The organism is Chryseobacterium sp. 2987 (assembly GCF_031456375.1).
GTDB classification, from domain to species: domain Bacteria; phylum Bacteroidota; class Bacteroidia; order Flavobacteriales; family Weeksellaceae; genus Chryseobacterium; species Chryseobacterium vaccae.
The window spans coordinates 1-57,092 of record NZ_JAVDUN010000012.1 but is presented as its reverse complement, the minus strand read 5'-3'; the positions used below and the strand labels follow the sequence as shown (position 1 = coordinate 57,092).

Below are 57,092 nucleotides of genomic sequence, written 5' to 3'. Positions count from 1 at the left end.
TTATGCAGCTGGACAGTCTTAATTTCAGCGCCTGTAAACAATTGGCGGTTTATGCAGAAACTCCAGAAGCCAGATTGAGCTACCTTAAGAAGGCAAACCGTCTGAACACTACTGATCCGGATGTTGCCTATGACCTCTCCATGGCTTATAAAGAACTGAAACAATACCAGCCTGCTTACGATGTTCTGAAAACAGCTATTGCCGCAGATACAGAGAATTTTACCCTGCAGCAGGCACAACTTCCGGTTGCCAATCTTCTGGGAAAATATCAGGAAGTAATAGATACAGGAAAAAAGCTGATGAAAAATAATACCGATGCCAATGTGATCAATGAAATGGGGCAGGCTTATTTCTATTTAAAAGATTATCAGACCTGTGCTACTCTTTTTAAAACTCTGGAAGATATGGGGATTCAGAATGAAGGTACCCTGTATTTTATGGCTTTGAGTTACCGCGAACTGAAAAACTTCGATCTTGCAGCAATCTATGCTAAGAAAACCATTGAAGAAGGAATATCAAAACATACAGCTGTTTATTATACTGTGCTTGGAGGTATTTACGAAGCGAAAAACCAGTTTCCTGAAGCAGTGACGGCTTACAAAAGAGGGCTTACTTTTGATAGCAGTAATACAATTAATTACCGCTTGGGACTGCTTTACGACCTGAGTATGAAGCAAACCAAAAATGCTTTATCTTATTATAATCTATACCTTAAAAGCAAACCGGATCCGGAGAAAGAAAAAGATCAGATTACCTATGCTAAAGCAAGAATTGCTGCACTTACTACCTCAAAATAGCCATTTCTTTATTTATTGTAGAGCTTTAAACTCCCGCTCCCGCAAGAACCCTTCAAACACTGATACTAAAGAATGAACAAAAGCTCCCGCTCTTTCCCTGTATATGCCATTGCTGACAAAACAGTCACATGGATGATGCGCATACTGGCATTGATTGGGCTCGTCGTTTTATTTTTATTAGGACTCTTATTGCCGATAGCCTTTGTGGTTGATGATGGGTATAGGGTTTCATACAGCAGAAACCCGGTGAATTCGGTAATATTGATAGCACTCTATGAACTGTGTTTCTTTTTTCTTTGCCGATGGTTGGTAAAATACTGGAAACGGAACCAGGATAAAACAATTGTAAAAATGTGGATAGACGAAAAAGGTCTGCATCGCCAGCAAAAAGATGGCAATATCCTCTCCATTTTGTATAGTCAGTTACGTTCAGTTCCGAAAGAAGGGAGATATGATGTTTATACTCAACAGATCGGGTCCGGAAAATATTCCAGAACCGCACTGTTGGTTAATTACAGGGATGAAACAGGTATCGTGAAACCTGTAGAGGCAGAATTTACGATGAACATCTGGTATGCTTTCTATCCGGCCAACACCATGGAAATGAGAGCTGCCTTTTTTCAGAATATAGCGGGCTATAAAGAAATAAGAATAAATCCTGAAGTATACAGGCATTACCATATAAATCCTGTTACCTTTCAGTTTGATGCAAAAAAATACTGGATACAATGGATCCTGATTCTTCTTTTTATAATTTCTGTACTGCTCATCATTTTATTGCTGACAAAAGAATAAAAGTCATCACAACGTACTGGTTAATCTGAAAATGTAGTAACTTAGAATAATGGAATATTGGTTTTATCCGAAGGAATAACTGCCATATCCGTAATCTTTTCTTTTAATTAATCCCTATGAAATACCTTAGATTTATCATAATATTTGTCCTTTTTGCTGGTCTGGTTATCCTTTTAACGCGTATCGGAGCCAAAGAATATGCTGAAAAAAATAAAGTTTTAAAAAACGGAGTTACCTTTGAAGGCGTTGTAACCGATATAAAAAGATCCAATAATCATAGTTTTGGAATACTGTCTGTAAACATTTCCAAATCAAATGTAAATGACTTTTCAGCTAAACCGGAACAGGGAATATATCCGTATCAAATCAGAGGAAAACAGGGCGAAATCTATTTACCGGTGTTCGTACAAAGAGAGGTGGGTGACAGTGTTAAACTTATTTCTGATAAAGAAATTGTTTATTATAAAGGCCAGAAATCCAGTGATAAAGGCGAAGTTTACATCATTACAGAATCTGAAGATATTGATTTTGTAAAACAAAACTCACTGTTCAAATAAAAAATGAATCTTCTTCACTTCAACAGAATTTTAGTGAAAATCAATACCTTTATCCTACAGAATAAGAAAGATGAAACTGAAATTAGGAATCCTCGATCAATCTCCCGTTATTTCAGGCAGCACTCCTTTGAACGCACTGAACGACAGTCTCAATCTTGCCGTATTTGCTGATGAAGCGGGATTTCACAGCGTAATGTATTCCGAGCATCATGGGGTAGAAGCATACGGAAGTTCAAGCCCTGAGCTTCTTGCAGCTGTTGTTCTGGGAAAAACAAAAAAGATCAAAGTAGGAACAGGGGGCATTATGCTCCGAAATTATTCAGCTTATAAAATTGCGGAATGGACGAAAATGCTGAGCACACTCTATCCCGGACGCTTTATCCTGGGGCTGGGAAAAGCTCCCGGAGGACTAAAAGATGCAGTACAGGCACTTAATAATAACAAACCTCCGGTGTTATCCAATGCAGAAAAGAAATTGGAAGAGATCATCCAATACATCAAAGATGAGGAAGGGATCTACGCTGGGCTGATCGCTCAACCCCAAAAACTGATTCATCTGCCTGAGATCATCTGGCTAGGTTCCGGAGTTACGTCAGCGGGTGAAGCAGCAAGACATGGAGTAGGATATTCCTTTGCGGATTTTATGCGGCATGGAAAAGAAACCGAAAGCACTGAAGCTTATCAGAAAGAATTTGATAACAACGCATACGGAAAAGCTCCCTTACTACAGATTGCAGTTGCTGCATCAGTAGCACCGGACCTGAAAAAGGCCAGGTATAACGCCTATGGAATGGCTTACCAGTTTTTGCAGGCAAGACATTTAGAGGCCCCTGAAGCACTTCTTTCCTCAGAACAGATAGAAAACAGAATCATGGGAACAGAAAATGAGGAGGAATTTTTTAATATTCTGGACAACATCATTATTGATACTCCCGAAAACATAGCCGGCAGATTGCAGGAAACAGCTGAGAAATATAATACGGATGATATATTGATTTTATGCAATATGTTCCAGCAGGAAAACCGTATGAATACCTATAAAAGCATCATTCTGAACAGCAGATAGCAATAGTGCATTCAGAAAATTCCGATATTGAAAGGTTTTTACACCGGACAGCCATTAAAAGTATTATATTGGCGAAATAAAAACAATAAACCAGACCTTCTCCCTATGAGTTATAACATCCAGCTTTTCAGATCCGAAACAAAAGAAAAAGAACAGGCCGCCAACGATGAGAGCTTTTTTGACCGCGAAGATAACCTTATACCGTTTGAAAAACAGCAGATTGCCGGTTTAAAAGAACGCCTTCTGAGTTATAAATATGAGCTGGTCAGGGAAGATGCTTCAGGACTTCACTTCAATCATCCCGATGAAGATTTTGGAAGTGTACTGCTTTCAGAAAGAGGTCTGTATTTCAGAGCAGGTCTGAGCGAAAGCTCCATTTTTGAAGTCGGAATGACTGCGTCAGAATTTACCGATACCGGAGAATTTGCAAAATACGACCCACAGCAGGAAGGTTGGGAAGAATTTTAACCATCTTTGTTGAAAATAAGACTATGAATAAAAAACATATCGTTATAATCGGTCTTGGAGGCGTTGGCGGATATTTCGGATTTAAGATCAATCAGTATAATGAAACTTCAAAACAATATAAAATAACTTTTACAGCCAGAGGAGAAACCTATGAAAAAGTAAAAGAAAACGGTCTGATCCTGCTCTCTCCCGAACATTCGGTTGCCCATACTTTTCCTGATACCGTTGAACAGCAGATCAGCAGCATCAAAGATCCGGATCTTATCCTGATCTGTGTCAAAGAATACGATCTGGAAAATGTCTGCACTCAGCTGAAGCAGGTCATTCATAAAAATACCGTACTCCTTCCGATGATGAATGGAGCCGATATTTATGAAAGAATCAGAACAGTTATTCCGGATAATGTTATTCTTCCGACCTGTATTTATGTGGCTTCCCATATCAAGGAAAAAGGAATTGTAGAACATAAAGGAAAAGCGGGGAAAATGATCATGGGCAGAGATCCTCAGCATTTTTCAGCAGATATAAACTGGATTGTTGAACTGATGAAAGAGAGTAAGATTGACATTGATTTCAAAGATGATTCATTAACCGATATCTGGACTAAATTTATCTTCATTGCGAGCTTCGGACCGGTAACCGCAAAATATAATTCATCTATCGGAACGGTATGTACCGATGTACAGCAGAAACATGAGGCAACGGAAATTATGAAAGAAATTAAGCGGATAGCCGATGAAAAAGGAATTCACCTTTCCTATGATATTATAGCAAAAACCTTTGAAAAAGCAGCAGCATTTCCTTTTGAAACTCCCACATCTTTACAGCTGGATATTCATTCCGGAAAGGAAGATAACGAACTGGAATTGTTTGCCGGAGCTATTTTAAAGTATGGTAAAGAATTGAGTATAGAAACACCTTTCATTCAAAAGGTCTACAATGAGATAAAAGGAAAATAGTTATATCAATAAAGACGGTTTTAGGCCGCCTTTACTAATGCAATAGAAATTTAAATATAGAGAACATTTATCCGGTTAGGAAAAAATCACAATCAATTCTTTGTATTACCTTGTTAAGTTTACCCTTTGTTTACCTTAAAAAAGAGAGTTATCATTTCTCTTTGTCTGGCTTTGCGGTAAAAAAGTATTTAGATATTCTGGATTTATTTAGATTTTTAATCACTAATAATATGAATTAGTGATTAAAAAAGAACTTTTATTATAATCCGTAATTTTATTAAGTTAAACATGAAATTATATTTTGTAGCATTATTATTGGTCTCAGCATGTTCTAAAGATAGCAGTCAGGAATATGCAAAAATTTTAAGGGATGAAGAATGTAATTTAGTTATTCTTTCTCCTCCTTATGACAATTCTGTTTGGTTTTCAACAAAAGGTTATGACCCAATAACACATGAGTTTAAAACCTGTAAAACCCATAACAGGTGGTGGAATATGTTTGCTGACGAAATGGAAACAGGTGATACAATTGTTAAAAGGAAAGGTGAATTAATTTTCGCTATCCATAAAAAAGATACAATAATCTATCATGACTGGAATAAATAACCCTTGTGTTAACAGAGATCGTTAAGACAGGTTGTAAGACGTTCCGTTTAAGTGATGATTCAATATATTTAATCGGCTCGGAAATCTTGTTTTTCTCGTTTTTAATTGCTAGAGTATATTTTCGGGGTTAATAAAAAGACTAAGCTCCATGCATGAATTTCTGCCGGTCTAATAATACCTCATCGGTTTCACGGTGGTCCGGATCATCAATGCAGCAGTCTACGGGACATACTGTTTTACATTGAGGCTCCTCATGAAAACCTTTACATTCTGTACATTTTCCGGGAACAATATAATAAACCTCATCAGAATAGGCCTGTTGGTAAGTTCCTGCATCAGCTTCCGTTCCGTCCGGGAAAACGATCTTTCCTGAAAGCTTTGTTTTATCCTGCCAGCGCCAGTCAATTGCACCCTCATAAATAGCCGAATTAGGACATTCCGGCTCACAGGCCCCACAGTTGATACAGTCGTCGGTTATAATAATAGCCATATTTTTAGTTGTTTTTTAATGATTTTCAAAAAGGGATTTCCTAAACAGCATACACCGTAAGAAATCCCAGTCTAAACTTAAGTAAATAAACTCCGGTATAAGACCGGAAACGTTGAAAAAATAAGCTGCATTGGCAGTTGTTCTTCATTATTCAGCAATTTCTATGGAAAGTCCGTCCATTGCCGCCGTAAGTTGGATCTGGCAGGCTAATCTGCTGGAAGAAGTGGTTGTAAACAGCTCAGACAAAAGAGCTTCTTCAATATCACTTTTTTCAGGAAGCAAAGACGTTTCGCTGAGGATATAGCAGTGGCAGGTAGCACACATCGCCATTCCTCCGCACATGGCTTCCATGGGTAATTCATAGGCTTTGCAGAGATCTTTAAGACTAAGTCCCATTTCCAGCGGACAAACCAGCTGATGAATATTTCCTTCCCGATCCTTTACCGTAATTGTAATTTCATCCATTCTCCTGAACAATTATTTATAAGTCTGAGGTATTCTTTCTATTCTTCTTGTAGTAGCAATGTTGATGAGCTTTTCAAACTTATCCGAGTATAAAGATGAGATCTTTGCCGGATCTTCCTGATCATATAATGCGGCACGGATAACAGGGACACTGAAGGGCAGAGGCCACGCACGGAGCGATTTGGCGATCACATCCATGGTGTTAATGCCCTGCATTGCCTGTAGTCCGTCTGCCCAGCACACCAATCCGACTGTTTTATCAGTAAGATAAGGCTGATAATATCCGGAAGTAACTTCCAGCCAGTCCAGGCAGTTCTTCATTACTCCCGGAATGCTTCCATGGTACAAAGGAGCCAGCCAGAAATGGATATCAGCTTCCAGAAATAACTGTGTCATCCGCTCTACGGCTAAAGGCGTTTTACCAAGCGTAACATCGAACATAGGAATACCAGATTCTGCCAGGGTAAAAATTTCGGTCTCTATTCCTGATTTGTCCAGGCTTTCTTTGAAAAACTGTGCAATACGGCCTGAAGCAGATTCTGTTCTTCTTTCCAGAGATCCGTTGAATATAATGGCTTTCATTCTGATTTAATTTTTAAAAATGACTTTAGGCATACCTATTTCTCCGTACATGAGGCTTTTAACCATGGGTTTCAGAAGCCCGGCTGCCAGTAAATAAAGGGCTGGGTCATGATCTGCTCTTGCTCTCACCACAACTTTCTGATTTTTATAATGTTTCAGATCTGCATACGTCAGACGGCGTTTCCAGAGATCCAGCAAAATCGTCTCAGCATTATTCAGATCTACATAAATAGCATAAGGAGATAATTTTTCCATCAGCAGCATATAAACCCAGGGTGGGATGATGGCATCCGTAGAACAGATGATTCCCACGGCTTTTTCGTTGTATACAGAAAAATCCACGGCAGCAATAGATTCCTTAAACTCTTTCTCCTTTACAATCATTCCCATAAAAAGATGATCTTTGATATCCAGTTCTACAATCTCTGTGGAAGGTTTATAATCCAAAAGATCAAGGGCTATAATACCTGAGGTTTCTGCTTTATTGATGAATATTTTCTGATTCATAACTCTCTTCTTAATCTGAAACAATTTATCTGATTTTGGTGAGTGCTTCTTCGTACTTTCTTTCAACAGCGGCCCAATCCAATACAGCCCAGAAAGAATCAAGATAATCAGCTCTTTTATTCTGATATGCCAGATAATAGGCGTGTTCCCAGACATCAATTCCCAGAATAGGAAAACCTCTGTTTACCAATTGTACATCCATCATTGGGTTATCCTGGTTAGGTGTGGAAGTTACAGCCAGCGAACCGTTGAACTTTACAAACAGCCAAACCCATCCCGATCCGAACTGTCCAAGTCCTGATTTCTTCATTTCCGCTTTTAAATCTTCAAGGCTTCCAAAAGTTGAGTGGATGGCTTCAGCAAGTTTTCCTTTAGGATTTAATTGGGGTTTAGGAGAAAGAATTTCCCAGAATAACGAGTGGTTGTAGTGTCCGCCGCCGTTATTTCTCACCGCCGGACCGTATTCACTTACTCTTTGTAAAATAGAATCCAGATCTGTAGATGTTTCATTTGCTTTTTCTAAAGCAGTATTCAGATTGTCCACATAAGCTTGATGATGACGCTGATGGTGAATAGTCATCGTTTCTTTATCTATAAAAGGTTCCAGGTCATCATAAGAATAAGTCAGCTGGGGTAGTGTAAATGAGTTCATAATAGTATTGTTTTGATTATTACAGGTCAAAGGTAATATTATATTTCAATAAAACAACCATTATGTTGTTTTATTGAGTTTGTTCTTTAAGTATATAATGTGTTGATAATTACTAATTTGTATTATAGAATTAAAGGTTATAGAAAATGACTATATTTGTTGTTGAAAAATAAAACAACTAAAATATTGTCAAATGAAGAAGCCGGCTGCCGACCGCATTCTGATGTTTTTAAAAATGAGAGGAGAAGCTACAGCTTTGCTGATCTCAGAAGAGCTGTCCATCACTAAAGAAGGAGCAAGGAAACATTTGCTAAATCTGGCTCAGGACGGTCTCATTATACCTTTTGCAAAAAGTGAAGGAGTAGGGCGTCCGTCTACCTATTATCAGCTGACAGAAAAAGGGATTTCCCAGTTTCCTGATACCCATGCTGATGTTACGGTTCAGATTCTTCGGTCAGTTAAAAATCTTTTAGGCGAAAATGCATTAGAGCTGTTAATTAATGACAGAGAAAAAAATACCTATCAACGGTATGAAAAATCGCTTACAGATGCCGGATCGTTGGAACAGCGTCTGGATATTCTTGTCAGAATCCGCAGTGAAGAAGGGTATATGGCAGAGTGGAAAAAAGAGGACGGAGAATATTTTCTGATTGAGAATCATTGTCCGATCTGTGCCGCCGCAGCTGAGTGCCAGGGATTTTGTCGTGCCGAATTGTCTAATTTCCGTAACCTGATCGGTAAAGATTTTCAGGTAGAAAGGGTAAGTCATATCCTTTCAGGCGGACAGCGATGTGTATATAAGATCTCTTGATTAATATCCGTCTACATTGAAATAATCTCGTTTTTTAATCACTAAATTATAGCTCAAGGAAGTAGGTCAGGGAAAAAAAACAAAATATATATAGTTAACTATATAGTTGACTGTATTTTTTATATATTTGCTTATCAATTTATTACTAAAATGGATTTTGATTTCATTAAAGAACTTGGCTACAAAGCTTTAGACAGCAGATTAAAAAGAATCAGTGACCGGATGGCTCATGATGTAAGACGGTTTTATAAAGAACTGGATATAGACGTGGAACCTAATTGGTACCTTGTTTTTATGCTGCTGCAAAAGAATGGGGAAATGGCCATTGTAAATATTGCAGAGCCTCTGGGATATGCTCATCCCACAGTAGTTGTCATGGTAAAAAAGATGGCAGATAACGGATACCTCAATATTAAAAAGGATAAGGTTGATAAACGGAAGCAGATCATTTCGTTGACAGAAAAAGCAGTAAAAATGCTGCCGAAGCTGGAGCATATCTGGGACAGTTGTGAAAAAGCAATTCTTGAAATACTTTCTGATGATCTGGGAATTCTGGCCTATCTGGATGGGATAGATGATGAACTGAAAAGCAAATCCTTTCATAACCGCTTTAAAGAACACTATTTAAAATCACATACTTTATGAAAACATTAATTTTTCTCACTGCATTTCTTTTTTCCGGGCTGATGCTTCACGCCGAAGAAACCAAGGTCATGATTCGGGTAAAAGCCAGAGATGCTAAATTTATCGGCAGCTCATTAGGAGGCGCGCACATTATTGTCCGGAATAAACTGAACAGGGAAATCATGGCAGAAGGAAATACCTCCGGAAGCACAGGAAATACAGACCTGATCATGAAAACTCCCAAAACAAGGGGAAGTTTAATTACAGACAGCCAGACAGCCGGATTTCTGGCAAAAATGAATATTGAAGAACCTGTATTGGTCACCATTGAAGTCATTTCTCCGTTGAACCAAAGACAGGCACAGGCTGCGGTAAGTACGGAATTATGGCTGATTCCCGGGAAGCATATTTTAGGGGACGGGATTATTTTAGAAATTCCGGGCTTTATTATTGACATATTGAAACCCAGAACTCACCAGTACATCGCTCTGAATAGCATTAAGGACAAACCTTTCCAGTTTCAGGCAAATATTGTAATGATGTGCGGCTGCGTAATAGAAAAAAATGGAGTATGGAACTCTGATGAGATGGAAATAAAAGGTATCCTTAAAAAAGATGGAAAATTGGTTAAAGAGGTCAAATTTTCATTGGTGAACACCAACCTGTTTGAGGGAGATACAATGATCACCACGGCTGGAAATTACGAACTTGTTTTATACGCCTATCATGAAAAATCAGGAAATACAGGAGTTGATAAAATGAATTATGTAATTTATGAATAGTGGGGCAGTACTGTCAAAAATCAATCCATGCGTTGTATTTTGGTTGATGATGAAAATTCATACATTTACATAAAATTGACAGTTGATATAGTATGGAGATGAGCGGATTTGAACTTTCTGAGACGTTAAAAATATTCTGGCAGTTTTCGTGGCTGCAATGGATTCTGTTTAGTTTAACAGTCAATATTTTTCTGTATTTATTTTCTATAGGATTGTATTGGTTTATTGATAAAACCTGCCGTAAAGAGAAATTACAGCCGCAGGATCATCCGGTGAGCAGATCAGATGTTTATCTCAGCTTTCTTACGATTGGCTGTAACAGCTTTGTGATGATATTGGGCGTTTTTTTATGGAAACACGGATGGATCATTCTGAGCCAGAATCAATCCGCAATTGTTGTCATTGCGGAAGTTATTGCTTTATTGCTTCTGATGGATTTTATGATGTACATCTTTCACTATGCAGCTCACAGTCCTTTTGTATACAGTCTTTTGCATAGAAAACACCATGAGCATAGAAGCACCAATTTTCTTAGTCTCTTTGTATTACACCCTTTGGAAACTATCGGATTTGGAATAATGATGCTGATTTTGCTAATGATGTACAATTTTTCGGTTACGGCAGTAGCAGTTTATCTGATGATTAACCTTATCTGGGGAACGATCGGACATCTGAACCGGGAGTTTTTTCCGCAGAAACTGGACCGTTTTTTTATCGGAACAACAAGATTTCACCATCAACACCATACAGATGAAAGTAAGAACTTCGGGTTTTATACCTCTGTCTGGGACAGAATATTCGGAACCTATAAGCCCTGATTAATTGAAGGTTTACAATCCCGTTCCTGCATTGAATGCTTTCGCTTCATCCCAGCAGGAAACACAGACAATTTTAAAATCGCATCCGGTGAACCAGTTTTCGCGATCTTCTTCTGTTTCAGTAAGATCCCAGGCATCTTCACACTGATTGCACCACGCATCAGGGCGTCCCATATCTCCTTCATCATGCTCATGAAACCCTGAAGGTACTTTATGCAACAGACTATGTGCCAGGTGCGTACATAGCAAACCCATTTCCTGTTTTCCATGCGTTGAACAGTCTACATATTTTTGTTCCATCTTTTTTAATTTAAAATTGAAGTATTGTTATTCGTGTACAATCATTTAGGTATATTCAAAACAGATTACAGCTTTCCGGAGATCCCGGTCATAGAAAAGATAGATATGATCTGCCGAGCTCTGCTGGAAATCATAACCTTCAATGCAACAGATATAGTCTAATGGCTTTCCGTTGTGGGCCGGTTTGCTTATCAGGTTACAGCCATCAAAATTGCAGTCTTCAAGAATCTTTTTTTCCGAATTCAGTTCATCAAAAATGCCATGTATTTTAGCAGCATTTCTTTCTTCCATATACTCAGAATTTTCATCCTTTTCAAGATCTTCCGGTGTAAGCTGGCGAAGCCTATCAAGTCTCCTGATATCGTCTACAGTAAGTCCTGATCTATAAGCATATTTATCATAGAGCTGGCGATGTTTATTGAAATAAGCTTTTTTCAGCTGATACATCGCATCATTCATATTGTATTCAATCTCAACATCAGAAAACTCCTCGTCATACTGGTCCGGAGCAATTTCTGTGGACACTTTGAAATAGTTCCAATCTGCATCAAATCTGTATTTCCCCCCAATAACATCAAAACCAAGCATATCAGCCTGAGTAAACGGAGTATAGAATGCGGTACTGTCTTCTCCAACACAGCCGTCATAGATTTCTTTCACAGAAACCACGTGGAGCCATTCATCCTGAGAAGGATCAATCAGTTTAAGATTAAAAGAACAGATGGGCAGGAAGTACTTTTTGTGATTTTCTATATCATCATGAAATACATCTTCATAGGCCGGAAAGATTTTCACAAGTTCATTCATAGAAATAAGATAATGGTGTTTTTTTAAGCTCCCGAAAATACGAATAAATCTTAGTATTTAAAAACACTTTAGAGAACTTTAAAAGAAATTCAGGTCTGGTGAACTCAACGAAAAAGACTGTCCGGAGACAGCCTTTCATGATAAAAAATATTCCTATTTAATCATTATCAACCCTGATCCATTTTCCGTTTTCTACACCTTCGTAAAAATGGTCATTATGATAGATAATTGCTCCCTGAGCATGAGGCTTCTGAGCGGGAAGCACCAGTGTTTCCGGAAGGGCATCAATGTTTCGGATCATCAATACATCATTTCCTTCCTTCACCGTAATTCCGGTTCCCGGGATGAGCTTTGTCGTTCCGGCATCAACAGGAGGATTAATTAGTGTTACAGGGTCAATCTCAGATAAACGTCTGGCTCCCATACTGGCAGTACATCCTCTCAGAATACCGTTCATCAGCATGGTAACCCCAGGAACAGTGCATTCAGGATTGATGTTGATAACAATATTTTTATTATTCAACACAAGTGGACATGCTTCCCCGCTTGAAAAACGGATGCTTTTCAGACGGTAAACAAATGTCCCGGCCTGGTTTTTCGCATGAAGAACGACTGCTTCACCATTAGCTGCTGAGGTGATATCCTGATCCGGACCATTATTTACAGAATAAGTGAAAATATAGGTTTGCGCCAGAGATCCCTTGAATTTCACTTGTACATCACCAGTTGCCTGTTGTACAGCACTTACCGGAGTAATTACGGTATTGTCAACCGGCATGGTGACAGAACTGATCGTAAAATTCTCCGTAATATTACATCCGTCCTGAGCATATACTACTTTCACACTATAGTTTCCGGGTTGAGTGAACGTAACCAATGGGCTGGTACTGATTACTCCGCCGCCCGGTTGATTTATTTTTGTCCATGTATAAGAAGCATTGGCATCCGTTCCGAAGAGAGTAGCCGCGTCATATGTTTTAGGGAATTCCGAAGCACAAAGAGTCTTATTTCCTCCAAAACCTGCTGCCTGTACATTGGTAGGTACAATCGTAAGATTAGTGGTGTTTCCAAGATCCTGACTGTTTCCATATGCACTTACTGCACGGGAGAAATTCATGTCCCGGACAGATGCATAGAACATGGTATAAGCAGCCGCAGGATCCAGTGTAATTAAGCTTTGTCCGGAAGCAGCCGTTCTGCTGATATTAATCCTGTTACACGGTGTACCGGTCATAAACATATTTTCTGTAATAATCTGTCCCCCTGCAATACTGTAATTTCCGGGATTGAAATACAGGGTTTTGTAGCGTCCGGCAGAAGCCAAAGTACTGGTTCCTGCTCCTCCCAGGAAGGTTACTTTATTGAAATTATGAACCGTATTTCCTCCGTTGAGTGTTCCGTTTCCGGTGATAATGATCTCATTAAAATCTGAAATAGTTGGAACAGTAACGGCAAAATTCTGAGTGGTAATTTTACTTCCTTCCGCCTGAATAGTGACCGGATTTCCTCCTGCGTTTATGGTGAAACTATAGGATCCTGTATTGATAACAGACTGGCGGAAATCCAGTACTGGATTTACATTTTGATTATAAATAAAGCTTACGCCGCCCGTCATCGGGAAATTGTTGGATTTAAAACTTTTTACATTTGTTCCTCCGATATTTCCTAAATATGGGCTCAATAACTCAAAATCGTCCTTATCAGCAAGTATTGCGATGTTTATGTTCACCCCTTTCGTATCAATATATCTGGTATTTACCACTGCCGGGTTCTGAACCATGTTGATGAATGAATTACCCGAAAGAGTGGTCATATCAGGCTGAAGCGTAAGATTTCCATAAATATTCAGATAATAGGAAGAATTACTGCTATATACGCCCAGATTAGGAGAATTAGGAGCATTATTGAAGGTTACATTATTGGCAGAAGCATTGCTTCCTGTAATCGTAATGGATTTCTGGGAAGCTGTGAAACCTGAATTCTGATCAAAGAATACATTATCATTGGCTCTCGGAGGATTACAGCCTGTAATAGCTACCCCGCCTGAGGTCAGTGACCAGTGCAGAGGATCATTCCACTCACCCTGTCCGCCAATCCAGAAAAGATCTCTAGGAGCCGAAGTAAGCGTATCAGAAAAGCTGAAGCCTGTCACACCTCCCAGATTCTTGCTGCTGGAGGTAATATAGGTCTGCCCTCCGGAAGACGAAACATTTCTCAACTGTACCCTGTCTATCACAAAATCTGTAGGATTGTAATTGGAAATAACGATCTGTCTTACCGAATTATCACCCGAGAAAATCACCCGCTCATCTTCCAGACAGCCTCCCTGCAAAAGCATTGAGTTATTCACTGTAATATTGCTTGCTAAGATGACTGAGTTGGTTTTCTGAATATTGAGGTGATTCACATTCAGACCTGTGATCTGAAGAGCATAAGGCTGGGTGTAAAAAGTTCCCTGCAGCATATTAAAATGATTAACAATCCCTCCCTGCATCGAAAAATAAGCAGTAGTGTTGAGGTTAGTACTCTTGTAATCAATTCGTTCAAAATAATGGGCCAGGTTATTGGCTGAAAAATTACTTTGTCCTCCCAGTACGGAATTCAGCTTCAGAATACTGTTGTTGGAGATCACAGGCTGTTGTGTATTGGCTGTAAAAGCTCGTACAGTAATGTCAGAATTGCTTAACAGTACCTCCTTCCCATTGAAGGTAACATTGTTAAGATTAAGTAGGGTTCCTGTAAGATCAAGAGTTCCTGCTGTATTGTTCTGAATAATATTACCACTGCTCATATCAGTAACACCTGATCCGTGGTACATCTTCCAGTTGGCATTACCCGAAAAAGTGAAGGTGGCATTAGCCCCGTTGGGATAAATGGCTTTATTGATTCCTGACACTTTTCCAGCTGAGTTTATAAAAATAAATCCACTGAAATATCCTGCATCATAATAACCGGGATGAAGGGTAAGATCTCCGTTGATCCCCATCGAATAATAATTATTGCTTCCTGCAAAATGAGACCGGGCTGAAGACGGAAGCCCACTGAATGTAAGGTTGTTTACCTGTACATTGTTTTCCAGGCTGATGCTTGTAATATTGGCAGGTGAAAAGCCGGAATACTGATCAAAGAACACATTGTCATAAATGGTAGGAAGCCCGCAATTGGCGGTTACCCTTGCTGGAGAAGGGTCCATAGACCAGTGGCTGAGATCATTCCAGTTTCCGTTTCCTCCTTTCCAGTAAAAATTCTTTGCCGTAGGAGGAGTAAAGTTAATTCCGCTGTTGCTGCCGTTGTCAATGGAATTGTTAGCATTTACAGGTTTTGCACCGGCAACAGGAGTAATATAGCTGGCATTAATTCCGGATATCATCATTCTGTTAAGCTCTACAAAGCCGGTTCCGTTGATGTTATTACCCAAAATGAGATTATTGCCTCCATTTCCGGTAAGATTCGCATGAAGATCACAATCTGCACGGTTGTACACAAAAGTATCTGTGGCTCTGAGATTGGCAGATGCATTGAAAGTAATAGCAGAAGGAGCATTAATATTCACATTCTTTACGGTATTAGTATTTACCAGCGTAGTGTAGCTTCCTGAATTGATCTGAAACAGGTTGGCCTTCATATCAGAAAAAGTTGCAGTACCGTTTCCTTCCTGGTAAATGCTTCCGAAAAAATGATTTGGATTGGCTGAATAATACTTGCCGCTATATGTATTACTTATGTATACAGCTGTGTTGGGAGCATTGATCTGCTGTGCAGTGGAAACGTATAGGACAGATGTCCTGATAAGGGCATTATCTATGGAAACATTTTTTCCTCCCAGTCTGAAAGGGCCACCTACTGATATTTTTCTGCCATCAGCAGACAAGGTGCTTACCAGAGTAGAAACACTACTTGATTCATTAAAATTAAAATCTAAAGCAACACTCACGTCATAAGGTGCAGCCCAGCTTGCCGGCAGTAAACGGAATTCATCATTGACATTGATGACAAGAATCCTGTTGACCGTTTGTCCTTCGAAATTCATATATCGGACAACCGGAGGATCGGTACTTTTATATTTTTGAAAACTAAACAGGCCAGATGAAGCCGTCATGTCTTTCTGAAGATAGATATTTCCGTAAATATAGGAATTGGTTACACCGTAAACAGGATTTCCGGGAGCATTGTTCCAGGTCATATTCCGGAAATAGGCTGTGCTTCCTACAGGATTGGTAACGCTGTTATTTCCTGCTGTGAACCCTGAATTGGCATCAAAAACAACATCATCATACATGGTAGGAACACAGTTGGCAGAGACACCGCCGGATGAAAAAGACCATTTGGACGGATCATCCCATGCGCCTGCACCAATTCTGTAATACGTTTTTCCTGTCAGGCCGGTATATGATATATTTCCCGTGTTTCCGCTGCCATCTATAGCTGCTGTTACTGCTGCACCGCCGGATAATAGAGTGTTGGAGAAGGTATAACCTAAGAAATTAGCTCCGGAACCATTGTTAATACTGGCTGGGATGATAAGATTTACAAAATAGGAGCTGTTCATTCCCCCGAAAACAGGCAGAGCCGAATTTTTACAGGACAGATTAGCGGTCAGAGTCTGGGTAACAGTAAAAAAGCCTGAATTAGGTATGGAGTTAAACAGACAGTCACCACCATTCAGGATGAGATTGTTGACGGTATACTTGGCCATAAAGCCAAAATAAAATCTGTTGAGACCATTTCCCAGAGAACAGGTATTGATTTCATTCTCTGCCGCATAAAAATTGGCGGTTCCGCTGTCCGTAGTCAATGTATTGACTTTAATTTTAGCAACATTATAGGACATATTGGATGTTCCGATATTGTAATTTCCACTTCCCGATAAGCTCAGCGTGTTGATGTCGTACTGACCGGTTCCGGTGGTGGTAAGAAGCTGGCCTCCTGATGTTCCGGTAATGTTATCTGCCTTCAGGTAAGTTCCTACAGAAATCTGGTTTCGTATAATAATCTTTTTAATATCCTGAGTAGAAGGAACAGATAACTGCCCTGAAACAGTTGCCTGTGTAAGATTGGCATTAGGCGTGTAAGTTGAAGTTCCGCTTACGGAAGTAAGCTGTATTGTTCCGAAATCTGAAACCGCGGTAGAATTATAATTAATATCACCGGTCACCCTGATGTTTTTATTATTGGGATCAAAGACGCTGCTTCCTCCTATAGTAAAGGAAAAATAGCCATTGGTATAGAAATCATTGATCAGCTTAAAACTTCCTGTCCCTAAAAAATTAATGGATGACTGATAACTCGAAGAAAGATAAGTAGAATCTATGAGGTTTCCGGGAATGTCAATAATATTAGGAGTAGGATTCACACTGTCAGAATAAAGATTCATGGTCATATTATAATAACTGCCCACATTTCCTCTCCATTTAAGATTTCCGTAAATATTGAACGTCGTTCCCTGGTTGAAGTTAATCTTTCCGGTAAAAGAATCGTCTATAATGAAATCTTTCGCAATGATGGAAGGAGAGACACTAATGGTTCCTCCTGAAGCCGTAAAGCCACTCCCTGAAGTAAAGTACACATTGTCATACCGGGATGGAATGATGGTAGCCTGCTGTCCGGATGAAGAGCCGATACGCCAGTGATTAAGATCGCTCCAGCTGCCGGCACCGCCTACCCAATAGTAGTTGTTTTGCGCGAAAATACTGCTGCTTATAAGGAAGAGCAGCATGAAATATAGTTTAATTTTCATTGTTTTGGAATTACAGATTAATAATGCCCTGAAATCAGAGGATTTCAGGTGGATATAAACTCGTGATTCAGATTATTTTGCCTTTTTCAGGACCTGAATTTCTCTCTGTAATTCATCGATTTTTTTATCCTGCTCCTGAACGGTCTGCAGCAGAAGCGGGATAAGTTCATTGTAATTGACTGATTTATACCCTTCATTGTCGGTATTTACAATATTCGGAAGGACTTTTTCTACTTCCTGGGCTATTAAACCGTACTGAAGCTGTGCATTTCCACCTTTCTTTTTTCCTTTTTCATTCCAGAAATAAGAAACAGGTCTCAGCTTTGACAGGAGTTCATTAGAAGACTGTATAGGAGTTATATTCTGCTTCAGCCGTTCATCAGAGTTGTAATCTATAGCACTGGCTTTAACCGTTCCGGCTACGTCTAGTTTGGCTGATGCAGAAGGTGCAGTACCTATCCCTACACTTCCGGTTCCGGAAAATACAAGGTTTTTACCATTAAGATCTACATTTCTGGCTGCTAAAGGCGTTGTAATGCTGCCGTCTGCCATATATATATTTGAGCTTACACTTTCCCAGGTGGTTCCGCTCCAGTAATAATAGCCGGATTGGGTGATTTTAGCCACTTTTGCAGTAGGAGAAGCCGGAGCAGAGGTAGCATAGATCATCAGGGATTCCGTTCCGGGTTGTATATTATTGGTCATTGTCTGAATCTGGTCACCTGTGAGACGGGGAATCATTAATCCTTCTGTTTGTGAAGCACCGTTGGTTTTTGCCCGGATATCAAGGGTAGATTTAGGATCGGGTGTATTAATCCCGACTTGGGAGAAAAGAAATGAGCCGGAAATAATGCTTCCGATAAGGCAAAGCTTAGACATTGCAGTGCTGTGAGCCTGCAGGATAGTAGAGTTTTTCATAGTTTTTAAATGCTTTTTATTGTAGTCGTATATTCAGAATTCCTTAGTGTAGTTTTTTTAATAGATCCCGGAGTATTATTTTTGATTTTTCAATGAGTTCATTTGACCTGTAAAGCTGGCTGGTAAGAATAGAACTTTCAAACAGAAGGTAAATGTGAGCTGCAAGAAGTTCATCCTTAATCTCGCTGCTGAAAGAAATTCTCAATCTGTTTTTGTGATCCCGGATGACATCATGAATTGCGGTTTTCTCAGCAGAAACTTCGGATAGCAGATTCAGAAAGCTGCAGCCTCTGAAATTTTCCTTTTTATTCATATACATCAAAAAATCGAAGGACATCATTAGTTTATCCTTAAGATCAACAGCTCCTGAGGTAAAACTGACCAGCTCAGATACCCAGTAATCATATCTCCTTTTCAGGAATTCAATGCACAGGTCATCTTTTGACTTAAAATGCTGATAGAAGCTTGCCTTCGAAACACCTGAATCTTCAATAATCTGATTGATCCCTGTATTGTTATACCCTTTTTGATGAAATAAAACAGAAGCGGTATTTAAAATTCTTTCGCGAGGTCGGTACATTTGTGAATTATTTCCACAAATATAAATAAAAGATGGACTGACTGGTCTGTATTGTTAATAAAATCTTAAAAATAATTTAATATTTTTATGAAAAAATACCTCATATACTCCTTTAAAGACTTATTTGATGGGAATTTTCAAGACAATTATCATATCTCATTTTTTTTAATCAATTTGCATTTCTATGAAAAACTAGCCCGAAATTGATCCAAAAATGGGCAGATTTCTTAAAATTTTATCCCTTTTACAGGTGTAGAGTTCCCCCAATCGTACCAGTAATGAGACTTCTGAAAATATCCAATGCTTAAGAAAGCTTTTGGAAAAGAGAAGACCTTTTGATGAAAATTACCCTTTTGTGGTAGTAATTTTAACCGCAAAATGTTCAAATTAGTAATTGAGAAATTAATGAACCAGCTATCTATTCCATCATTCCAATCCTTATCTTTGATTTATGAAAAAAACAGGTTTTTTGGCATTATTTTTTGTCATTTTCAATAGTGGCAGTCAGGCACAGGCACAGTCTTTATCTAAGATTGAATCAGGTGTGTCATATGAATTGGCCCAATCAAGAAAAAGTACAATAAGTGAGATTAAATATGAGCTTAGTCTGAAAATTCCGGAAAATAAAACAGAAAGGATTTCCGGAACAGAAGTTCTGTATTTTAACTATAAAAAGCAGAATGATGCTCCGCTACAGATTGATTTTAAAGAAGATACTTCTTCTATGCTCTCAGTATCTGTCAATGGACAAACGGTAAGACCTGTTCTGAACAATGAGCATGTCATTATTGATGCCCAATATCTGAAATCAGGATCTAACCGCATTGATTTTACTTTTCTTGCCGGAAATGGTGCTCTGAACAGGCGTGATGGCTATCTTTATGCATTATTTGTACCGGATCGGGCACGAACCATGTTTCCGTGTTTTGATCAGCCCAACCTCAAAGCCAATTATTCTTTAACCCTGACGATTCCTGAGAAATGGAGTGCACTTGCCAATGGAAAACTAAAGAAAGAAACCATACAACAAGGGCAGAAGACTTTGCAGTTTGATCAGTCCGACCTGCTTCCTACCTATCTGTTTTCTTTTGCCGCCGGAGATTTTAAGACAGCTGTACAACCAATCGGTCAGCAGGAATCCCATCTTTTATACCGTGAAACAGATTCTTTGAAAATTAAGAGCAGTATGGATTCTATTTTCACCCTATACCGAAACTCTCTGTCTTATTATGAAAAATGGACAGGCATTAAGCATCCTTTTCAAAAGCATGGAATGGCTGCTATTCCTGATTTCCAGTTTGGGGGAATGGAACATCCGGGTGTGATCTTACTTCAGAACTCAACATTGTTTTTAGATCAGAATGCTACGCAAAATGAATTAAATAACCGCTCGAATCTTATGGCTCATGAAGTGGCTCATCTCTGGTTCGGAGATCTGGTTACGATGGACTGGTTCAATGATGTATGGACGAAGGAGGTTTTTGCTAATTTTATGGCAGATAAGAGTACCGGAGCTTCTTCTGACAAACAGATTTATGATCTGAAATTTTTAACGACCCACTTTCCGGCAGCCTATTCCGTAGATCGTACTTTGGGAGCCAATCCCATCCGACAGGTTCTGGATAATCTGCAGAATGCCGGAATGATGTACGGACCTATCATCTACAATAAAGCGCCCATCATGATGCGCCAATTGGAATTGCTGACTGGAGAAGAAAGCTTTAAAAAAGGAGTAAGTGAATATCTTAAAAAATATGAGTACAGCAATGCAACATGGCCCGATCTTATTGCCATTTTAGATAAACACACTCCTGAAGACTTACAAAGCTGGAATAAAGTATGGGTGAACGACCCGGGACGACCTGTCATTGATTATGATCTGAAAGATAAAAATAATAAAATTCAACGCTTTATTATTTCTCAGCATCCCGAATATGGTAAGGAACAAAAAACCTGGCCGCAGGAATTTCAGATAAGCTTATTTTATGCGGATAAGGTTGATAAAGTAAACGTAAAGCTATCCGGAAGACAACAGGAGATTTCAGAATTAAAAGGGAAAACGAAGCCGCTTTTTATCCTGCAAAACTCTTCAGGAATAGGGTATGGGGTATTCAAAACAGATAAAGCTGTAATGACTAACTTTTCTTTGGTGAAAGACCCTGTCAGCCGTGCCAGTGCTTATATTTCGTTATATGAAAATATGCTGGCCGGTTCGGGAGCTGTGCCGCTGGATTTATTACATTTTTATGCCGGACAGTTGCAGCAGGAAACTACAGAGCTGAATCTCCGGCTTATTGCAGGCTATATTTCTACCATTTATTGGGGATTCTTATCTGAAAATACAAGATTAAAAGAATCTGTAAATATAGAAAATACATTATGGAAGGCATTACAGGCACAGACCGCAAAAAATAATAAGAAAATTCTATTCGATGGTTACCGGAATGTTTTCCAGTCTCAGCAGGCTTATGATGCTCTGTATGCCATCTGGAAATCACAGACCCCGCCAAAAGACGTGTCCCTTAATGAAGACGATTTTACGAATCTTGCCCTCTCATTATCCCTACGGAACAGTAATAATGGTGTTTTGCTTGATGATCAGCTGACAAGAATTAAGAATCCGGACCGGGTGAACCGTTTTAAAATTATTATGAAGGCTGCTTCCTCGGATCAGAAAATACGTGATGATTTTTTCAACAGTCTTATGGAAAAACAAAACAGAACGAATGAATCTGCTGTTGGGGCAGCCTTAAGCTACTTACATCATCCGTTAAGGCAGAAAACTTCTGTAAATTATCTTCTTAAATCCTTGGAGGTATTGCAGGAAATACAAAAGACAGGAGACATTTTCTTTCCGGATAACTGGCTTCGTTCAACATTCAGCAATTATCAGAATCCGAAAGCACTTGAAATGGTCAATCAGTTTCTCTTACACAACCCTAATTATAATGCGATCCTGAAGAATAAAATTTTACAGGCAGCCGATAACCTGAAAAGAGCTCAGACCCTGGTGAAATAAATGAGATGTGCAATAAAGTTCTAAACGTTATAGTCTCCAAAATCTATAACGTTTTAATTGCCACGTAATGCAGATCTGCAAGAGATTTTTTCGCTCGCTGATTGGGCAGATGGCGCAGATTTTTTTACTGACTTGGTGAAAATCTTTGATTTTCAAACTTCTGTGTACTTCTTTGCCCCAAAGTATTTAAACTTAAAAATCACTAAACAGTCAAACTACCTTTTGTTCCTTTTGACTTCGTTGAATCTTCAATTTGTGATTTAGAGAAATTATTGCTAATTATGCGGATAAAATGATTCATTTATCCTTGTGGTAAACAATAAAACCGTGAACGCAGATACTTTACTTCAGTTTTCTGCCATTCATCAGGAAAATTATTTATATTTAAGTAGCCATAAAAATTCAGATGAAAAAATTCATGCTCATTACAGGGATCATTATACTGCTGGTTTTTATTTTCCTTTATAATTTTTGGGGGTTGGATCTGTATCTGATGAATAAAATGAACCGATCTCAATTACCTGATGAATATAAGAATTATCAGAATATTGATACGAAAAAGCCTATTGTTTTCGGGCAACATGAAATGAAACTCATGTGGAATGACAGTTTTGAGCCGATCCAACATTTTATAAGCTCAAAAGGGGATATGATCATTATGACAAGTGAGATCCCTAAGAACAGAGATCAGGAAGAGGTAGAAGAAGAAGCCAGAGGAGGCGGGGTTCGTTTCCATCAGGATTTTCATTTTTATAAGCTTGATAAAGAGGGAAAAATCAAGGATCATTACGTCTATAAGCGGACTAATAAGAACAGGGGAGAAGAGCTGTTTGGAGACTTTATTGTCAATAAGTATAAAAAATATTACCGAACCTGGGTTACAGACGGAGATACACTGGCTAAACCGATTATCATCCAGAATGAAGATCTGAAATGGGATAAGGAGCAGCAGATTAGCCTGTATCATAAGATCTTTGAGGAAACAGACTATTTTGATAATGTCAGTAAAAGTTATCCTGAGCAGGAAACGACCTATTATATGGATGGAAAATGGTATCAGATGCGAACCAATACCAAGCTTACCGAAAGAATCTATAACCACAGAAGACCTAATGGATGGAGCAATCTTTTTAGGCATTATTCTTCTAAAGATATGGCTATGGTACCCAACAGCTTTCCTGAAATATCACCGGTTTATTTTCAGAGAACAGAAGTGGTGGAACTTACCCATAGTGTAGGAGGCGGTTCTGCATCATCTACCGCAAAGAACTGGAAAGGAGAGCTGTACTGCCAGCTACCGGTTGATAAGGATACTTTAAAATTTAAAATATCGATGTATTTTGAAGAAGGCTTTACCACACAGAAATTCTATGAAAGTCCGGGAGAAAAAATAAGAAAATATAAAGCTGAACTGGAAAAACAATATTCACCTTATTTCTATTTTGCAGATAAGAATTTTAATTTTCAGCTGTTTACAACAAGTGACCGGAAACTCTACATCATAAAACCCGTCAAATAAAATCAATTCATTCATAAAAGAGAATTTTAGAAACCCTTGAAAAAACTAATTAGCCATTTTAAATTCAGATTCAATCAGAGTTTTAGATTATTGAATCTGAATCCCAGAGCCAGCCTTCCGGCTTTACTTATTTTCGGCCTTTTGATTGTCGTAAAGCTTCCTGAAAATTATTATTATCCTGTTCTGTTTTTTTTCCTCCTGCTGTTGTTTCATTTGGAAAGAAAAGATATTCCGTTCCTGAAGAAAGTCTTTGTGAAAAGCTGGCCGTGGGTGATCTCCTTAGAATCAGCATGTATCTACAGTGTTTTGTTATTGGGAAACATCCATTATAAAATTGAGAAAACAGCTTTAGCAGGCTATATCCTGATTTTTTTACTGACCGTGATCCCTCAGAAAACGAAACCCTGGCTGTCCCCGAAATGGAATTTTATTCCCAATGATTTATTTGAATGGAGGAGTTTTCTCCGAAAGAATACCTGGATGTTTTTGATAGGATATATTGCTGTTGTATTTTCATCCTATCAACCCATATTGCTTATCTTAGCAGGAACATTTGTATTGGATTTCATTTCCCATATTTATGAACCGCATGAAAGTAAGGAAATGCTCGGAATGTACTTTAAAAAGTATAGCTTGAGGCAAAAACTCAGAAGGAATTCTCTGTTTTTTAACCTTTTGCTTCTGCCCGTTTATTGTTCATATCTCATCTTACATCCGGCTGAAAGCGTATACCTTATTTATTATTTTGCTTTTATGAACCTGTATTTCCTGCTGATTATCACAAGAAAGTACAGACAGTATACCCATAAAGAAAAAAGCAGTTATTATAATATGGCCGTTTTTATTGAATACTCAATCTGCAGTATGACTGTAATCCCGGCTTTGTTTATCCTGAATACTCATTTAAAAGTTGCCACTCAAAATATCAGAACTTATGTTGGAGATTAAAAATGTAAATGTTGAATTTAAAAGCCAGAAGGTATTAAGTAATCTGAATTTATTGATAGAAGAAGGTTGTATACTGGGACTTCTTGGGAAAAATGGAGCAGGAAAGACCACATTGTTTGAATCCCTGTATCAAAGTGTAAAATTCTCAGGAAATATCAATTGGAAAAATAAACGTCTGAAGCGCGAAGTGATCTCTTACCTGGAAACGGAAAATTATTTTTATCCCTATATGACAGGGGAAGAATATCTTGCTTATTTTATTTCAGAAAAAGAAGTTAATGTTGCGGAAATCACTGAAAAATTCAATCTTCCTCTTAAAAAATATGTACAGTATTATTCCAGCGGTATGAAAAAAAAGCTGGCCCTGATTGGAATACTGATGCTGGATAAACCGATTAATATTCTGGATGAGCCTTTCAACGGGGTTGATTTTGAAGGGGTACATATTTTATATGATGTGATCAGGCAGCTGAAATCAGAAAATAAAATAGTGATTATAAGTTCCCATATCATTGAAACCCTTTTCCATACCTGTGATAAAATAGCGGTTCTGGAGAATGGAAGCATCCATAAGATCTATGAAAAGAAAGATTTCAGTGAGTTGAGTACATTGAAGTTTTAAAACTATCCGAAAATGAAAAATTCAGACGATCAGCTATATGTAATTACCGGGGGACCTGGTGTAGGGAAAACTACACTGCTTGAAGCACTGAATAAGCAGGGTTTTACAACAGTTAAGGAAGAAGCGAGAAGGATCATTAAAGAGCAGATAGATTCAGGAGGAGATGCATTGCCCTGGGAAAATAAGATAAAATATGCTGAATTAATGCTGAATGCTTCCGCAGAAACCTATCGGGAAATTAAAAATACACATCCGGAGAATCCCGTTTTCTTCGACCGTGGTATTCTTGATACGGTCTGTTATATGGAAATGGAGAAAATCTCATTATCGGACAAAATCCATACAATAATTCGTGAAACAGTATATAACAATACCGTTTTTATTCTTCCGCCCTGGAAAGAAATCTATGAAAATGATTCAGAAAGAAAGCAGACATGGGAAGAAGCTTTATCAACCTTCGAAAGCATGAAAGCAACTTATGTAAAATATGGTTATCACGTTGTTGAAGTTCCAAAAGATACGGTGAAAAACAGGGTCATGTTTATTTTGAAAAAATGGATGGCTTGAAAAATTAATAAAGCAAATTGGCCGCTTCACTTTCGTCTTCAGACCTCTCCAGTTAAATCTTTTGAAGGGGGTTGTGTTTTCCATTGTGATATAATATTCAGTCCATAAAATAGAGAATGCTTATAATTTCCGAAAAATTCACCATTCATAAGTCGTTCATTTGATGCATATTTGTATAAAAACAAACAATGATCTTAAAAATTATCAATGGGATACTAATTCTGGCCGCTGTTTTTATGGGAATAAAGCAAGGAACGGCGATGGTTATGGGGAAACCTGAAATGACGGCAATGTTCGGAAAATGGGGGTTTGATAAAACCGGGCTGATGATTAACGGAGCAGTTACGATTCTTGCCGCTGTATTGATCTTATTCCCTAAAACTTTTATCTGGGGAAATTTTTTGATGGCAGCCGGAATCCTGCTGATTATCTGCTTCCATCTGGCAGACAAAGATTTTAAAGGAGTATTGATTGAGATTCCGTTTCTCCTGCTCAACCTGCTGATCATTTATCTGCAGCATCCTCTTAAAAATTAATGGAGTAACCTTAGTTTGGGATTATAAAGGTTTGAAGCCGGGAGCTGGAAGAGGGAAGTTATGAAGGTCATTAATAATAAGTTTTGATCTGTTTTTAGGATAATTTGATTCTACCATGGTTTTCAATACCTATAACTAGAAGTAACTTCCAGCCTCTTTCTTCCATCTTCCAGCCTTTAATACAAACTCTCAAGATAGCCTATGAAAAAGTATATCATGTTCACTATTTCCGTGATCTGCGGAATATGTACAGCGTGTGGACAGAAATCACCCGAACGTCAGGAACGGAATCCTGCAATATCAACGATAAAAAAACAACAAAGTATGGATCTTTCAAAAATTACAGACACAGATGTAAAATTGGCTGTGGAAGCGTTACAGTCAGGAGATAAAAGCTGGTACAGCTTTTTCACGGAAAACCCGGTTATGACCGATGACGGAAATACCGTTAACTTCAAATCATTCTTCTCCAATGCTCTTGGAAAGGAAAAATTCCTCACCATAGATAAAGTAGAGAACGATGGGAAGGACATTTACGGAAATTTCCAGGCAGGGCAGTGGGGTACATTTCCCGTATTCTTCAAATTTCATAAAAATGCGGAGGGAAAGTTTGACAGACTGGATATAGGGCAGAGCAAGTAGAATACAGCTTTCTTGCTTCTTGTTTTTTTAGAAGTGGCCGGCAAAATTCTTACAGACCTTGTTTACATTTGAACAAGGTCTTATATTTTAACTCAGTTTGCGATAAGAATTTTTGATTTATAGAGCTTGGAAGATGGAAGAAGGAGGTTCTGAAGGTCACCAACAATAGAATGCCCTTTTTTTAGCTAATTTGATTTTACAGAGGTTTTCAGTATCTATAAATAAAAGTGATTTCCAGCCTACTTCTTCCATTTTCCAACCTTTTATATTTAAACTCCTTAACCCGGCTTCAGGTTATTTTAATTATTTTTTGGAAGATTATATTTTTCGTTTTTCAAGATGGAGGTAATGGCATCTGAAATTTCAAATAGTTTTCCATTGCTGTTATTTCCTAATAAAATAATGGTCAACTTTTCATTCAGGTCAGAAACTAAAAGTGCTTCATAATTTCCGGATTTTCCATCGTGTAGATGCTCAATTAATTTTCCGTTTTTAAATTTTGCTAGTCCTAATGATGATTGAGTTTCCGGAAGATCAAAATGCCGGCCTAATTCAAACAATGAATTTGTACTAATTATTTTATGGGAGTGAAGACACTCTGCCCACTTCAGTAAATCATTAGTGGTGAGGTAGGTTCCGCCTGTTATAGGTAAATCTGGTTTGTCTGCCACTAAATTATTGTTAAATGCCTGAGCTATTCTTTCTTCATTTTCGAAAAGAGTCATTACAGACGAGCTCATCTTACAAGGTTTGAAAATGAATGTTTCAACATATGTTTTAAAGGACATTTTGGTCAGCCGTTCAACAATAAACTGGCGTAGAAATAGATTATTGTTGTTGTAATCGTAATGGGTGCCAGGTTTGAAATCAAGCGTATCAATGCTTTTTAAACCATCGAAAAGGTCTTTATCATTTTTAATTTTTTTCCAGTTTACATTAGGAATTCCGCTTGTATATTGCAGTAAATCTTTTATTTTAACTTCATCTGCCCATTTTGGCAGCTCCGGAATGTATTGGGAAACCACATCCGTTAGTTTCAGTTTGCCTTGTTCTTGTAATTGCAGCAAAGCAACTGCACTAAATTCTTTGGTGATTGAACCAATATTAAACCTGTAATCAGTCGTTAGTTTTTCTGTTTTTGAAGCATTTGTAAAACCAAAAGCCGCATTATAGATTATTTTATTATTTTTTGAAACTAATACATTCCCGTTAAAAACTCCAATTTGACTGGACCATTTCATCAGAGACTCAATCTGATTGATCTTTTTCGTCTGAGCGACAGCATGATGAGTGAAAATGAAGAGAATAGTAAAAATAGAGAATAATTTTTTATAATAGGACATGTTTAATTTCTTGTTTTTTTATTGGTTTTTAGTAATTGTCAATCTGAGTTAACTGATATAGATTGATATTGAACTTCCAGGCCTCTTCAATTTTATTATGGTCTGCTTTTTTTAATATGGTTGATGTGTTCAGCAAAGTCTTTGTAATCGGAATGCCCAATATAACAGGCAAAATAAGGTTTAGAACTATAGATCTTTTTGAGATTTGCTTCATTGTTTTTCCAATCCATTAAATTTTTTAATTCAATAATTTCATCATTTTGAAGGATTAATTTTGAATTGAATATTTCCACAATGTCTTCCGGTTTTTGTTCCGGCGGCATTTCATAAAACAGTCCTTCACCTCTTCGGAAATTCTCATAGCTTCCATCTTTAAATTTTGCAAGAAAGAAATGGGTGGGGGTATTGCTCATGCTTTGAAGAATCCTTTCAGGCATTGCGTATTTACATTTTTCAATTTTGATTATATCAGAGTCAAACTTTACCATATTTTCAGAGGTAAGGGTATACTCAATGATTCCTTTTTGGATAAATTCGGTATCATAAGGCCTTTTATCTATAATACCATACCGTTTTTCATGTAATCTGTTATAGATGATCTCAACTGCTTTTCCTTTATGTCTGAATACGACACAAGGGAAAAATGTTCCGTCATTTAACAGAACAGAAGCAGAATATTCATCGCCGTAAGGTACACTGGAAATAGGTTCAACATATTTGTTCAGAAGGTAAATGAGATCATACTCATCTATTGTTGACCCATAACGCTTAAAATTTTTTTCGTCTCTTTCAATGATAATCATGGCTTTAGATTAGCTTATATATATGACATGCCTGCATAGATGTGTTGTACAGGGTATCATAAATTTTTACAATACTACAAAAAAATAGCTACAGTATAATATTTATCTACTTTTAATATCTCTGATCATTGTAAAGAATTGGAATTCAATTATGTAATGAGCCATTCTATTCTATATTACGTTTGTTGTAAATTGAACACTGTGCCGGCAGGATCCGTAATCCAGTGCATGTTTTCAGGAAGTTCCTCAATTTCGTCACAGGTTTCCACACCGTTTGACTGCAGATATTGGGTCGCTTCTTCTACATTGGGAACGGTAAGCTGTAACCAGGTTTCAGAATGGGTGTAATTGTCTACACAATCCAGCCATACTATATTGCTGCCGAACTTCACCTGATGGGTTCTGGAAACAGTGGGATTATTAATCGGTTTTTCTTCCACATCCAGCTTCAGAATATTCTTGTAAAAAGCAATTGTTTTTTCATATTTATTTTTTGGAATTTTTATAGCGATATTAATTCCGGCTTCAAATTTTGGGTGCATATTATCTGTTTTTTGTGAGTTTTACAAAGTAATTATTGAGGTGAATTAGAAACCTTTGATTAAAATTATCAATTTACTGTGAAAATGAGCTTGCCACAGGACAAGATTTTATCCGGATGAAATCCATTCTTCGTGAATTCTGTTTAAATAAAGGTTTTTCGGTATTTTTTAATTCATATCATATTGTGTTTTATTTTGCGGATTTCAGGGAGAATAAATTCATTTATGGTCAATATTTTTTAAATAATTTACTTTGATTAGAAAAAAATGATTAATTTCGAATGCAAACCAAACCTATTATTATGAAAAATTTAAAAAAAATCCAGAGACAGGAAATGAAAGTAATTAAAGGCGGGATTAATTGCCCGGGCGGACAAATATGCTTAATCGGTGGAAAATGGCAATGCATGCCTTATGATGGATGTGGCGGCGGAAACCAGCCTTAAAATATACGTTTAACCCAATAATTACTTTATTATGAAAAATTATAAGAAAATTTCAAGAGATCAATTAAAAAGTATCAATGGTGGAGCAGCTGGATGCTCTGAAGCATGTTGTCCGCCGCCGGGAATAAAAAAATGTCCCTGGGTGCTTTGTTATGCACCATGTGATATATTAATGTGATAAACAGTATTAATGTAGATAACTAAAAAGCCTTAGATTCAAAGATTCTAGGGCTTTTTTTAATGGGTATACCCGTACTTGGTTAAAATCTATTTAAAAACATCAAATTACCACTTTTGTGGTATTTAAATTTAATCCTAAAATATTGTAATTAGCAATTACAAATTATTGATGCTGAATGAGCATATCAAAACAGAACCCTCATTCCTGTGGTGCGTTTACCTATTTGAAGGCACAATGTTATTCCGGCACGAGACAATGGCAGAATGCCGCGTTATGTTATCAAAAATATTTGCCTATCCATGATTCTTTGTACACGGATGACATACAAAAAAGTATGGATGAAGCGGAAGCGAAATTTCAGAACAAAGAAAAGCAGCTGCAGATAAAATCCCAAGCAAAAAGATCTGAGTTTTGCACTGTAATAACTATCTGACTAAAATGATTATCAAAACTTCTGTGCTATTATAATGCGGAATCTCATAAAGGTTTGATTGAGGGATAAAGGAAAAATATTTGAAAGGAAGAATAAATCTAAAAAATAGCTTATTCTTATACCTTTAAAATATATAATAGTAACTATTGTAGAGCTTTACTATTAAGTCTTGTATCGGCAACTTTAGTTAAGAGAGCATCACACTTTTTTTCTTCCCCAAGGGTAGCTAGGAAATTCTTAAGACAGAAATTTTCTTTCAAGACCTTCGCATACGCAGCCAGTGTTCCATATGTGGCGATTTCATAATGTTCCACTTTTTGGGCTGCTGCAATAATACCCGCATCTCGGACAGATCCTGCTAGTGTTTCTTCCATAATACTTTTGCCTTCATCCAGTAGTCCCTGCATAGCATCACATTTCTTTGCCTGAGGTCTTTTCTTTAGTGATTTAAAGCATTCTTCCAGTCTCTTAACATGAATTTGTGTTTCCAGTAAATGAGCCTCTATTGCTTCCTTAAGCTTCTTATCCGTAGCATTTTTGTGCATTTTAGGTAAAGCTTTTACTAAAGCCTTTTCAGCCCAGTAAATATCTTTCAGTGAATTTTCAAATAAGTCTTTAAGCTCCTTGGCTGCTCCTTTTTTAGCAGGAGTTTTAATTGTTTTTTTTGTAGTGGATTTTGCCATAATATTAGATTTAGTGGTGAGAATTAATAACAGCAATTTTAAGACCATACATTTTAAGCAAATAACTACGAGTATTTCATCTTATGATCTGGCTCATAAAAAAAAAACAGGGTTCTGCATATATTAGAGAAAATATTACCAGACAGCATTGCATTTCTTTTACCGTTTCAGTTTTGAAATATTGTTTTGTATAAATCCCCTCTTAATTATGAAAAAGAACCTTTTTGACCGATTTTCCGACTGGGCTGTATGTTTTACAGGAAGTGCGGGCGCATTTATCGGCGCAAGTCTGATGGTGGTTGCATGGGCAGCTACTGGCCCGATGTTTAAATTTTCAGAGGTTTGGCAGATGGTAATCAATACCGGAACAACTATTATTACCTTTCTTATGGTATTTCTGATTCAGAAAGCACAGAATAAAGACTCTAAGGCTATTCAGATTAAACTCAATGAACTTATTGCAAGTTATGAGAACGCAAGTAACCGGCTTGTGGATATAGAAGATCTGAGCGAAGATGAACTTGATCAACTCCATAAATTTTACGAAAAATTAGGCAAATCTCCCGGAAATAAAAAAGGACCATCTGGCAAAAGGGATGATAAGTATAAACAAGGTCGTTACAAATAATGATTTATTGAAATGAATTGTTTTATAAAATAACATAATATGGAATGTGATACATGAAAATTATTCAAATCACTCAAAATGAACCTTTGATTTCTACCACAACAAAAAATTATTCATATGAAAAAAAGTAAAGAAAATAAGAACGAAAAGTTAAATCAGCTTGAATCGTTAAGTACATCCAATGATATTGAGATGCTAACAACCAATCAGGGTCTGAAAATTAATAATAATCAGGATTCCTTAAAGTCAGAAGAAAGAGGTCCCACATTATTGGAGGACTTTATTCTTAGAGAGAAGATCACTCATTTTGATCATGAAAGAATTCCTGAGAGAATTGTCCATGCGAGAGGATCGGGAGCTCATGGTGTTTTCAAGCTTCATAAAAACATGGAGAAATATACAAAAGCAGGATTTTTAAATCAGGTCGGAAAAGAAACTCCTGTATTTGTAAGATTTTCTACTGTAGCAGGAAGTAAGGGAAGTACTGATCTGGCAAGAGATGTCAGAGGATTCGCAGTTAAATTCTATACGGAGGAAGGGAATTATGATCTGGTAGGAAATAATATTCCTGTATTCTTTATTCAGGATGCCATGAAGTTTCCTGATCTGATTCATGCCGTAAAACCCGAGCCTGATAACGAAATTCCCCAGGCCGCTTCTGCTCATGATACGTTCTGGGATTTTATATCATTAATGCCTGAAAGTATGCACATGATTATGTGGGCAATGAGTGATCGTGCTATTCCCCGTAGTCTTAGAATGATGGAAGGTTTTGGGGTTCATACATTTAAGTTCATTAATAATGAAGGTACAGTACATTTTGTGAAATTTCATTTTAAACCTAAGCTTGGTGTTCATTCCGTAGCATGGGATGAGGCTCAGAAAATATCAGGTATTGATCCTGATTTTCATAAAAGAGATCTTTGGGAAGCCATTGAAAACGGGAACTTTCCGGAATGGGATTTCGGAGTACAGATTATTCCTGAAGAGGATGAAAATGATTTTGATTTTGATCTGTTGGATCCTACCAAACTAATTCCTGAAGAGTTGATTCCTGTACAAATTATAGGAACATTGACACTGAATAAAAACCCCGAGAATTTTTTTGCAGAAACCGAGCAGGTGGCTTTTCATCCTGGACATCTTATTCCGGGGATTGATTTCAGTAATGACCCTTTACTTCAAGGCAGACTGTTTTCCTACACAGATACACAGTTATCTAGGTTAGGATCTCCTAATTTTCATGAGATTCCTATTAACCGCTCTGTTAACGGTGTTCATAATAATCAGCGTGATGGCCATATGAGACAGCAGATCGTAAAGGGAAAAGTAAGTTATGAACCTAATACGATTGGGGGCGGGTGTCCTTTTCAGGCAATGATGAAAGAAGGGGGTTTTACTTCGCATCAGGAAAGAGTTTCAGGAAATAAAATACGGGCACGAAGTAAAAGTTTTGTGGACCATTATTCGCAGGCCAAATTATTTTATAACAGCCAGTCAGATCATGAGAGAAAACATATTCAGAAAGCTTTGATTTTTGAATTGTCTAAAGTCAATATTCCCGACATTAGAGAAAGGGTAGTAGGACAGCTAGGATATATCGATAGGGACCTAGCTGCTAAAGTTGGTGAAAAATTGGGGATAAAAGTAAAAAAACTGGATCAGCCTAATCAAAGTATTCCAGCTGACCAAAACCCAGATACTTTACAAAGTGAATCTCTGGAGCCTAAGCCAGATAAATCAGAAGCACTCAGCATGCATAATACGATTAAAGATACAATTAAAAGCAGGGTGATTGGATTTATTGTAGCTAATGGGTTTAATGAGGATAAGGTGAACATATTGAAGAATAAATTGGAGTCTCTTCATGCAAGGGTAGATTTTATTGCGCCAAGTATGGCACCTGTGAAGTCTGAAAAAGGAACATTAATTAACCCTAAACATACATTGACAAATACAGCAAGTGTATGTTTTGATGCATTGTATATATGTTCAGGGAAAAATGCAGTGCAGGAACTTTTAAATAGTGAGAATAAAAATGGAGTGTTGAATTTTGTAAATGAGGCCTACAGGCATTGTAAAGCAATTTACTTTGGAGATGAAACCGAAGAAATTTATATTTTTAGCAATATTTCCGATAAAAAGCATGACGATCCTGCAGTTATTACATCAGAGCATCAGAACGGGATTGAAAAATTTGTAAAAGCAGTGGCAGGACATAGAGTTTGGGAGCTTGAAACGGAGCGGAACAGTTAAAAATTTTGTAAAATAATTTACAAAATCCAAAAAATGTATGATGGGTGTAAAGATAGTGTGAATATGTGCAGTATATTATATTTAAGATTACGCATGTTTGTAAACTGTTATCCAGTTTTACTTTTTTGTTACCACTTTTTGCAAGATGTTCAATCGTTAGACTGCCTATTGGCCGGTTTTTTTAAGAGATTTTATTGACCTATTTTTATATTTTCGAATAGGTCATTAAATAGGTCACTTTTAATATGCCCTTTTTTGATACTAGCGCTAAAACAAAAACGCTGTAAACATCAATGTTTACAGCGTTTTTGCTTATTTTGGTTTCTAGCCTGGCGGAGAGTGAGGGATTCGAACCCCCGGACCTGTTACAGTCAACAGTTTTCAAGACTGCCGCAATCGACCACTCTGCCAACTCTCCCTGAACTTCGGCTGTACCGTCGTTTTCAGTGGTGCAAATATAGAAAAATTTATATTAATTCCACAAATAAAAACAGTTCAGAATCTATATATCTTGTTACTTACTGTATTGAAATTAAAAGTTTCCATGTTGTACAAAATTGATAAATGTACTGGTTACCGGACCGTTATCCGTAGGATTATTGGTGGATTAAATGCCCTCTAAGTTTTTTCATTTTATAGTAAAAAATTTAGAGGCAAAATTATATGCAAAGCTTACACCTTTGATTTCCAAAATTATTCAGAAACTTCATTAATTTATAACATTACGATATTATTTTAAAAAAGATGAAGAAGGCTGGAAAATGGGAATGATGATGTTAAAAAGCCAGGGCAGTTAAGTGATCTCAGTAGGAGATTATAGTTTTTGGGCTACTTCCGGATTAAACCCGGATTCCAATGCTTTCAATGGAGGAAGTTTAGGCAATATAGCTGGTGTTATGGAACTCAATGGCAACAAAAGATATAAATGGTGAAGTTATTGAGGGAATAGGAATGAAGCCTGATATCTATGTAACGTCTCCTACTGATGCAGAACTCGCCTGCCGTTTTTGTAGACAGGATGATGATAGAAGCCGTAAAATATCTCAATACCAAATAATCTGGACTTATAGAATGATGCAAAAAAACATGGAGACTTAACTCTCCATGTTTTTTTGGTGAATACTTTTTAGATCACATTTTAATCTCCTTTATTATACTCAATTTATTCCAGAATGAAGTGCCATTTATAACCTTATTAAGTAATATCAGACTTATGTTTCCAATGGTAGTAGGTCCATTCTATACCAAATAATCCGGAATGGATTTCAATATCGAGATAATCATTTTTTCCAAACTTATTATAGATTTTAGGTTTTACATTGATTATCATAGGCTTTGTATATTCTCTCAGTTGGTACGTGCGCAAGTAGCCACTATCCTTCATATGTTTGAAAAGGTCAATTTTATTCGTAAGAATTTCATATTTCTTATTTTCAATGGTGAGAAATACTTTACCAGGAGTTAAGACTTCTGCTTCTGGATGTAAGTGTGGATGTTTTGTTGCTGATATGTCTATCCAAAATGGGGTAGGATTCATCTTTTCTTTCGGAATAACCTTAAACTCATAATTTGCCATTTTCTGTGACCCTTCCGAGTCCATTTTTTCGGATACATAACTTTCTTTGTCGGTAATAAAATATTCTTTAGATGATGGTTGGGAAAAATCAAAAGATATATTAATGGCTAAAAAGAATGGGATACAGTAGAAACTCATTGTCATTAAGATCTGCTGGGTTTTAGTTGAAATATTCTTACTTTTCGCTTTGATAAAAAAAGCTGCTGCCAGAGTTAAAAGGAATAAAATGAGCGGGTTAATTAGAGTGAATTGATACAGTTCTGAAATTTTCCAAATGATGCAGAAATATAAAATAGGGGAGGTAAGAAACAGAAGCTTATAGCTAAGATACAGATCAATATTTTTTCTGTCAGTATCATTCATGAAAAACCTGATCCAGGGAATACAAAAAATGATGATACAGAGAAATTTGAACTGCAATGATAACGGATCTGAAAACAATAAAATTGTACATAAAATTATTCTTGTAATGAGAGAAAATATAATATTTAGAATAATTCGTATGTTATATTTGTCCATTAATTTTTTGAATAAATATAGCATAATTTTTTGTTGAATCATCATTGTCAAAAAATAGGTATATGTTGGTTTCTATTCAAACAATATATAAAGTATATTATTATCTTATCTTTTAATGTTACGTATCTAAAAAAATGTAACTTTATAGTATAGACAACGTGAATGATAGTAATGAGGGGTATGTTTGTTTTAGAGAAATCACATTATGGATCATCAACCGCTTCCCATAACACCTGCCCTTGACAGATATATCGCAAGTGCCAGTTATTTTTTGCAAAGCGCAGGAGAGTTTTGTGAATTTAAGATGGTGCCAAGGATGTTTTCAACACTGTTTTTTGTGATAGAAAAAAAGAATTCTCTTGAAATGTCTAATGGTACGGAAGTCCATAAATTCCAACCCAATTCCATTTACGCTTTGGGTGTAGGGAATCTTCCTGCGTCATTCCATGTGATATCCGAAATAGAGGTTATTTTGATACAGATGCACCCTGGTATGTCGTGCCTGTTCCACAATGATGATGCACACATTTCTACCAATCAGCGGTTTGATATTACCGATATAGACCAAAGTATCAAAGATCTGAACGAAAAGCTGGCTTATGCCGATTCGATTAGGATAAAATGGCAACTTATACAGGAATATCTTATGAGAAAATTCCGGGTAAATCTACCAGACAAATACGGAGCAGTTGCAAAAGCCATCAATATTCTCCAAAAAAGTTCAGGAAATTTTCCTGCCCAGAATTTCAGCGGGCAAGTGTTTACCAGCCACAGAAATCTGAATTATCTTTTTATGGAGTATATTGGTTTCTCACCGAAGAAATATGCCGACATTATCCGTTTTAACACTTTTGTGAATCAATATATAAAAAAACCAGAATTACTGTCTGATATTGCCTTTCAATGTGGTTATCACGATCTTTCACATCTGAATAAAGATTTTATGCGATACATCGGGACTTCTCCGTCGGATTATTTTGAAAACTTTCATTCCGATGTCAATAACTGGTGCGAGCTGGACCGTTTCAATTCTTAAAAATTTCCATTTTTTACAAACAACACTACTTAAAGCGAGAGTACCTTTGGATAGAACTAAGGGTATTTTTTATGCCAAAACGTGTTGAAAATTTAAAATTAAAAAAATGGAAAAATATTTTAAAATTATTACAGTGGTATTTTTTTTGGTCATTACCATATCGTGCAGCAAAGACGATGAAGCCTCTGAACTGAAAACATATCCCGAAGAAAACCCACTGGCACTGTATCTTGAGAAATCTGAATTTAACCAATCGACAGCCAATCATGTTGATACTCTTTATTCTGAACAAGGATTTCAATTTAAGCCAAAAGTAAAAGGTATAATGAAGGCAGTAACACTTAAAATTCCGGATAATGCAACTAATATACGTGTTACTATTTGGAATGCTGATACCCATGTCATTATCAAAACAATAACAGTTCCGAATGTGAATGCCAATACAGAAATACGCCAAGAGATTGAGCCTTTGGAAATGGTTCCTGAAACAAGATACAGTATTGTTTTCAATGGAAATGACTATTACGAACGTTTAAGAGCAAATGGCTCCGAACAAAATGCTCCGATAGATGCCGGAAACGTATCGATAATTTATACCGTTTTTGTTGATGGAAATAGTCAAAATTACCCATGGCCTATGCAAAAAAAATCTTATTTGGGCGATATAAGTTTTGTTTTTCAGCAAACAAAATAGTTTTTTTAGTGTAAGTTGTGTATTTAAAAATGAAAACAAAAATTTTAATTATATTTCTTATAATTAGAAGGTAAGAATTATGCTGTAAAGTCAGGCGATACTGCATTTATTCTTAGAGAAACTCTACACTTGCATCAAGTCTTTAGAAAATAATCCGGAGATCCTGATAACAATATTCCAGCCTGAATCCAAAGAGGTAGAAGATTTTTTCAGCTACATTAGTGAAAAGAGGGAGGTAGATAAAGATATAATACCAGAAGGATGGTAAATTAAAAACGACTATGGAAAGAAAAAGTAAAATATTAATCCTGTTTTTTATTGCTGTAGTAGCGGTGTCACTTACAGGATTTTTCAATTCTTATATTAGATTTTTGCCGGAACCAGATAGGTTTCCGTTGGTTATTCATATTCATTTTGCGGCGTTTGTCTGTTGGTTTGCCTTACTTATTATTCAACCTGTTTTGATAAAGCAGAAAAAGTATGAGCTGCATCATACAATAGGGAAATTGTCCTATTTTATTGCTCCGGTGTTGGTTGTTACTATTCTTATTTTGGTAACGAGTCAAACCAGGCGAGAAATACATATTTCTGAAGACAGAGCTGCGGTTACTGCATTCATTGGTTTGTTGGATGCCATTTCGTTTTCTGTATATTATCTCATTGCTATGTTAAATAGGCACAATTTGAGATGGCATGTTGCCTTTCTTATTGCTGCAACCTTAATTATCCTGAACCCCGGAATGTCGAGATTGCTCAATCATATCAAACCCGGTTTGGGTTTGCCTGCGGCAGTTTTTCTTCCATTTTTAGTTTCGATAAGCATTATTCTCATTGAAAAGATTAAATGTAAAAAACCGGTTTTAAAAAGCCCTTACTTTCTGTTCTTTTGCTGTTGGACACTAGAAATAGTATTGTTTATCACCGTTCCGAATACAGAGTTCTGGCATTTGGTGGTAAGAAAGATATTGAGTATCACGTAAGATTATTTAAAATTATTTTGATGAAGAACTGTATAATAGTCTAGGCAATGATATATTTAAATACATCATAAACGCTATAAACAAAAAAAACCTGCAAATCATTGATTTGCAGGTTTTACCATTTTTTTGATGTCTTTTGAAAACTTTTGTTTTCACATCTTGCGGAGAGTGAGGGATTCGAACCCCCGGACCTGTTACAGTCAACAGTTTTCAAGACTGCCGCAATCGACCACTCTGCCAACTCTCCCTGAACTTCGGCTGTACCGTCGTTTTCAGTGGTGCAAATATAGAAAGATTTTTATTAATGGGCAAATTTTTTTTATGTCTTACAAAAAAAGTTGAAAATAGCTTAAGGCAGAGTAATCCGTAACTGTGAATTTCAATAGAAAATCTGAAATTATAAGGGAAAATTCTACAGAATATCTTACATTAAAATATCATTGATAGGTTGAATAGGCTGGGGTACATCTGTTTTGCCCAGTATCTGCAGTAAATCAATTTCTATGGTACGGCAGATAGAAAGCATAGGGATATCGGTACCTAAGCCTTCAAAAGGATTTTCGGAATAATCTCCTATCAGTTCCATCAAAACATAGATCCAGCCAACTATAGCGCCAAATGGGATCATCAGCCATACTCCGGCTTCACCCAGTTTTGCAAATTCCGCTACAATGCCTAAAGGTAACAGGAAAATAAAAATACAGTTGAATATGAAGCTTAAATTGGCATATTGGCGGGGGATAGGGAACTTTTTAATACGTTCAGCTCTTCCCTGATGGTCATAAAAATCAGAAAGCACTTTTTGCATATCCAGCTGTTTTCTCATGTGTAGAACTTGTTTTTCTTCAAGCTCTGCAAGATCCAGAGACTGCAGGTTGATGAGCTGGGTTGCTTTATTGGCAGCGCCGGCTAATCTAGACTCATCGAAAAAATAATTGGTTTTCTGTTGTTCATTTAAAAAATCTTTAAATAGTCCTATACCTTCAGATTCCTGCCGTTTCTGGGCTATTTTTCCAAAATGCCACCGCAAGCTCACATGTTCCCATTGCGTTGGAACCAGAAGTTGGTCCCTGAAAGTATAGAGCCAGGCGATATGCCGGTAGATCAGACGCTCTTTGATCTGTTCAAGTTCCTGTACCGTAAACTGTGTATCAGGGCTGTTTTTTACAAAAGAATTGACCATTACTGCCCAGCTTCGGCTACTGTTTACAATAGCACCCCATATTTTCCGGGCTTCCCAGACGCGGTCGTAAGACTGGTTATTTTTAAAACCGATGTAAAAAGCCAAAGCAGTACCTACCAGTGAAACCGGCAGCCAGGGAATGGAAATCCAGTGCCAGCCCGCCACTTTATAGAGTACGGACACCAGAGTCATATAAGTGGTCAGCCACCAGATATGATGGCCTGCAAAACGCACAACACCTTTCAGACCAATCGTTTTTCTGACAATCATTTTTTATTATTTATGTTTTTTAAAGATCATGAATTGAAAATAATACATCAGTTCCTTTGCATAATCTTATACGATGATACAAATTTTAGTATAATAAAACAAGAATTTACTTTAAGGTTTTAACAGAACTAAGTAAGAGAATATCATTTTTATAGCCATCGTCTCCCAATAGGATTTATCTTTTGTAAAATAAAATAGTGTATCTTTGAAATTGTTGAAAATGACCTGACATGGATATCAAATATGTGGCTGTGAAAAAGTATTTTACTTCATAGCTTCCCAGAAAGTTTGATGTTTTTTATAAATAACCTCAGTTCGGAATAAGAAAATCAGACTTATATTAAGTGTTATAATTGATGATCAATTTATAATTTTTTGTAAAAAAATATAACGCCACCTGAGCCCCTTTTAGTGCTCCTTAGGAGTACTCTGTTCATAGAATTTAATACATGATCTAAGGAGAGCTCCGTAGGAGCGACCTGATAATTATAATGATTAATATGTTGTTCTGATAGAGCTTTAATACGAACAAAATTTGAAAAATAATTATAACCTTACCTCAGGGATTAGAATACCTGATGGATGCTGGTCTGAAGCTGGATGATGGAAGAGGGAAGTTTTGAAAGTCATTAAGAGCAAATATTGATCTGTTTTTATTTAATTTTCTGGAGGCTTTCAATACCTATACCTAAAATTAACTTCCAGCCTCCTTCTTCCATCTTCCATTCTTTTATATTTAAACTCCTTAACCCCAACTCACGTTATTTTAATATCTTTATCCATCCAATCTTTAAATATTAAATACTACATCTTATGCAGCTAAAACCACTTACTTTAGTTTTAACCGTACTTTTTCAATTGTTAAGCTTCACAGCATTTTCACAGAAAACTGCAAATTTAAATTCTTTACTGAACAAAAGCTCAGAGTTTATTTTTCCACAGACACCGGAAAAAGTATCAGCCGCTTTAAAGGTGAAAACTGAATTTTATGAAGATGCCAATGATGAAAAATATGCCAAGTGGCTTACCAAATCAGGGTTGGAGCTATATTGCAGTCTTGGAAAGAATAACGCAATCAACGAAATGTTTTTTGATATTCCGGAGGATCAATTTTTAATTGTTGATGGACTTCCTTTTGGCCTTGCAATGAACAAAACAACTTTGCAGGAGGCTAAAACCAAATTCGGGAAGCACGGAGTTAAAATCCAAAAACTTGGTGATGGCAGTTCATTTCCGGGAGGTTCACAACTGATTTTTAAAAAAGGAACACACTATGCAACTTTACTTTTTGATGGTAAGGATCTTTTAAAATCTTTGGGAATTACCAAAGAACTTATTGACCCGGCAGCCAACTAACCGAATACTTGTAAAATAAACTAAACCCTCTGAATATAGAATTTGGAGGGTTTAATTTTTTGGAGACCCTTGAATAGAAGACATCTTCAACTTTTAATAAACAATGGGTGATCTTTTTTATAAATCATAGCAGAGAATTTCATATTGCAATAGGGCAGACAATCCCTAAATTTGTTATTATTGTATTAAATTAATCCTCAATACAACAGCATGGGGCACTGGGAAATCTTTTTCTTCTTTTTAATAATCGCTTTTGTGTATTCATCAATAGGATTTGGCGGAGGTTCCAGCTACTTGGCTGTTCTGGCTATGTATAACCTTCCGTACCAGGAAATACGGTTAACAGCATTAATCTGCAATGTCATTGTTGTCATTGGAGGAGTTTATATTTATTGGAAAAATAAACAGGTTAATTGGAAAAAGGTGATTCCCATAACCCTGGTAAGTGTTCCCATGGCCTACCTGGGAGCTGTATTAAAAATAAAACAGGAAACCTTCTTTTTAATTTTAGGAATTACACTAATCGTGGCGGCCCTATTATTATGGGTGAAAACAGAAACGAAGAATGAAGAAAACACTGTAGAGGATTCTAAAATATCAGTTGTCAGAAACAGTTTTTTGGGAGGAGGCATCGGATTTTTATCAGGATTGGTGGGAATTGGCGGTGGAATCTTTCTTTCACCGTTACTTAATCTGATGAAATGGGATACCCCGCGAAAGATTGCCGCAACATCCAGTGTTTTTATTTTAGTGAATTCCATATCCGGAATTTTCGGGCAGATATCACAAGTATCGATAGATATAGATTTTTTCAGAATCCTGAGTTTATGTCTGGCTGTTTTCATCGGCGGACAGATAGGGTCAAGAATGTCTCTGAAATGGGATGCGCTGGTCATCAAAAGAATGACCGCAGTATTGGTTTTAGTAGCAGGAGTAAACGTTTTAATAAAGTATTGGTAAATGAAACTTAAAATATTGGCATTTGGTATAACGAAAGATATTTTCGGAGCGTCAGAAAAAATAGTGGAGGTAAATGATGATCTTAATGTAAAGCAGCTGAAAAACTTTCTGGAAGGAGAATTTCCGGAACTGAAAAAGCTGAAATCATACTTTATAGGAGTAGATGAAGAATATGCCGAAGATGAACAGATATTAAGCAGTATCAACAAAATAGCAATCATCCCTCCGGTAAGCGGCGGTTAACTCAACTGATGATGAGGCTTCCAATAAAAAGACTCCGCAAAACATAAAAATATCTATACCCGGTACAAAAAATCAGGATTGCAATGATTGATATAAAAATAACAGAAAACCAGCTGGATATCTCTAAATGCCTTGCCATAGCTCAGGATCTTACAAGCGGAGGCATCGCTACATTTATAGGAACAGTCCGCAATATCACAAAAAACAAACCCGTTATCCGCCTGGAATATGAGTGCTATCAACCCATGGCAATAAAAGAGATGCGGAAAATAGCAGAGAATGCGGTTTCTTTATTTTCTGTACAGAATATTGTCATTCATCATCGCATCGGAATCCTGTTTCCCGGTGATGCCGCGGTAATAATTGTGGTCAACGATGGGCACAGGGATGCTGTTTTTGATGCCTGCCGGTATGTTATCGATACCATAAAACAAACAGTTCCTATATGGAAAAAAGAAGTGTTTGAAGATGGGGAAGAATGGGTTTCTGCCCATCCGTAATTGGAAGAACTAAATTTCGTATATTTACTATACCAGTTCGTGAAGTTATGAAAACCAATATACTAGAAAATAAATCTGTAGCCCAGATAGAAATCGTTAAGGTTAAGGGTGACATTAGTTCTTACTTTACTGATGATATTGCTGTGGAAGAACCTCTGGAAATCCGGGTGTCTTCTGGATTGGAAGGACAGCGGGAAACTAAAAATATATCAGTGACGATGCGAACCCCTGGCAATGATGCAGAATTGGCAGTCGGTTTTCTTTTTACGGAAGGAATTATTTCCGGTTATCAGCAGATTAAGAAGGTAGAACATTCCCCAAAAGAATGTTCAAGAAACAGCCAAAATATTATCGTTGTGGAATTGATAGAAGGTCTTGCTCCTCAGCTGATGAAATCGGACAGAAATTTTTATACCACATCCAGTTGCGGAGTATGCGGAAAAAGTTCTATAGAATCTATCAGAACGGTAAGTCCGTTTCAGAATCCGGAAAAACAAAACCATATAATACCCCTTGAAATACTATATCAGCTGTCGGGAAACCTGCAGTCTTTTCAGAATAATTTCAGTGCTACCGGAGGAATCCATGCTTCCGGTATTTTCGATTTAAAAGGAAATTTACTTGCCTTAAGAGAAGACGTGGGAAGACATAATGCTCTGGATAAGCTTATTGGACATGCTTTGTTTACAGAACAGCTTCCCCTTGAAGATAAAATTCTGGTATTAAGCGGAAGAGCCAGCTTTGAGCTGATACAGAAAGCTGCCATGGCAGGAATATCGATAGTTGCAGCCATAGGAGCACCTTCAAGTCTTGCTTTGGATCTGGCGAAAGAATTTGATATGACTTTATTGGGATTCCTTCGGGACAATCGGTTTAATATATATAACCAAAGCCGTTTTCTTGAGATTATTATGAAATAGTAAGCAGGAATATCTAAATAAAAACATTCGTGCATCCGTGGCAAAAAAATAAAAATATTGATATAAAAGCAGGCAGTGTTACACTAGAAAAATGAACATCAGCAGCCATCTAAATAAGTAGACCAATGAAAATAAGAATAAAAGACAACTCAATCCGCTTACGCCTTACCCAGTCGGAAGTTTCAGAATTAGGAAAAAACGGAATTGTTTCCAGCGTGACTCAATTCGTAGACAGGCCATTTATTTATGAAATTAAGAAAACGGATGATGATGAACTTTCCGCAGTCTTCATTGAAAACAGAATAGTCATGAAAATACCTGAAACCATGATTGAAGAACTGGTTTCTACAGACAAGGTAGGCTTTGACGGACAGACAGGTCTTGTAAAACTACTGGTAGAAAAAGACTTTGTATGTATAGATAATACCCTGGAAGACCAGAGTGATAATTATCCGAACCCCAATCTTACCTGTTGATCCCATTACAAAATAAAAAGCTATGGAAGATAATAACAAAAAGAAAGAAATAGAAGAAAGTATCCGCAAAGAACCTGATGCAGAGAATCCCTATACTTTACTTGATCTTAAGCTTACCCACGTTGAGAAAGCCGCTGCAGGAATACCTGCTGTGATGGCTGCTTTTAGTGATTTATTTGAAGAAAAAGCTCCTGTTCGGGGAATGAGAGCCTTATTTAAAATGAACCAGATGGGTGGTTTCGACTGTCCCAGCTGTGCATGGCCGGATCCTGATGATGAACGTTCTGTTTTAGGTGAATACTGTGAAAACGGAGCAAAAGCATTGGCCGAGGAAGCAACTACGAAAAGAGTGACACCCGAGTTTTTTAAGCAGAATTCAGTATATGATCTTGCCAAATTGGATGATTATCAGATCGGAAAAATGGGACGGCTTACAGATCCAATGTATCTGCCGGAAGGAGCTACTCATTATCAGCCTATCAGTTGGGAGAATGCCTTTAAAAAAATAGCAGAACACTTCAACGCACTGGAATCTCCGGACGAAGCCGCTTTTTACACTTCCGGAAGGACAAGTAATGAAGCTTCTTTTGTTTACCAGCTGTTTGCCAAAGAATTCGGAACCAACAATATGCCGGACTGTTCCAATATGTGTCACGAAACCTCCGGATCAGCATTGCGCCCCACCATTGGAATTGGTAAAGGAACCGTGACACTGGAAGACTTTTATGAAGCAGAAGTCATTGTAATCATCGGGCAAAATCCCGGAACCAATGCTCCGAGGATGATGAGTTCACTGGCCAAAGGGAAAAAAAACGGAGCTAAGATTATTGCCATTAATCCTCTTCCTGAAGCAGGTCTGATGGGCTTTATCAATCCACAGAGTGTTAAAGATATTCTGAAAGGCGGTGTTCAGCTTGCCGATCTGTATCTTCCTGTAAAAATCAATGGGGATATGGCTTTATTAAAAGCACTTGAACTTTTATTGATTGAATTTGAAAAGAAAAACCCGGGCACTGTATTCGATAAAGACTTTATCAAAGAGAAAACAGTAGGATACGATGATTTTATAAAGCAGTTTGATCATTACAACCTGGATGAGCTGGCTGTCCTTTCAGGAGTTTCTAAAGAAGGATTGTATGAAGCAGCAGAAGCGATCGCCACTAAAAAAAGGATTATTTTCAGTTGGGGAATGGGATTGACCCAGCAGCCTAACGGAGTTGATATGATTCGTGAGATCCTTAATATTCTTCTGCTGAAAGGAAGCATAGGAAAGCCGGGAGCCGGAGTATGTCCTGTCCGGGGTCACAGCAATGTGCAGGGAAACAGAACCATGATGATTGATGAAAAGCCTACTGATGAACAGCTGGACAGACTTGAAAACTTTTATGGCTTTAAAGTACCCCGTAAGCATGGCTATGATGTTGTTCGCGCCATAAAGGCCATTCATGAGGAGAAAATAAAAGTGATGTTCTGTATGGGAGGAAATTTTATATCCGCAACACCGGATACTACCTTTACGGCCAATGCGCTGCGGAAGCTTAATTTACTTGTATCAGTTTCCACCAAACTAAACCGCGGGCATCTGGTCCACGGGAAAGAAGCGCTTATCCTGCCAACATACGGGCGAAGCGACAAAGATATTGTAAATGGTGAAATACAGATTGTCTCCACAGAAAATTCAATGGGAGTTGTTCAGGATTCAAAAGGAATGCTGGATCCGGTATCTGATAACCTGGTGAATGAGACCCAGATTGTCTGCCGTATGGCCATGGCTACTTTGGGAGAAAGGTCTGTGATCAACTGGCAACGTTATCATGACAGTTATGATGCTGTGCGGGATGATATTGAACAATGTATTCCCGGATTTGAAGATTATAATGTCCGTGTCCGCCAAAAAGGAGGCTTTTACCTTCCGAATGCAGCCCGCGACAAGCAGTACTTTTCTAAAGAACTTGGAGGACGGGCTCCCTTCACTTTAACAGACATTCCGGACAATACCCTTGCTCCGGATGAATATATGATGGCCACCACACGTACCCATGATCAGTTCAATACAACCATTTACGGACTGGATGACCGATACCGTGGAATTAAGAACGAACGCCGGGTGGTTTTTATGAATCAGAATGATATTGACAAAGCCGGATTTAAAGCCGGTGATAAAGTAGATCTTTATAATTATGATGATGGTATAGAAAGAGTGGCTCCGCTATTTATTATTGTTTCCTACCAGATTCCTGAAAAAAATACTGTAACCTATTTTCCGGAAACTAATGTGCTGGTATCTGTAAACAACGTAGTGAAAGAGAGTAATATGCCGGCTTCCAAATATGTTAAAATTAAAATTAAAAAACACGATCCCGAAGTTTATAAAAAGGTAGATGAAATGCTTTATAAAGGAGCTGTTCAAAGACCTTAACCGGATAAAAAAACGATATCAATGAGAAAGATTATATTGTTATTCCTGTTTTTAATCTCAGGAGGTATTTGGGCTCAGTCTCAGTTTACATTAAAGGTTGGGGGAGAGGTAAAACAGTTTCTGGAGCTCTCTTTATCAGAACTTTCAAAAATGCCGCGAAAAGAGGCTTCATTAAAAGATAAAGAAGGTAAAACCCATATTTATTCCGGAGTGGTACTTCAGGATATTCTTTTAAAGGCAGGAGTTCCTTCTGGTAAAGAACTGCATGGTGAGAATCTGTCAAAATATGTATTGGTAAAATGTACCGATGGATATCAGGTTCTGTTTTCACTGGCTGAACTGGATTCCTCCATAGCAGATAAGAATGTCATTATTGCAGATATGGTGGATGGAAAAGCATTGCCGGAGTCAAAAGGCCCGCTCCGTATCATTGCTGAAGGAGAAAAAAAGCCTGCCCGAAGTTCTTATCAGGTGGAATCTTTGATTATAGGACATATTACAGATTAAATATACGGCAAAGAGCATTGGGTAAAATGCTCTTTGTTTATAATAGCACATAAGGTCAGTAATACAAAGCTTTGTTTATTAAGGTCATTTGAATTTACAATGGCTTTTAATATTTATAACCAGAAGTAAACTGCAGACTCCTTTCTTCCAATCTCCAATCTTTAATATGTGTCTCCTTAACCAAAACTAGGTTATTTAGAATCACTTAGTTTGTCGATTCCATCTTTCAAAGAAAATACCTCCGCCTGAGGAAAAGCTTTTTTGATGATTCCAGCTGCAGAAGCACTCCGTTTCCCGGTTGCGCAATAGCAAACAATAGGAACCAAATGATCGATTAAACTCAGCTTGTTTTCCAGATCATCCAACGGAATATTCTTCCCGCCGATATGGAAATTCTGATGTTCCAGCTCTGTCCGGACATCTATCAGCTCATACCTGTTATTCTGTAATTCTTCAAAAGTAATTGAAGCAATGGTTGGAGTAAGAGTGGTAATCTGAGTTGAGGTTTTTCGCAGCTTAATGGTTTGGGTTTTTCCGCTCATCACGTTGATCATCCATAATTTTCCGGCTAAAATATCTTCTGATCGGGTTAAGTATTTTATCGCTTCGTTGGCCTGCATACAACCTACTATTCCAGCCAGTGTGGGAATAACTCCGCCTTCCCTGCAGTTAGGAACCTGTGATTCTTCTACATGAGGGAAAACATCCCGGTAATTGGGGGAATAACTGCCGTCTTTCTGCAGAACATTCCAGAGGCTTACCTGTCCTTCATGCTGATAAATAGCGCCATATACCAACGGTTTTCCTGACAGGACACAGGCGTCGTTCAGCAGGTATTTGGTCTCGAAATTATCGGTTCCTTCAATAATCAGATCAAAGTCTGAAATCAGATCCATTACATTATCGGAAGTAACTCTCAAACGATAAGGAACCACCGAAACAGAAGGGTTCTGCTGCTGCAGTCTTTTGGCAGCAATATCTACTTTAAATGATCCTATATCATCAGGGGTATATAAAATCTGGCGGTGAAGGTTACTCAGAGAAACAATATCATCATCCACAATACCGATCGTTCCTATGCCGGATGACGCTAGATATTGTGAAGACGGGCAGCCAAGACCACCCATACCCACGATCAGTACTTTGGAATTTTTAAGCAGTTCCTGGGAAGAAAGGCCAAATCCGGGTAAAACGATCTGGCATTGATAACGTTCAAATGGATCTCCACTCATAATGATTTCTTTTTTGCTGCTGATCCATAAATACTTTTATTAATGCATTAGTGGCAGCTATTAATCTCTATTTTTTCAGAATACCCTGAGCCCTTTCAGCGTCTTCAGGGGTGTTCACATTCATTAAAGCATCAGGGTTCTGAGGTTTCAGAATAAGAGTGTCACTATTGATGAGTACTTTTCTCGGGCATGTATTTCCGATCCCTAAAAAATTCAGCAAAAGAGGGTAGCTTTTTGGCTCCCAGATGGTAATCAGGGGTTCCGGCAGGCCATCAAAAGGACTTTCATAAGTGGTGGCTGCTTTTGTGCTATCCCGTGATTCGATCAGAAACTCCAGTGATTTTTTATCCAGTAAGGGCAGGTCACAGGCAACAACGAGCCAGGCTTTATCCCTTTGGGAACGGAGTGCAGAAAGAATTCCTCCAAACGGACCCATATTCAGGAAGGTATCTGTAAGAGCATGATAATCCGGATTAAAATCTTCCAGCTGATCCTGTCTGCAGGAAATAAAAACTTCCTCACAGAAGGGAGCCAGTAAATCCGCAGCAAAATAGCGCTGTTCCTTTCCGTGCCATTTCAGTAAATCTTTTGGAGTACCCATTCTCCTGCTTTTTCCCCCAGCCAGAACAAGACCATTGAGGGAAGGAATGGTATTATTCTCTTCTGAAATCATTTTTTCCACCGGATTTTTCTATTAATTTAATTTCTTTAATAACAATATCATGGCTCAGGGCTTTACACATATCATAGATGGTTAAGGCGGCTACAGAGGCTCCTGTAAGAGCTTCCATTTCTATCCCTGTTTTGGCTTCAACTTCCGCAGTGCAGTAAATTTCAATCTCATTTTTATCATTTACTTCAATGTCTACTTCACAGTTTTCAAGGCCTATCGGATGGCAGAGCGGGATGAGCTCGCCTGTTTTTTTTGCAGCCATTATCCCTGCGATAATAGCGGTCTGAAAAACGGACCCTTTTGGGGTTTTAAAATCACCTTCTTTCAGCTTTTGAAGAATGTTTTCAGGAACTTCAATTGTTGCTTTGGCCATAGCTTTCCTGTGGGTAATCTGTTTTGTGCTTACATTCACAATTTTGGGCTGCAGCTTTTTATTAAGATGTGAAAAATCTGTCATACGTTTTTTAAGAATTATATTTCCATATTTTATAAACTTCACCTTTTCTGAAAGAGTTCTGTTCCAGAGGCAGCTCTATAAAAGCTTCCGTATCCGCGAGATGGGAAAAATCTCCTGAGCCATTGGTGTCTACAATTTCGGCAGTTAACATCCCTTCTGAATTCACATGAAGTTTTACCTGTGCAAAATACTGAAGAGAAGGTAGAAAATCAATATCATTTTGTAAAACCGCGTACTGAAATGCCGGATCTTGTATTTCCAGGGATTTTCGCAGCCACGGAATAAAATAACGGTGCAGGCACATGAAAACCGACACAGGATTTCCCGGAAATGCAAAAACAAGCTTTTGATTTCTGCTTTTTCCAAACCAAAATGGCTTTCCCGGTCTCTGCTTTATTTTATGAAAGAGCTTCTCAACGCCCAGTTCTTCGCATACCTGGGGTAAATAATCAAATTTTCCCATAGAAACACCGCCGCTCATCAGAAGTATATCATATTCCTCAATACAGCGTGAAAGTTCTTTTTTTATCTCCTCGTAATCATCATTAAGATGAAGCATATCTGCCTGAACGGTATATTTTTCAAGGACAGATTTTATGCTGATTCCGTTTGAACGTCTTAACTGGAACGCTTCAGGAACAGATTCAGGATTGATCATTTCGTCTCCCGTTGAAATAATCAGGATTTTGGGAAGTTTTTTTACAGATAATGTGGTTTTTCCTACGGATGCAGCAATGCCGATGATAGCCGGAGTGATCACCTGATTGGCTTTAACCAGGATTTCTCCAGCTTTTTTATCCTTTCCTTTAAGGTGAATATTTTGGCCTTTTTTTATATCAATCTGAATCGTGGCGATTCCGTTATCAATGGAAATATCTTCATAGCGGATGACCGTATCTGCTGATTTATCCAGTGAAGCTCCCGTCATAATTTCAATACATTCATTGTCGGCAATAATGGAAACTGGAGGTTCTCCGGCAGGCTGTACTGCTTTAATGACAAACGAACGGATGCCCTGCTCGTAAGAGCTGTAAGCTATTGCAATGCCATCAACGGTAGGTCGGTCAAAAGGCGGTAGATCGCGGTCAGCAGTGATCGCTTCGGCCAGGACTTTCCCCAATGCCAGATCATAAGGGATGGATTCCCTGCCAAAATCCTGAGCCTGGGAAAGTATAATATCTTCTGCCTGTTGTACGGTAATCATTTCCATAGTTATCCTCCGATTGTAGCCATAGACTGATGAGTCTGTGAGGGGAGCAGGCTGAGTTTTTCAGCTTCCCATCCGTCTTTGGGTTTATTATTGATGGTGTTGATGATTCTGTTTTTCAGCTCATGATCTGTTTTTCCGGAACGCATTTCCTCTTTCAGATTGATACCGCCGCCTTCATACAGGCAGTTTCTTAACACACCGGTAGGAGTGATGCGTATTCTGTTGCAGTCTCCGCAAAAAGAACGGGTGTAAGCCGCAATAATTCCTACATCTCCCATAAAACCAGGGATTGTATAGTTGTAAGATGTTGAACTTTTCGGATCCTCAATTTTTTCTATTTCAGGAAACTGACTTTTAATATGGTTATAAATGTGAGCATGATCCCATTTCAGGGATACTTCTGTGGTACTTCCGTTAAATGGCATTTCTTCTATAAAGCGGACATCCACAGGCAGATCTTTGGTAAGGGATACCAAGGGAATCAGATCTTCAATATTCTGCCCCTCCATCACCACTGTGTTGATTTTAACTTTGATATGATGGTTCAATAGGGCTTCCAATGTTTTCATAACCTTATCAAAGCTGTTCCGGCGGGTTATCCTGAAGAATCGCTCTTTATCCAGAGTATCAAGACTCAGATTGACCGATTGTATTCCGGCCGCTTTAAGCTGTGGAATATATTGTTCAGTAAGGAGGCCGTTGGTTGTCAGACTGAGGTTATTGAGGCCTTTTAAATTTGATATTTTTTCAATAAGACTGATGCAGTTCTTCCTTACAAAAGGTTCCCCTCCGGTTATTCTGATCTTATCGACTCCCAATTCCGTAAAAACAGAGCAGATTCTCAGCATTTCTTCATCCGTCATCAGGTCTTTTTGTTTGATCCATGTAAGTCCGTTTTCCGGCATACAATAAGTACAGCGGAGATTACAGCGGTCCACAACGGCCAGCCTTAAATAGTTGATATGTCTTCCGAATTGATCTGTCAGCATTTTAAAAGAAAGAGTGTTACTACAAATATACTGATTGTTTTGGGTGGAATGGTTCAATTTTACACATAGAATTAAAGAGTATTTCTTTGGATGAACTATTTCATATTTCTGAATGATCAGCAGCAGTTCCTCATAAACCGTTATGATTTGTATAAGCGATTAAATGATGATAACCAGTTCTGTAAGCGTATTCATTGCTATTTCCTTCTGGAATACAGGAAATAATACCTACACAATTCCTGATACCGGTGTGATAGAATATAGCACCAATATTTCAAACAGTCCCAACGGAGACGGAACCTCCAAAATGAAGGAAAAAACAAAATGAGTGTTTTAAATGTGGTGAGAAATAAACTTATCCATCGAATTATGGCTGTTATCAAAAGAAATGAACCGTTTTTACCAAAAGACAAATTTTTATCAAATAAAAATAATTTTACTCGCATATTAACATGGGAATCCTTGCGTTTTCCAACTCTTCTTATGAAAGGAGCAAAAAAAATCCCGGCTAAAACCAGGATGTTATAATGAATTTATGTTTTTATGGTTGGATTACGAAGCTCTGCTTGCTAAGGGTGTGCGCTGAAAAATATCCCAAAGCTCCGTTGCTGATGTTACTTGGAGGGTTGGCCGGAGTTACACCGCTTCCACCGTCTGCAATATCAAGAAGAGCACTGTAGAAGGTGAAAACATTGGTGTCGATGCACTGCATTTCAACATGGATGGTATCTCCTACAACAACTTCATGGTCGGCACCGTCGTTGTCATCATTAGGAAGCATTAAAGGTCTCTGGTTCGGGAGACCATTATTGATGTTGTCTGAAAAAACATTCACGGTCTTTTTAGATAAATTATTAATGGTAAAGCTGAAAAGATAGCGGTTTCCCAGTGTGGCAGGATCTGTAAAAACGGGTAGGAGGGTATAGCTGATTTTTCCTCCGAATGTAAAAGAATCCTGTTCCAGACCTTCAAAAGCAACAGCTTCCGGCATAGTGCTTTGGGCGGTGTATTGCTTCCCGTCTGCATTAATTTTTAAGGTATAAGTTCTTCCTGATGCTCCCACAAAAGCCGATGAAGTCTGATATTTCCCGTTACCAACATATTGCAGGGTCTCTGCTTGTCCGGTATTATCGCTTAAGATCACTGTGGCTCCTGTTACAGCAGGATACTGGTTATTCTGTGTAAAAGCGACAGATCTGGTTATTTTCACAAAATAAGGTCCCGGCTGGTTGGTAATATTTCCTTCAATAACAATATTTCCGCTTTGGTCTTCCAGGTCAAGATCGATTTCCTTCTGACAGGCGGTGAATAAAAAAAGAGAGAGTATAATTAAAAAAGTATTTTTCATGATTTAAAATTTGAAATTATAAGTGATGTTAGGAACCCATCGGAATAGGGAAGTCTGCATAGCACGGGTTGTTCCCGGGTTATTCGGATTGTCTTCAAAAGTAATGGTGTAAGCATTTTCACGGCCATACAGATTATAAATTCCGAAAGACCATGAACCACGGAAACGTTTCGTGGAAACAGGTTCGTAGGTGGCACTCAGATCCATTCTGTGATAAGCAGGCATCCGGTCTGCATTTCTGCTGCTATATTGGAATATCGTCTTGCCGTCCAGCTCATACTTTCCGGTAGGGAAGGTAACTGCATTTCCCGTGCTGTAAAGAAAAAGCCCGGAGAAAGACCATTTTTCGTTCAACTGATACGTTGCCACTATTGAAAGATCATGGGTTTTATCCATTCTGGCATTATACCATTCATTGTCATTGATACCATTGATCTTTCTTTCTGTTTTAGAGAGCGTATAAGAGATCCATCCGGTCAGCTTACCGCTTTTCTTCTTGGCAATTAATTCCAGTCCGTAGGCTCTTCCTTTTCCGAAAAGAAGTTCACTTTCTATATCAGCTGCAGTATCAAACGTGATCTGTGCCCCGTTTTTATAGTCGATTTGGTTCTGCATCGATTTATAATAGATCTCCGCATTCAGCTCATAATTATTATTGTTGAAATTTCTGCTGTAGCCCAGGCTGACCTGGTCTGCAATTTCAGGTTTTACCGTATAGCTGCTTCCTATCCATTGGTCTGTAGGGTTTCCGCTGCTGCTGTTGCTCAAAAGATGCAGGTTCTGGGTATTGCGGGAATAACCTCCTTTCACGCTGCTAACCTCATTGATGCGGTAATTGGCTGTAATACGAGGCTCCGGATTGATGTATGTTTTCCCGAATTTTCCTTTTTCTAAAAACTGGCTGTCCGTAAGAACCCCGTTTTCATAAGTATTGAAAGTATCACCACCCAGCACACTGAATAGAGCGAGCCTTACCCCGTAATTAACGGTCAGCTTATCATTCACTTTAAAATCATCATTGATGTACAATGCATTTTCCCATGAATATCTTTTATTTCTCGGAAAACTGCTAACACTTGTGCCTGAAGCGCTGCTTGGAGTAAGGGTATGGTAAATAGACTGGAGACCAAAGCGTACAGAATGCTTATTTCCGGCAAACCAGGTGAAATCCTGCTTAAGATTCCAGTCCTGTATCTTTGAATTCAGTCCGAATTTATTGTCATTACTTTCTAGGCTTATCTTATAATCATAATTGCTGTAAATAAAAGACGTATTAGAGAACAATTTGCTATTAATAATGCTGTTCCATCTCAGGGTAGCGGTTGTATTCCCCCAATCTGAGGAAAAGGTGTTGCCAATTCCCAAAACATCCCTTCCGAAATACCCCGAAAGATAAAGGCGGTTGTTTTCGTTGACCTGATAATTGGCCTTCAGGTTGAGGTCGTAAAAGTATAATTTATTGTCCTTAAAATCATCGGTTGTTTTCAGAAACAGATCGGCGTACGTTCTTCTTCCCGAAACAATAAATGATGACTTTTCTTTCTGAATAGGGCCTTCTACACTCAAACGGCTGCTGATGAGGCCTATTCCTCCGTTGATATTATAATCTTTGTTGTTTCCGTCTTTCATTTTTACATCCATCACAGAAGAAAGGCGGCCCCCGTACTGGGCAGGGCTGTTTCCCTTGATGATGCTGGCATCTTTCAGAGCATCGCTGTTAAATGTACTGAAAAATCCAAGCAAATGCGATGCATTATAAACAGGCGCTTCATCCAGAAGGATCAGGTTTTGATCCGTAGCACCTCCTCTCACACTGAATCCGCTGCTTCCTTCACCATTACTTTTGATACCGGGCAGAAGCTGGATAGTTTTCATGACATCCTTTTCTCCAAATAAAACCGGAAGCTTTTCTATATTTTTAATGCTTAAAGTTTCTGTACCCATTTGGGCTGTAGAAAGATTTTTATCTTTTTTGATCCCTGAGACAACCACTTCGTCAATGCTTTTGGTTCTTTCTTCTTCCTGGCTAAGGGGAAGGTCCAGTTTGATATTCTGATCCACTTTTACCTGCTGCTCAAAATCTTTGTAGCCAGGGTAAGAAATGATCAGAGTATAGCTTCCTTCCGGTAATGATAAGGAATAGAAGCCATATTCATTGGCCGTTACATGGATGGATGGGTTTTCACTTACTTTTACATTCACTCCAATCAGGAGCTCACCGTTCTTTTGGTCTTTCACGGTTCCGCTTACAGAATACGTCTGCTGTGCCATCGCTAAAGTACTGAAACAGAGCGCAGCCGTAGCAGCGGTAATTTTTAAAAAGGATGTTTGCATTAGTTTATTTTAAAGTAGTAAAACTTTCTTCTATAGAAATAACCATTTGTTGATGCCTGATTAGTAGGAAGAACAAGTGATTAGTTACACGAATAAAACTTATTATTGATACTATTCTTAGCTTTTAATCAACAATTTGTGATTTATAATTAATCTTATTAAGTCCTATCAAAAAGCTAAAATGTTTTTTTTGAATAAAGACATTTATAAAATATTCTTTGAAATAAACATAATACTGTAAATTATTTCATGTAAAATAAAATGCGACAAGTTTTGTCGTTGCTCATTCTTTTCTTTGTTGAATAATATCAATGGTAATCATTTGATTGTCTTTGTAAAAAAAGTATTAAATCTACTTAACGTGAAGTAAAAAAGTGTATTTTTGCACCGCTTAAAAAATAATAAACCAACAACTCAAATAACACAGAATGAAACGATTCTATCTCAGTGCATTGATGATATGCACAGCTCTGAGTGCATCAGCCCAGGAAGTCTTATGGCAGAAAGACATCAAGTCCTCCACTCAGGATTTCCTAAGCCAGATTACCACCACTATCGATCAGCAGTACCTGATTACCGGAAGTTCCATTCAAACGAAAGATCAACAGTCAGTTGCTAACAGCCAAAAGCAAAACAACGGCTACGATTTCCACTTGGTTAAACTCAACCAGCAGGGAGAGCAGGTCTGGGAAAAATACCTTTCAGGACAAAACCACGATTA

At 37.8% G+C, this 57,092-nt stretch carries 58 protein-coding genes, 2 tRNA genes and 1 pseudogene (1 of these 61 running past the window's edge); 36 read left to right on the top strand and 25 right to left on the bottom strand.

The window, feature by feature from the left end; translation table 11 throughout:
- The 7 genes from J2Y40_RS22535 to J2Y40_RS22505 form a co-directional block, all read left to right on the top strand.
- A protein-coding gene (locus J2Y40_RS22535; RefSeq protein ID WP_310001542.1) for a hypothetical protein crosses the window boundary here: on the top strand, window positions 1-797 show its 3' portion. It extends 346 nt beyond the left edge of the window; the window shows 797 of its 1,143 coding nt (coding positions 347-1,143); its start codon lies off the left edge, out of view; the stop codon is at window positions 795-797.
- Between the two features lie 72 nt (window positions 798-869).
- Entirely contained in the window at window positions 870-1,592 is a 723-nt protein-coding gene (locus tag J2Y40_RS22530; RefSeq protein WP_310001540.1) for a hypothetical protein, read from the top strand.
- A gap of 116 nt (window positions 1,593-1,708) precedes the next feature.
- The gene (locus J2Y40_RS22525; RefSeq protein ID WP_153391572.1) at window positions 1,709-2,149 is read left to right on the top strand and encodes a hypothetical protein; all 441 of its coding nucleotides are present in this window, start codon (window positions 1,709-1,711) and stop codon (window positions 2,147-2,149) included.
- A 70-nt stretch (window positions 2,150-2,219) separates the two neighbouring features.
- The gene (locus tag J2Y40_RS22520) at window positions 2,220-3,215 is read left to right on the top strand and encodes an MsnO8 family LLM class oxidoreductase (RefSeq protein WP_153391574.1); all 996 of its coding nucleotides are present in this window, start codon (window positions 2,220-2,222) and stop codon (window positions 3,213-3,215) included.
- Window positions 3,216-3,320: 105 nt separating this feature from the next.
- On the top strand, window positions 3,321-3,683 hold the full coding sequence (locus tag J2Y40_RS22515) for a hypothetical protein (RefSeq protein WP_153391576.1): 363 nt from the start codon (window positions 3,321-3,323) through the stop codon (window positions 3,681-3,683).
- 23 nt (window positions 3,684-3,706) lie between these two features.
- The gene (locus tag J2Y40_RS22510; RefSeq protein ID WP_153391578.1) at window positions 3,707-4,642 is read left to right on the top strand and encodes a ketopantoate reductase family protein; all 936 of its coding nucleotides are present in this window, start codon (window positions 3,707-3,709) and stop codon (window positions 4,640-4,642) included.
- Window positions 4,643-4,930: 288 nt separating this feature from the next.
- Window positions 4,931-5,248: a hypothetical protein gene (locus tag J2Y40_RS22505; RefSeq protein ID WP_153391580.1), complete on the top strand. Its 318-nt coding sequence runs from the start codon at window positions 4,931-4,933 to the stop codon at window positions 5,246-5,248.
- A 139-nt stretch (window positions 5,249-5,387) separates the two neighbouring features.
- Here the strand turns inward: J2Y40_RS22505 and J2Y40_RS22500 are convergent, their stop codons facing one another.
- The 5 genes from J2Y40_RS22500 to J2Y40_RS22480 form a co-directional block, all read right to left on the bottom strand.
- Window positions 5,388-5,738 (bottom strand): 4Fe-4S dicluster domain-containing protein, encoded by a 351-nt coding sequence (locus tag J2Y40_RS22500; RefSeq protein ID WP_153391582.1) that lies wholly within the window; start codon window positions 5,736-5,738, stop codon window positions 5,388-5,390.
- Window positions 5,739-5,885: 147 nt separating this feature from the next.
- Window positions 5,886-6,203: a 2Fe-2S iron-sulfur cluster-binding protein gene (locus J2Y40_RS22495; protein WP_153391584.1), complete on the bottom strand. Its 318-nt coding sequence runs from the start codon at window positions 6,201-6,203 to the stop codon at window positions 5,886-5,888.
- A 12-nt stretch (window positions 6,204-6,215) separates the two neighbouring features.
- Window positions 6,216-6,785 (bottom strand): NADPH-dependent FMN reductase, encoded by a 570-nt coding sequence (locus tag J2Y40_RS22490; protein WP_153391586.1) that lies wholly within the window; start codon window positions 6,783-6,785, stop codon window positions 6,216-6,218.
- 6 nt (window positions 6,786-6,791) lie between these two features.
- Window positions 6,792-7,292 carry a DUF2480 family protein gene (locus J2Y40_RS22485; protein WP_153391588.1) on the bottom strand — a complete coding sequence of 167 codons (501 nt, stop codon included), beginning with the start codon at window positions 7,290-7,292 and terminating at the stop codon, window positions 6,792-6,794.
- 25 nt (window positions 7,293-7,317) lie between these two features.
- Window positions 7,318-7,944, bottom strand: a complete 627-nt coding sequence (locus tag J2Y40_RS22480) for a superoxide dismutase (protein WP_310001532.1) — start codon at window positions 7,942-7,944, stop codon at window positions 7,318-7,320.
- A gap of 193 nt (window positions 7,945-8,137) precedes the next feature.
- On the opposite strand from J2Y40_RS22480, the gene J2Y40_RS22475 reads away from it, so the two are divergent.
- The 4 genes from J2Y40_RS22475 (at window position 8,138) to J2Y40_RS22460 (ending at window position 10,979) form a co-directional block, all read left to right on the top strand.
- Window positions 8,138-8,755: a metalloregulator ArsR/SmtB family transcription factor gene (locus J2Y40_RS22475; protein WP_310001530.1), complete on the top strand. Its 618-nt coding sequence runs from the start codon at window positions 8,138-8,140 to the stop codon at window positions 8,753-8,755.
- A gap of 150 nt (window positions 8,756-8,905) precedes the next feature.
- Window positions 8,906-9,400 carry a MarR family winged helix-turn-helix transcriptional regulator gene (locus J2Y40_RS22470; protein ID WP_310001528.1) on the top strand — a complete coding sequence of 165 codons (495 nt, stop codon included), beginning with the start codon at window positions 8,906-8,908 and terminating at the stop codon, window positions 9,398-9,400.
- Entirely contained in the window at window positions 9,397-10,161 is a 765-nt protein-coding gene (locus J2Y40_RS22465; protein ID WP_153391596.1) for a hypothetical protein, read from the top strand. The genes J2Y40_RS22470 and J2Y40_RS22465 overlap by 4 nt, the downstream gene beginning before the upstream one ends.
- Before the next feature lie 98 nt (window positions 10,162-10,259).
- The gene (locus J2Y40_RS22460; protein WP_310001526.1) at window positions 10,260-10,979 is read left to right on the top strand and encodes a sterol desaturase family protein; all 720 of its coding nucleotides are present in this window, start codon (window positions 10,260-10,262) and stop codon (window positions 10,977-10,979) included.
- 12 nt (window positions 10,980-10,991) lie between these two features.
- Here J2Y40_RS22460 and J2Y40_RS22455 read toward each other — a convergent pair whose 3' ends face one another.
- The 5 genes from J2Y40_RS22455 to J2Y40_RS22435 all read right to left on the bottom strand — a co-directional run bounded on the left by J2Y40_RS22455 (window position 10,992) and on the right by J2Y40_RS22435 (window position 19,321).
- Window positions 10,992-11,279 carry a hypothetical protein gene (locus J2Y40_RS22455; RefSeq protein ID WP_153391600.1) on the bottom strand — a complete coding sequence of 96 codons (288 nt, stop codon included), beginning with the start codon at window positions 11,277-11,279 and terminating at the stop codon, window positions 10,992-10,994.
- Window positions 11,280-11,324: 45 nt separating this feature from the next.
- On the bottom strand, window positions 11,325-12,086 hold the full coding sequence (locus tag J2Y40_RS22450; protein WP_153391602.1) for a hypothetical protein: 762 nt from the start codon (window positions 12,084-12,086) through the stop codon (window positions 11,325-11,327).
- Window positions 12,087-12,243: 157 nt separating this feature from the next.
- Window positions 12,244-17,823: a hypothetical protein gene (locus tag J2Y40_RS22445; RefSeq protein ID WP_310001518.1), complete on the bottom strand. Its 5,580-nt coding sequence runs from the start codon at window positions 17,821-17,823 to the stop codon at window positions 12,244-12,246.
- 72 nt (window positions 17,824-17,895) lie between these two features.
- Window positions 17,896-18,741 (bottom strand): tail fiber domain-containing protein, encoded by an 846-nt coding sequence (locus tag J2Y40_RS22440; protein ID WP_153391606.1) that lies wholly within the window; start codon window positions 18,739-18,741, stop codon window positions 17,896-17,898.
- A gap of 43 nt (window positions 18,742-18,784) precedes the next feature.
- Window positions 18,785-19,321, bottom strand: a complete 537-nt coding sequence (locus J2Y40_RS22435; RefSeq protein ID WP_310001510.1) for a TetR/AcrR family transcriptional regulator — start codon at window positions 19,319-19,321, stop codon at window positions 18,785-18,787.
- 469 nt (window positions 19,322-19,790) lie between these two features.
- On the opposite strand from J2Y40_RS22435, the gene J2Y40_RS22430 reads away from it, so the two are divergent.
- The 7 genes from J2Y40_RS22430 (at window position 19,791) to J2Y40_RS22400 (ending at window position 27,174) form a co-directional block, all read left to right on the top strand.
- Window positions 19,791-22,340 carry a M1 family aminopeptidase gene (locus J2Y40_RS22430; protein ID WP_310001508.1) on the top strand — a complete coding sequence of 850 codons (2,550 nt, stop codon included), beginning with the start codon at window positions 19,791-19,793 and terminating at the stop codon, window positions 22,338-22,340.
- 406 nt (window positions 22,341-22,746) lie between these two features.
- Complete coding sequence (locus tag J2Y40_RS22425; protein WP_310001506.1) at window positions 22,747-23,859, top strand: hypothetical protein; 1,113 nt, start codon at window positions 22,747-22,749, stop codon at window positions 23,857-23,859.
- A gap of 36 nt (window positions 23,860-23,895) precedes the next feature.
- Window positions 23,896-24,807, top strand: coding sequence for a hypothetical protein (locus tag J2Y40_RS22420; RefSeq protein ID WP_153391614.1), 912 nt, complete (start codon window positions 23,896-23,898; stop codon window positions 24,805-24,807).
- Window positions 24,794-25,429, top strand: coding sequence for an ATP-binding cassette domain-containing protein (locus tag J2Y40_RS22415; RefSeq protein WP_310001504.1), 636 nt, complete (start codon window positions 24,794-24,796; stop codon window positions 25,427-25,429). Before J2Y40_RS22420 ends, J2Y40_RS22415 begins: the two co-directional genes overlap by 14 nt.
- A gap of 12 nt (window positions 25,430-25,441) precedes the next feature.
- Window positions 25,442-25,996 (top strand): AAA family ATPase, encoded by a 555-nt coding sequence (locus J2Y40_RS22410; RefSeq protein WP_310001502.1) that lies wholly within the window; start codon window positions 25,442-25,444, stop codon window positions 25,994-25,996.
- Window positions 25,997-26,184: 188 nt separating this feature from the next.
- The gene (locus J2Y40_RS22405; RefSeq protein ID WP_153391620.1) at window positions 26,185-26,532 is read left to right on the top strand and encodes a DoxX family protein; all 348 of its coding nucleotides are present in this window, start codon (window positions 26,185-26,187) and stop codon (window positions 26,530-26,532) included.
- 201 nt (window positions 26,533-26,733) lie between these two features.
- A complete protein-coding gene (locus tag J2Y40_RS22400) occupies window positions 26,734-27,174 on the top strand; it encodes a hypothetical protein (protein ID WP_153391622.1) in 441 nt (146 codons plus the stop codon).
- A 299-nt stretch (window positions 27,175-27,473) separates the two neighbouring features.
- On the opposite strand, the gene J2Y40_RS22395 is transcribed toward J2Y40_RS22400, so the two are convergent.
- From J2Y40_RS22395 to J2Y40_RS22385, 3 genes are all read right to left on the bottom strand, one after another.
- Window positions 27,474-28,517 (bottom strand): serine hydrolase, encoded by a 1,044-nt coding sequence (locus tag J2Y40_RS22395; protein WP_153391624.1) that lies wholly within the window; start codon window positions 28,515-28,517, stop codon window positions 27,474-27,476.
- A 95-nt stretch (window positions 28,518-28,612) separates the two neighbouring features.
- The gene (locus J2Y40_RS22390; RefSeq protein WP_153391625.1) at window positions 28,613-29,320 is read right to left on the bottom strand and encodes a hypothetical protein; all 708 of its coding nucleotides are present in this window, start codon (window positions 29,318-29,320) and stop codon (window positions 28,613-28,615) included.
- Window positions 29,321-29,496: 176 nt separating this feature from the next.
- On the bottom strand, window positions 29,497-29,862 hold the full coding sequence (locus J2Y40_RS22385; RefSeq protein ID WP_153391627.1) for a VOC family protein: 366 nt from the start codon (window positions 29,860-29,862) through the stop codon (window positions 29,497-29,499).
- A 302-nt stretch (window positions 29,863-30,164) separates the two neighbouring features.
- Between J2Y40_RS22385 and J2Y40_RS22380 the strand changes: the two genes are divergently transcribed.
- Window positions 30,165-30,308 carry a bacteriocin-like protein gene (locus tag J2Y40_RS22380; protein WP_153391629.1) on the top strand — a complete coding sequence of 48 codons (144 nt, stop codon included), beginning with the start codon at window positions 30,165-30,167 and terminating at the stop codon, window positions 30,306-30,308.
- A 31-nt stretch (window positions 30,309-30,339) separates the two neighbouring features.
- The gene (locus J2Y40_RS24035) at window positions 30,340-30,486 is read left to right on the top strand and encodes a bacteriocin-like protein (RefSeq protein ID WP_409017735.1); all 147 of its coding nucleotides are present in this window, start codon (window positions 30,340-30,342) and stop codon (window positions 30,484-30,486) included.
- A 579-nt stretch (window positions 30,487-31,065) separates the two neighbouring features.
- Here J2Y40_RS24035 and J2Y40_RS22375 read toward each other — a convergent pair.
- Window positions 31,066-31,605 (bottom strand): ferritin-like domain-containing protein, encoded by a 540-nt coding sequence (locus J2Y40_RS22375; RefSeq protein WP_310001498.1) that lies wholly within the window; start codon window positions 31,603-31,605, stop codon window positions 31,066-31,068.
- A gap of 208 nt (window positions 31,606-31,813) precedes the next feature.
- On the opposite strand from J2Y40_RS22375, the gene J2Y40_RS22370 reads away from it, so the two are divergent.
- Together J2Y40_RS22370 and J2Y40_RS22365 are read left to right on the top strand one after the other, a co-directional pair.
- On the top strand, window positions 31,814-32,233 hold the full coding sequence (locus J2Y40_RS22370; protein ID WP_310001496.1) for a low affinity iron permease family protein: 420 nt from the start codon (window positions 31,814-31,816) through the stop codon (window positions 32,231-32,233).
- 117 nt (window positions 32,234-32,350) lie between these two features.
- Window positions 32,351-34,489, top strand: coding sequence for a catalase (locus J2Y40_RS22365; RefSeq protein WP_310001494.1), 2,139 nt, complete (start codon window positions 32,351-32,353; stop codon window positions 34,487-34,489).
- A gap of 330 nt (window positions 34,490-34,819) precedes the next feature.
- On the opposite strand, the gene J2Y40_RS22360 is transcribed toward J2Y40_RS22365, so the two are convergent.
- Window positions 34,820-34,907: transfer RNA gene (locus tag J2Y40_RS22360), tRNA-Ser, on the bottom strand.
- A 379-nt stretch (window positions 34,908-35,286) separates the two neighbouring features.
- On the opposite strand from J2Y40_RS22360, the gene J2Y40_RS22355 reads away from it, so the two are divergent.
- The gene (locus J2Y40_RS22355; protein WP_262885767.1) at window positions 35,287-35,421 is read left to right on the top strand and encodes a hypothetical protein; all 135 of its coding nucleotides are present in this window, start codon (window positions 35,287-35,289) and stop codon (window positions 35,419-35,421) included.
- A 263-nt stretch (window positions 35,422-35,684) separates the two neighbouring features.
- On the opposite strand, the gene J2Y40_RS22350 is transcribed toward J2Y40_RS22355, so the two are convergent.
- Window positions 35,685-36,428: a hypothetical protein gene (locus J2Y40_RS22350; RefSeq protein ID WP_153391636.1), complete on the bottom strand. Its 744-nt coding sequence runs from the start codon at window positions 36,426-36,428 to the stop codon at window positions 35,685-35,687.
- A gap of 361 nt (window positions 36,429-36,789) precedes the next feature.
- Here J2Y40_RS22350 and J2Y40_RS22345 point away from each other — a divergent pair, with 361 nt between their 5' ends.
- The 3 genes from J2Y40_RS22345 (at window position 36,790) to J2Y40_RS22335 (ending at window position 39,294) form a co-directional block, all read left to right on the top strand.
- Complete coding sequence (locus J2Y40_RS22345; RefSeq protein ID WP_153391638.1) at window positions 36,790-37,620, top strand: helix-turn-helix domain-containing protein; 831 nt, start codon at window positions 36,790-36,792, stop codon at window positions 37,618-37,620.
- A 106-nt stretch (window positions 37,621-37,726) separates the two neighbouring features.
- Window positions 37,727-38,314, top strand: a complete 588-nt coding sequence (locus J2Y40_RS22340) for a hypothetical protein (protein WP_310001479.1) — start codon at window positions 37,727-37,729, stop codon at window positions 38,312-38,314.
- 281 nt (window positions 38,315-38,595) lie between these two features.
- Complete coding sequence (locus J2Y40_RS22335) at window positions 38,596-39,294, top strand: hypothetical protein (RefSeq protein WP_153391642.1); 699 nt, start codon at window positions 38,596-38,598, stop codon at window positions 39,292-39,294.
- Between the two features lie 162 nt (window positions 39,295-39,456).
- On the opposite strand, the gene J2Y40_RS22330 is transcribed toward J2Y40_RS22335, so the two are convergent.
- Both J2Y40_RS22330 and J2Y40_RS22325 read right to left on the bottom strand, forming a co-directional pair.
- A tRNA-Ser gene (locus tag J2Y40_RS22330) sits at window positions 39,457-39,541 on the bottom strand.
- Between the two features lie 177 nt (window positions 39,542-39,718).
- On the bottom strand, window positions 39,719-40,747 hold the full coding sequence (locus tag J2Y40_RS22325; RefSeq protein WP_310001475.1) for a bestrophin family ion channel: 1,029 nt from the start codon (window positions 40,745-40,747) through the stop codon (window positions 39,719-39,721).
- A gap of 813 nt (window positions 40,748-41,560) precedes the next feature.
- Between J2Y40_RS22325 and J2Y40_RS22320 the strand changes: the two genes are divergently transcribed.
- From J2Y40_RS22320 to J2Y40_RS22285, 8 genes are all read left to right on the top strand, one after another.
- Window positions 41,561-42,103, top strand: a complete 543-nt coding sequence (locus J2Y40_RS22320) for a hypothetical protein (RefSeq protein ID WP_153391687.1) — start codon at window positions 41,561-41,563, stop codon at window positions 42,101-42,103.
- Between the two features lie 210 nt (window positions 42,104-42,313).
- Window positions 42,314-43,063, top strand: a complete 750-nt coding sequence (locus J2Y40_RS22315) for a sulfite exporter TauE/SafE family protein (RefSeq protein ID WP_153391689.1) — start codon at window positions 42,314-42,316, stop codon at window positions 43,061-43,063.
- A complete protein-coding gene (locus J2Y40_RS22310; protein WP_310001472.1) occupies window positions 43,064-43,306 on the top strand; it encodes a MoaD/ThiS family protein in 243 nt (80 codons plus the stop codon).
- A gap of 83 nt (window positions 43,307-43,389) precedes the next feature.
- Window positions 43,390-43,806 (top strand): molybdenum cofactor biosynthesis protein MoaE, encoded by a 417-nt coding sequence (locus tag J2Y40_RS22305; RefSeq protein ID WP_153391693.1) that lies wholly within the window; start codon window positions 43,390-43,392, stop codon window positions 43,804-43,806.
- 47 nt (window positions 43,807-43,853) lie between these two features.
- Window positions 43,854-44,726, top strand: coding sequence for a formate dehydrogenase accessory sulfurtransferase FdhD (gene fdhD / locus J2Y40_RS22300; protein WP_310001469.1), 873 nt, complete (start codon window positions 43,854-43,856; stop codon window positions 44,724-44,726).
- A 125-nt stretch (window positions 44,727-44,851) separates the two neighbouring features.
- Window positions 44,852-45,202 carry a DUF7009 family protein gene (locus J2Y40_RS22295; RefSeq protein WP_310001467.1) on the top strand — a complete coding sequence of 117 codons (351 nt, stop codon included), beginning with the start codon at window positions 44,852-44,854 and terminating at the stop codon, window positions 45,200-45,202.
- A 22-nt stretch (window positions 45,203-45,224) separates the two neighbouring features.
- A complete protein-coding gene (locus J2Y40_RS22290) occupies window positions 45,225-47,621 on the top strand; it encodes an FdhF/YdeP family oxidoreductase (protein ID WP_310001464.1) in 2,397 nt (798 codons plus the stop codon).
- A 21-nt stretch (window positions 47,622-47,642) separates the two neighbouring features.
- Window positions 47,643-48,128 carry a molybdopterin-dependent oxidoreductase gene (locus J2Y40_RS22285; protein WP_153391701.1) on the top strand — a complete coding sequence of 162 codons (486 nt, stop codon included), beginning with the start codon at window positions 47,643-47,645 and terminating at the stop codon, window positions 48,126-48,128.
- A 191-nt stretch (window positions 48,129-48,319) separates the two neighbouring features.
- Here J2Y40_RS22285 and J2Y40_RS22280 read toward each other — a convergent pair whose 3' ends face one another.
- The 5 genes from J2Y40_RS22280 to moaA all read right to left on the bottom strand — a co-directional run bounded on the left by J2Y40_RS22280 (window position 48,320) and on the right by moaA (window position 52,689).
- Window positions 48,320-49,360 (bottom strand): HesA/MoeB/ThiF family protein, encoded by a 1,041-nt coding sequence (locus J2Y40_RS22280; RefSeq protein WP_310001459.1) that lies wholly within the window; start codon window positions 49,358-49,360, stop codon window positions 48,320-48,322.
- Between the two features lie 67 nt (window positions 49,361-49,427).
- Window positions 49,428-50,033 (bottom strand): NTP transferase domain-containing protein, encoded by a 606-nt coding sequence (locus tag J2Y40_RS22275; RefSeq protein ID WP_153391705.1) that lies wholly within the window; start codon window positions 50,031-50,033, stop codon window positions 49,428-49,430.
- Window positions 50,014-50,490 (bottom strand): cyclic pyranopterin monophosphate synthase MoaC, encoded by a 477-nt coding sequence (gene moaC, locus J2Y40_RS22270; protein ID WP_153391707.1) that lies wholly within the window; start codon window positions 50,488-50,490, stop codon window positions 50,014-50,016. Before moaC ends, J2Y40_RS22275 begins: the two co-directional genes overlap by 20 nt.
- Before the next feature lie 7 nt (window positions 50,491-50,497).
- Entirely contained in the window at window positions 50,498-51,700 is a 1,203-nt protein-coding gene (locus J2Y40_RS22265; protein WP_310001456.1) for a molybdopterin molybdotransferase MoeA, read from the bottom strand.
- Between the two features lie 2 nt (window positions 51,701-51,702).
- Window positions 51,703-52,689 carry a GTP 3',8-cyclase MoaA gene (gene moaA / locus J2Y40_RS22260; protein ID WP_310001454.1) on the bottom strand — a complete coding sequence of 329 codons (987 nt, stop codon included), beginning with the start codon at window positions 52,687-52,689 and terminating at the stop codon, window positions 51,703-51,705.
- A gap of 163 nt (window positions 52,690-52,852) precedes the next feature.
- Here moaA and J2Y40_RS22255 point away from each other — a divergent pair, with 163 nt between their 5' ends.
- Entirely contained in the window at window positions 52,853-53,017 is a 165-nt protein-coding gene (locus tag J2Y40_RS22255) for a hypothetical protein (RefSeq protein WP_310001452.1), read from the top strand.
- A gap of 213 nt (window positions 53,018-53,230) precedes the next feature.
- Here the strand turns inward: J2Y40_RS22255 and J2Y40_RS22250 are convergent, their stop codons facing one another.
- Window positions 53,231-54,037: a DUF4249 domain-containing protein gene (locus J2Y40_RS22250; RefSeq protein WP_310001450.1), complete on the bottom strand. Its 807-nt coding sequence runs from the start codon at window positions 54,035-54,037 to the stop codon at window positions 53,231-53,233.
- A gap of 3 nt (window positions 54,038-54,040) precedes the next feature.
- Window positions 54,041-56,371, bottom strand: coding sequence for a TonB-dependent receptor (locus tag J2Y40_RS22245; protein ID WP_153391717.1), 2,331 nt, complete (start codon window positions 56,369-56,371; stop codon window positions 54,041-54,043).
- A 428-nt stretch (window positions 56,372-56,799) separates the two neighbouring features.
- On the opposite strand from J2Y40_RS22245, the pseudogene J2Y40_RS22240 reads away from it, so the two are divergent.
- Window positions 56,800-57,092: pseudogene (locus tag J2Y40_RS22240) on the top strand (T9SS C-terminal target domain-containing protein); the annotation flags it as partial.

Excerpts from the sequence above, each read along its gene's own strand:
- J2Y40_RS22530 (WP_310001540.1), top strand. The coding sequence starts at position 870 with ATGAACAAAAGCTCCCGCTCTTTCCCTGTATATGCCATTGCTGACAAA.
- J2Y40_RS22525 (WP_153391572.1), top strand. The coding sequence starts at position 1,709 with ATGAAATACCTTAGATTTATCATAATATTTGTCCTTTTTGCTGGTCTG.
- J2Y40_RS22520 (WP_153391574.1), top strand. The coding sequence starts at position 2,220 with ATGAAACTGAAATTAGGAATCCTCGATCAATCTCCCGTTATTTCAGGC.
- J2Y40_RS22515 (WP_153391576.1), top strand. The coding sequence starts at position 3,321 with ATGAGTTATAACATCCAGCTTTTCAGATCCGAAACAAAAGAAAAAGAA.
- J2Y40_RS22510 (WP_153391578.1), top strand. The coding sequence starts at position 3,707 with ATGAATAAAAAACATATCGTTATAATCGGTCTTGGAGGCGTTGGCGGA.
- J2Y40_RS22505 (WP_153391580.1), top strand. The coding sequence starts at position 4,931 with ATGAAATTATATTTTGTAGCATTATTATTGGTCTCAGCATGTTCTAAA.
- J2Y40_RS22500 (WP_153391582.1), bottom strand. The coding sequence starts at position 5,738 with ATGGCTATTATTATAACCGACGACTGTATCAACTGTGGGGCCTGTGAG.
- J2Y40_RS22495 (WP_153391584.1), bottom strand. The coding sequence starts at position 6,203 with ATGGATGAAATTACAATTACGGTAAAGGATCGGGAAGGAAATATTCAT.
- J2Y40_RS22490 (WP_153391586.1), bottom strand. The coding sequence starts at position 6,785 with ATGAAAGCCATTATATTCAACGGATCTCTGGAAAGAAGAACAGAATCT.
- J2Y40_RS22485 (WP_153391588.1), bottom strand. The coding sequence starts at position 7,292 with ATGAATCAGAAAATATTCATCAATAAAGCAGAAACCTCAGGTATTATA.
- J2Y40_RS22480 (WP_310001532.1), bottom strand. The coding sequence starts at position 7,944 with ATGAACTCATTTACACTACCCCAGCTGACTTATTCTTATGATGACCTG.
- J2Y40_RS22475 (WP_310001530.1), top strand. The coding sequence starts at position 8,138 with ATGAAGAAGCCGGCTGCCGACCGCATTCTGATGTTTTTAAAAATGAGA.
- J2Y40_RS22470 (WP_310001528.1), top strand. The coding sequence starts at position 8,906 with ATGGATTTTGATTTCATTAAAGAACTTGGCTACAAAGCTTTAGACAGC.
- J2Y40_RS22465 (WP_153391596.1), top strand. The coding sequence starts at position 9,397 with ATGAAAACATTAATTTTTCTCACTGCATTTCTTTTTTCCGGGCTGATG.
- J2Y40_RS22460 (WP_310001526.1), top strand. The coding sequence starts at position 10,260 with ATGAGCGGATTTGAACTTTCTGAGACGTTAAAAATATTCTGGCAGTTT.
- J2Y40_RS22455 (WP_153391600.1), bottom strand. The coding sequence starts at position 11,279 with ATGGAACAAAAATATGTAGACTGTTCAACGCATGGAAAACAGGAAATG.
- J2Y40_RS22450 (WP_153391602.1), bottom strand. The coding sequence starts at position 12,086 with ATGAATGAACTTGTGAAAATCTTTCCGGCCTATGAAGATGTATTTCAT.
- J2Y40_RS22445 (WP_310001518.1), bottom strand. The coding sequence starts at position 17,823 with ATGAAAATTAAACTATATTTCATGCTGCTCTTCCTTATAAGCAGCAGT.
- J2Y40_RS22440 (WP_153391606.1), bottom strand. The coding sequence starts at position 18,741 with ATGAAAAACTCTACTATCCTGCAGGCTCACAGCACTGCAATGTCTAAG.
- J2Y40_RS22435 (WP_310001510.1), bottom strand. The coding sequence starts at position 19,321 with ATGTACCGACCTCGCGAAAGAATTTTAAATACCGCTTCTGTTTTATTT.
- J2Y40_RS22425 (WP_310001506.1), top strand. The coding sequence starts at position 22,747 with ATGAAAAAATTCATGCTCATTACAGGGATCATTATACTGCTGGTTTTT.
- J2Y40_RS22415 (WP_310001504.1), top strand. The coding sequence starts at position 24,794 with ATGTTGGAGATTAAAAATGTAAATGTTGAATTTAAAAGCCAGAAGGTA.
- J2Y40_RS22410 (WP_310001502.1), top strand. The coding sequence starts at position 25,442 with ATGAAAAATTCAGACGATCAGCTATATGTAATTACCGGGGGACCTGGT.
- J2Y40_RS22405 (WP_153391620.1), top strand. The coding sequence starts at position 26,185 with ATGATCTTAAAAATTATCAATGGGATACTAATTCTGGCCGCTGTTTTT.
- J2Y40_RS22400 (WP_153391622.1), top strand. The coding sequence starts at position 26,734 with ATGAAAAAGTATATCATGTTCACTATTTCCGTGATCTGCGGAATATGT.
- J2Y40_RS22395 (WP_153391624.1), bottom strand. The coding sequence starts at position 28,517 with ATGTCCTATTATAAAAAATTATTCTCTATTTTTACTATTCTCTTCATT.
- J2Y40_RS22390 (WP_153391625.1), bottom strand. The coding sequence starts at position 29,320 with ATGATTATCATTGAAAGAGACGAAAAAAATTTTAAGCGTTATGGGTCA.
- J2Y40_RS22385 (WP_153391627.1), bottom strand. The coding sequence starts at position 29,862 with ATGCACCCAAAATTTGAAGCCGGAATTAATATCGCTATAAAAATTCCA.
- J2Y40_RS22380 (WP_153391629.1), top strand. The coding sequence starts at position 30,165 with ATGAAAAATTTAAAAAAAATCCAGAGACAGGAAATGAAAGTAATTAAA.
- J2Y40_RS24035 (WP_409017735.1), top strand. The coding sequence starts at position 30,340 with ATGAAAAATTATAAGAAAATTTCAAGAGATCAATTAAAAAGTATCAAT.
- J2Y40_RS22375 (WP_310001498.1), bottom strand. The coding sequence starts at position 31,605 with ATGGCAAAATCCACTACAAAAAAAACAATTAAAACTCCTGCTAAAAAA.
- J2Y40_RS22370 (WP_310001496.1), top strand. The coding sequence starts at position 31,814 with ATGAAAAAGAACCTTTTTGACCGATTTTCCGACTGGGCTGTATGTTTT.
- J2Y40_RS22365 (WP_310001494.1), top strand. The coding sequence starts at position 32,351 with ATGAAAAAAAGTAAAGAAAATAAGAACGAAAAGTTAAATCAGCTTGAA.
- J2Y40_RS22350 (WP_153391636.1), bottom strand. The coding sequence starts at position 36,428 with ATGAATGATACTGACAGAAAAAATATTGATCTGTATCTTAGCTATAAG.
- J2Y40_RS22345 (WP_153391638.1), top strand. The coding sequence starts at position 36,790 with ATGGATCATCAACCGCTTCCCATAACACCTGCCCTTGACAGATATATC.
- J2Y40_RS22340 (WP_310001479.1), top strand. The coding sequence starts at position 37,727 with ATGGAAAAATATTTTAAAATTATTACAGTGGTATTTTTTTTGGTCATT.
- J2Y40_RS22335 (WP_153391642.1), top strand. The coding sequence starts at position 38,596 with ATGGAAAGAAAAAGTAAAATATTAATCCTGTTTTTTATTGCTGTAGTA.
- J2Y40_RS22325 (WP_310001475.1), bottom strand. The coding sequence starts at position 40,747 with ATGATTGTCAGAAAAACGATTGGTCTGAAAGGTGTTGTGCGTTTTGCA.
- J2Y40_RS22320 (WP_153391687.1), top strand. The coding sequence starts at position 41,561 with ATGCAGCTAAAACCACTTACTTTAGTTTTAACCGTACTTTTTCAATTG.
- J2Y40_RS22315 (WP_153391689.1), top strand. The coding sequence starts at position 42,314 with ATGGGGCACTGGGAAATCTTTTTCTTCTTTTTAATAATCGCTTTTGTG.
- J2Y40_RS22310 (WP_310001472.1), top strand. The coding sequence starts at position 43,064 with ATGAAACTTAAAATATTGGCATTTGGTATAACGAAAGATATTTTCGGA.
- J2Y40_RS22305 (WP_153391693.1), top strand. The coding sequence starts at position 43,390 with ATGATTGATATAAAAATAACAGAAAACCAGCTGGATATCTCTAAATGC.
- fdhD (WP_310001469.1), top strand. The coding sequence starts at position 43,854 with ATGAAAACCAATATACTAGAAAATAAATCTGTAGCCCAGATAGAAATC.
- J2Y40_RS22295 (WP_310001467.1), top strand. The coding sequence starts at position 44,852 with ATGAAAATAAGAATAAAAGACAACTCAATCCGCTTACGCCTTACCCAG.
- J2Y40_RS22290 (WP_310001464.1), top strand. The coding sequence starts at position 45,225 with ATGGAAGATAATAACAAAAAGAAAGAAATAGAAGAAAGTATCCGCAAA.
- J2Y40_RS22285 (WP_153391701.1), top strand. The coding sequence starts at position 47,643 with ATGAGAAAGATTATATTGTTATTCCTGTTTTTAATCTCAGGAGGTATT.
- J2Y40_RS22280 (WP_310001459.1), bottom strand. The coding sequence starts at position 49,360 with ATGAGTGGAGATCCATTTGAACGTTATCAATGCCAGATCGTTTTACCC.
- J2Y40_RS22275 (WP_153391705.1), bottom strand. The coding sequence starts at position 50,033 with ATGATTTCAGAAGAGAATAATACCATTCCTTCCCTCAATGGTCTTGTT.
- moaC (WP_153391707.1), bottom strand. The coding sequence starts at position 50,490 with ATGACAGATTTTTCACATCTTAATAAAAAGCTGCAGCCCAAAATTGTG.
- J2Y40_RS22265 (WP_310001456.1), bottom strand. The coding sequence starts at position 51,700 with ATGGAAATGATTACCGTACAACAGGCAGAAGATATTATACTTTCCCAG.
- moaA (WP_310001454.1), bottom strand. The coding sequence starts at position 52,689 with ATGCTGACAGATCAATTCGGAAGACATATCAACTATTTAAGGCTGGCC.
- J2Y40_RS22255 (WP_310001452.1), top strand. The coding sequence starts at position 52,853 with ATGATGATAACCAGTTCTGTAAGCGTATTCATTGCTATTTCCTTCTGG.
- J2Y40_RS22250 (WP_310001450.1), bottom strand. The coding sequence starts at position 54,037 with ATGAAAAATACTTTTTTAATTATACTCTCTCTTTTTTTATTCACCGCC.
- J2Y40_RS22245 (WP_153391717.1), bottom strand. The coding sequence starts at position 56,371 with ATGCAAACATCCTTTTTAAAAATTACCGCTGCTACGGCTGCGCTCTGT.